Raw genomic sequence first — 55,750 nt, 5'->3', positions numbered from 1 at the left:
CGGGTCGTGGAGGCCGACGGGCGCTGGGTCATGGTGCTGCCCGATCCGGCCGAGGCGGTCACCCACCTGTGGGCCGAGGGCCCCGACGACGCCTCCGCGCAGGCGCTGCTCGACGAGTGGTCGGCGGTCGTGGACAGCGCGGGCCGGTAAAACACGCGGTACGCGTGCGTGCCGGACAAGTGCCTCCAAGGGGGCCTGTCCGGCACGCCGGTGGGGCCGTTCGGAGGTAGGGGCGGCGGCGTGCGACGATGTGCGGCATGCCGCAGCAACCCCCCGTTCGGAGCACAGCTACGCGGCCCCCGCGCCCGGACGCGTCCATGTCGTTGCTCACCAACGTCATGGACCACAGCCTCGACGACGGTTACGCCGAGGCCGCGGCGCGCAAGCGGGCCGCGGGCACCGGCGGGCTGCCCAGAACCCTCAGGGCCAAGCTGGGCCTGGCCGCAGGGCTGGTGCTCGCCGCCCTGGTGGTGACCGTCGGCGCCGCCCAGGCCCGGGTCACCGCCCCGGCCGCCGCCAAGGAGCGCGAGGAACTGATCGACCGCATCGACCAGGAGACCTCCGCGGCGGACGACCTGGAGGACGACGTGGACGCGCTGCGCGAGGACGTGAGCGCGCGCCAGCGTGAGGCGCTCCAGCACACCGGGGACGGCGACCGGGGAACACTGGTGGGGATCCTGTCCGGGGCCGTCGCCGTGCGCGGGCCGGGGGTGAGGCTCGTGGTGGACGACGCCGAGGACGCCGCCACGGGCGGGGACGGCGAGCCGCGCGGGACCTCCGGGTTCTCCGACACCGGCCGGGTCCGCGACCGGGACATGCAACGGGTCGTCAACGGACTGTGGGCCTCGGGCGCCGAGGCGATCTCCATCAACGGGCAACGGCTGACCGCGCTCTCCGCGATCAGGGCCGCCGGTGACGCGATACTGGTCGACAACAGGCCGCTGGTGCCTCCCTACACGGTGCTCGCCGTGGGTGACGGACAACGGCTCGGTACCCGGTTCGGGAACAGCGCCGACGGGCTGTACCTGGACGCGCTGAAGGAGAACTACGGCATCCGGACCGGCATCTCCACGGAGGACGACCTCCGGCTGCCGGCCGCGCCGAGTGTGATCATACGTACCGCACAACCGAAAACCGAGAAGGGCACATCGTGATCGCCGTACTGGGCCTCGTCGTGGGAGTCGTGGCCGGCCTGCTGGTCCGGCCGGAGGTGCCGGCCGCCGTCGAGCCTTATCTGCCGATCGCCGTGGTCGCGGCGCTGGACGCCGTCTTCGGTGGTCTGCGGGCGATGCTCGACGGCATTTTCGACGACAAGGTCTTCGTGGTGTCGTTCCTGTCGAACGTGGTGGTGGCCGCGCTGATCGTCTTCCTGGGCGACAAGTTGGGCGTCGGTGCCCAGCTCTCCACCGGTGTGGTGGTCGTCCTCGGCATCCGGATCTTCTCCAACGCCGCGGCGATCCGCCGGCACGTGTTCCGGGCGTGAGGCCGATGACCGAACACAACGAGCGGCCCGAGAAGGCCGGGAGCCGGTTGCGTGCCGAGTTGCCGCAGGAGGTGGCACCGGTCCCTCCCCCGAGCGCGGAGCACGGCCCGGCGGCACGGCGGGAATCCGGGCTGACCGGACGGCAGCGGCTGGCGCAGGGGCTGTGGCCGCCACGGGTGACCCGGGCCCAACTGATCGTCGCCCTGCTGCTGTTCGGCCTCGGCTTCGGCCTGGCCGTGCAGGTGGCGTCCAACAGCGACGGGGACAGCGCGCTGCGCGGCGCCCGGCAGGAAGATCTCGTCCGTATCCTCGACGAACTCGATGACCGTACGCAACGTCTTGAGGACGAGAAACAGGGTCTCGAGAAGCAGCGGGACGAGCTGGAGAACAGCTCCGACCAGGCCGAGGAGGCCCGTAAGCAGACGCTCGAGAAGGAGCGGCAACTCGGCGTCCTGGCGGGCACGGTGGCCGCGCAGGGGCCGGGCATCACGATGACGATCGCGGACACGAAGGGGACGGTCGAGGCGGACATGCTGCTGGACGCGATCCAGGAACTGCGCGCCGCCGGCGCGGAGGCGATCCAGGTCAACGGGGTACGGGTCGTCGCCAGCACCTATCTGACGGATTCCGGTGGCGGTGTGAGCGTCGACGGGAACAAGATCGACGCACCCTATCGTTTCAAGGTCATCGGCAAGCCGCAGGACCTCGAACCCGCGCTCAACATCCCTGGGGGAGTGGTGCAGACTCTGGAGAAGGAACAGGCCACCGCTACTGTTGAGCGGTCGAGCGACATCGTCGTGGACGCCTTGCGAGCGGCGAAGCGGCCTGACTACGCTCGGTCGTCCTCCGAGTGAACCGAGGTCGCATGGGCGCTGTCCGGCGGGGGCATGAGGTTGCGGGGGGTCGGCGCACCGAATGGGTGGTGCGTGGTGGAAACTGTTTGGTGGAGACGGACGTTGTCAGGATGTCCGGGTCGGCCAGTACGTTCAGTCAGGGTTCGTCCTGCCCCACGGGCGGGTCTGTTTCGGTCAAGGGGAATCGCCCGTGAAGTTGTTTGCGAAGTTGTTCGGCAAGAGCGCGCGAGAGAGCGGCGAGAACGCCACCGCTCGCCATCGCGCGCAGCCCGACGCGGAGGGCCAGCGTCCGCTGTTCCGCGACCAGGTGGGTGGTCAGGGCGCGCCGTCTGTTGACCCTGCGCGGTCCAGCGGCATAGGTTTCGGACAACCGTCGACCTCGAGTACGGGTTCAGGGTTCGGCACCGGTCCGTACGCGTCCAGCACCCCGGCGGGGCAGCCGCCGCAGGAGGATCCGTCCATGTCGGCCCTGGTGTGTACGAGGTGCGGTAACCGCAACGCGGAGAACAGCCGCTTCTGCTCCAACTGCGGCGCGCCGCTGCGGGCCGGGGCGCACCCGGAGCGTCCCTCGGAGACCACGTCCACGATCTCGATCTCGGGCCTGGAGGCCTACGACGCCGAGGTCACCGGGCAGACCCAGATGCCGACGCTCTCCCCGGAGGCGCAGGCCGCCGTGGAGGCGCTGCCGCTGGGCTCGGCGCTGCTGGTCGTGCGCCGGGGTCCGAACTCGGGCAGCAGGTTCCTGCTGGACGGTGAGCTGACCACGGCAGGGCGGCATCCGCAGAGCGACATCTTCCTGGACGACGTGACCGTCTCCCGCCGGCACGTGGAGTTCCGCCGGCAGCCGGACGGGTCGTTCACGGTCGCCGACGTGGGCAGCCTGAACGGCACGTACGTCAACCGGGAGCGGATCGACGAGGTCGCCCTGTCCAACGGTGACGAGGTGCAGATCGGAAAGTACCGGCTGGTCTTCTACGCGAGCCAGCGGGGCTACTGAGCCGCCCCGGGCTCCGTCCGGGGAGATTCCCAGGGAAGGGCCATGCTGCGAACACCGAGCGGTGGTGCCGGCCACGGCACCGCCGCCACGGACGGACTGATGAGCATCGGCGCGGTGCTGAACGTGCTGCGCGACGAGTTCCCCGACATCACCATCTCGAAGATCCGTTTCCTGGAGTCGGAAGGGCTCGTGGAGCCGCGGCGGACGCCCGCCGGGTACCGCAAGTTCAGCGCCCGTGATGTCGAGCGCCTCGGGCACGTCCTGCGGATGCAGCGGGACCACTACCTGCCGCTCAAGGTGATCCGCGAGCACCTGGACGCCATGGAGCGCGGGGAGGCGGTGCCGCTGCCCGCGCTGGGGCGGCAGCGGGACGGGGAGGCGGCGCCGGAGAGCCCCGCCGGGGCCGGGCCGGCCCGGATCGGGCGGGAGGAACTGCTCGCCGCCGCCGGGATAGAGGGACGGCAGCTCGACGAGTGGGAGTCGTACGGGCTGATCGCGCCGCTGCCCGACGGGGCCTACGACGCGGAGACGGTGACCGTGGCCACTCTCGTGGTGGAGCTGGGGCGGTCCGGGATCGAACCGCGGCATCTGAGGGTGATGAAGGCCGCCGCCGACCGGGAGGCCGGGCTGGTGGACCAGGTGGTGGCCCCGCTCAAGCGCCACCGGAACCCGCAGACCAGGGCGCACGCGGAGGCCCGCACCAAGGAGCTGGCGGGGCTCGCGGTGAAGCTGCACGCGGCGCTGGTGCAGACGGCTCTCGGGGTGCGGCTGCCCTGAGGGGGAGGCCCGGGCCGGCCCTGAGGAGGCGGCCGGACCGCGCCGGGAGGGACTCGGATCGGTCACCCGTTCCCGGCCCGACTACCCAAACGTCCCGGGCACGGCCTAGGGTTGCTGTGTGAACGAGCTCGATGTCGTAGGTGTCCGGGTCGAGATGCCCTCCAACCAACCGATCGTGCTGCTGCGTGAAGTGGGAGGAGACCGTTACCTCCCCATCTGGATCGGTCCCGGAGAGGCGACGGCGATCGCCTTCGCCCAGCAGGGCATGGCTCCCGCACGGCCACTGACCCACGACCTGTTCAAGGACGTGCTGGAGGCCGTCGGCCAGGAGCTCAGCGAGGTGCGCATCACCGACCTGCGGGAAGGCGTCTTCTACGCCGAGCTGGTCTTCGCCAGTGGCGTGGAGGTGAGCGCCCGGCCGTCCGACGCCATAGCGCTGGCGCTGCGCACCGGGACGCCGATCTTCGGCAGTGACACGGTCCTGGACGACGCCGGTATCGCGATCCCGGACGAGCAGGAGGACGAGGTGGAGAAGTTCCGCGAGTTCCTCGACCAGATCTCGCCGGAGGACTTCGGCAGCAGTAATCAGTGACAGCCGTCCGAAAAGGACATTCGGCTAGCCTTTCCCCGCGAGGGGCACGGCAAACCACTCTTAGGGTGATTATCACTCGGCGTGCCGAGTGTGGCGATCGTTGACGCACCCTTGGTGACTGCCTACCTTCGAGGAGGCAGGTCAAGGACGGAGGTCGGCGTGAGAAGCAGCGGCGACGGTACGGTGGGGCGTGCTCCGGCACGCGGTCTCGGGGCGAGCGCTCCGTACCCTCCCGAGGGTTCTCGGATTCGTCCGGGTGCAGGACGCCCGCAGCCCGGAGGTACGGCCGACCACGCCCCGCGGCGGCCCGCCGTGGTGCCGAGCGGCGAGGGGGCGGCGTCCGTGGCGTCCGAGCAGATCGGCTACCGGGGGCCCACGGCCTGCGCGGCCGCCGGCATCACCTACCGGCAGCTCGACTACTGGGCCCGTACCGGACTCGTCGAACCGAGCGTGCGGCCGGCCCACGGGTCCGGGACACAGCGTCTGTACAGCTTCCGCGACGTGGTCGTCCTGAAGATCGTCAAGCGGTTCCTCGACACCGGCGTGTCCCTGCAGAACATCCGGACCACCGTCCAGCACCTCAGGGAGAGCGGTTTTCGCGACCTGGAGCGGCTGACGCTGATGAGCGACGGTGCCACGGTCTACGAGTGCACCTCGCCCGACGAGGTGCACACCCTGCTCCAGGGCGGCCAGGGGATCTTCGGGATCGCCGTCGGCGTGGTGTGGCGGGACGTCGAGGCAGCCCTGTCGCAACTGCACGGGGAGCGGGTCGACACGGGTGAGACCCTGGTCGGGCACAATCCGGCGGACGAGCTGGCCCGGCGGCGCCACCGGGCGGTCTGAGCGCGCCGCGGGCGGGGCCGTTGTCAGTGGCGTAGGGCAGCATCGGAGACGTGAGAGCCGCGCCCACGATCCTTCATCTCGACATGGACGCCTTCTACGCCTCGGTGGAGCAGGCGTCGAAACCGAGCCTGCGCGGGAAAGCCGTCGTGGTGGGCGGGCTGGGCCCGCGCGGCGTGGTGGCCACGGCCTCCTACGAGGCCCGGGTGCACGGCGTCCACTCGGCGATGCCCATGGCCCAGGCCCGGCGGCTGGCGCCCAACGCCGCCTATCTCGTGCCGCGCTTCCACCTGTACCGGGCGGTCAGCGAGCAGGTGATGGGGCTGCTGCGGGCGCTGTCGCCGCTGGTGGAGCCGCTGAGCCTGGACGAGGCGTTCGTGGACCTGGAGGCCGGCGGGGCGGCCTGGGACGCGGAGTCGGCGCGGCTGGCCGGCGCGAAGCTGCGGGCGGACATCAGGGCCGTCACCGGGCTCACGGGTTCGGTGGGGCTCGCCGCGTCCAAAATGCTCGCCAAGATAGCCTCCGAGGACGCCAAGCCCGACGGACTGGTGCTGATCGAGCCCGGCACCGAGCGGGACCTGATCGCGCCGAAGTCCGTGCGGATCCTGCCCGGCGTGGGCCCGGCCACCGGCGACCACCTGCGGCGGGCCGGCATGACCTCGGTCGGTGAGCTCGCCGAGGCGGGCGAGGACGAACTGGTCCGGCTGCTGGGCAAGGCGCACGGACAGGCGCTGTACGCGATGGCGCTGGCGCGCGACGAGCGGCCCGTGGTGGCCGAGCGGGAGACCAAGTCGGTGTCGGTAGAGGACACCTACGACGTGGACATCCACGACCGTACCCGGGTCGGTCTGGAGGTGCGGCGGCTGGCCGGCCGGTGTGTGCGGCGGCTGCGTGCCGCGGGGCTGTCCGGACGCACCATCGTGCTGAAGGTGCGGCGCTACGACTTCTCCACCCTGACCCGGTCCGAGACGCTGCGTGGGCCCACGGACGACCCGGCGGTGATCGCGGAGGCGGCGGCGCGGCTGCTGGACTCCGTGGACACCACCGGTGGGGTGCGGCTGCTCGGCGTGGGGGTCACCGGGCTGGCCGACTACACGCAGGAGGACCTGTTCGCGCAGGCGGCCGGGGAGCGGGCGGGGGCGGACGAGCCTCCTCAGCCGTCGGCGCCGGCCGAGGAGACCGACCGGCGCGGGGCCGACGAGCCGGAGATCCCGCCCGCCGAGCGCCGCTGGCCGTCGGGGCACGACGTACGGCACGCCGTGTACGGGCACGGGTGGGTGCAGGGCAGCGGACTGGGCCGGGTCACGGTGCGGTTCGAGACGCCGCTGTCGGCCCGGCCGGGGCGGGTGCGGACCTTCCGGACCGACGACCCGGAGCTGGAGCCGGCGGATCCACTGCCGCTGGTGGGGCGAAGACCCGGTGACACCGCCGGGACGGTGCGGCCCGCGGGCGGCAGGGCGGGGTGAGCGTCGGTACGGAGGTGCGACGGGGTGACGCGGCGGGGGACGGGTCGCACGTGGCGCGGGGGACGGCACGTGGCGGGAGCGGGCCGCGCGGCGGGTATCTGGGGCGGCCTGGCGGGTGTCCGGGGCGGCGGCCTGCCGGCCGCTGGGGTGTTCCGGGGTGACCTGTCCGGCCGGGCGGTGCCGGGGGCAGCTGTCCGGCCGGGGCGGTGCCGGGGGCGGCGGGAGGGGCGTCGTGGTTGTCGCGCGTGCGTGGTTCCGGTGCGGTGGTGACTGGGGGCCCGGGACACGGTGCCGGTGCCGGGCCGGGTCCGGTGGGTGTCCGCGGCGGCCGTCGGCCGGGGAGGTGTCCGGGGGCGGCGGGGTGGCCGTCGGGTGCCGTCGGTGCTCGTGGGCGTGGGACGGGACGCCCCCGGCCGGCGCGGCACCCACGCGTACGCCTCAGGTCATCTCCTCCTGGCCCGCCAGCTCGCCGAAGTCGTGGCCGGGCGACGGGGGCGGGGCGGTGATGTCGAGGCCGTAGTGGTGGTAGAGCTGCAGTTCCTGTTCCGGGGAGAGGTGGCGGCCGACGCCGAAGTCGGGGGCCTCCTTGATCAGCGCGCGGTCGAAGGGCACCCGGAGGGTGCCGTCGACCAGTTCGCTGGGTTCCAGGGGGACGAAGGCGTCCCGGCCGAACAGGCCGGTGCGGACGGCCGCCCATTCGGGTACGCCGGTGGCGTCATCGAGGTAGACCTCGTCGACGGTGCCGATCCTCGTGCCGTTGCGGTCGAACGCCTTGCGGCCGATCAGGTCACGCGGGTCGATGTCGGTGCGCACGGGCCCTCCAGGTGGTCGCCAACCATCCGGTACATCATCCGTAAGCACTACAAAAGAGCACATTCGCACGGGCGGCCACTCGAAAGACCGTGCGTGGGCCTCGCTGGTAGGCTGGCGAACGGCTGCTGACCCCGTGCGGGAGAGTCCTCCGGTTGCGCCGGGGGCGCCGAAGGAGCAAACCCTCCCCGGAATCTCTCAGGCCCACGTACCGCACGGACGAGGTCACTCTGGAAAGCAGGGCGGGTGTCGACGGCTTCCGCTCTCACCGACGGTGAAAGCCGGGACGGCCCGACAGGATCCCGGTGAAGCTCTCAGGTCGAGATGACAGAGGGGGAGGCCGTCGGGGCACCCGCGCCGTGGTGTCCCTCGCAGGTCGCGTCAGACCAGGAGGCCTCCACACGATGACAGCCCACCGTACTCCGCTCTTTGAGCTCGAACAGGGAACGCCGTTCGAGCGGCGTCACATCGGCCCCGACCACGAGGCCCGGGCCAAGATGCTCGCCCAGGTCGGGTACGGCTCGCTCGACGAGCTGACGGCCGCCGCCGTGCCGGACGTGATCAAGAGCACCGGAGCGCTGGACCTGCCCCGGGCGCGCACCGAGGCCGAGGTGCTCGCCGAACTGCGCTCGCTGGCCGACCGCAACCAGGTCCTCGACTCGATGATCGGGCTCGGGTACCACGGCACGTTCACGCCGCCCGTGATCCTGCGCAACGTCATGGAGAATCCGGCCTGGTACACCGCGTACACGCCGTACCAGCCGGAGATCTCGCAGGGGCGCCTGGAGGCGCTGCTCAACTTCCAGACGATGGTGGCCGAGCTGACCGGGCTGCCGACCTCCGGGGCCTCGCTGCTCGACGAGGGCACGGCCGCCGCCGAGGCGATGGCGCTGTCGCGGCGGATGGGGAAGAACAAGAAGGGGCTGTTCCTGGTCGACGCGGACGCGCTGCCGCAGACCGTCGCCGTGATCCGGACGCGGGCCGAACCGACCGGTGTCGAGGTCGTCGTCGCCGACCTCACCGACGGCATCCCGGCCGAGGTCGCGGAGCGGGAGATCAACGGCGTACTGATCCAGTACCCGGGCGCCTCCGGGGCCGTACGCGACATCAAGCCGGTGATCGACCGGGCGCACGAACTGGGCGCGCTGGTCACCGTCGCCGCCGACCTGCTCGCGCTGACGCTGCTGAAGTCGCCCGGTGAGCTGGGCGCCGACATCGCGGTGGGCATGACGCAGCGGTTCGGGGTGCCGATGGGCTTCGGCGGGCCGCACGCCGGCTACATGGCCGTACGGGAGAAGATGGCCCGCAGCCTGCCCGGACGACTGGTGGGCGTCTCCGTGGACGCCGACGGGAACCGGGCCTACCGGCTGGCCCTGCAGACCCGCGAGCAGCACATCCGCCGGGAGAAGGCCACCAGCAACATCTGCACTGCGCAGGTGCTGCTCGCCGTGATGGCCGGGATGTACGCCGTGTACCACGGTCCCGAGGGGCTGCGGGCCATCGCCCGGCGCACCCACCGCTACGCCGCCGTCCTCGCCGCGGGGCTCGCGGCGAGCGGTGTCGAGATCGTCCACGGCGACTACTTCGACACGGTCACGGCGCGGGTGCCCGGCCGGGCCGCCGAGATCGTCGCGGCGGCCCGGCGGAACGGCGTCAACCTGCGGCTCGTCGACGCCGACCACGTCTCGATGGCCTGCGACGAGACGACCACGCGGGCGCGGATCGGCGGGGTGTGGAACGCGTTCGGGGCCGAGGGGGACATCGAGGCGCTGGACGCGGCGACCGGGGACGCGCTGCCCGAGGGGCTGCTGCGCACCGACGAGTTCCTGGCCCACCCCGTCTTCCACCAGTACCGGTCCGAGACCGCGATGCTGCGCTACCTGCGCCGGCTGGCCGACCGGGACTACGCGCTGGACCGCGGCATGATCCCGCTGGGTTCCTGCACCATGAAGCTCAACGCGACCACCGAGATGGAGCCGGTGACCTGGCCCGAGTTCGGACAGCTGCACCCCTTCGCCCCCGCCGAGCAGGCGCAGGGCTACCTCACGCTCATCCGCGAGCTGGAGGAGCGGCTGGCCGAGGTCACCGGGTACGACAGGGTCTCGCTCCAGCCCAACGCCGGGTCGCAGGGCGAGCTGGCCGGCCTGCTCGCCGTACGCGGTTACCACCGGGCCAACGGCGACGAGCAGCGCACCGTCTGCCTGATCCCCTCCTCCGCGCACGGCACCAACGCCGCCAGCGCCGTCATGGCCGGGATGAGGGTCGTCGTCGTCAGGACCGCCGAGGACGGCGAGATCGACGTCGAGGACCTGCGGGCCAGGATCGAGCAGCACCGCGACGAGCTGGCGGTGCTGATGATCACCTACCCGTCCACGCACGGCGTCTTCGAGGCGCACGTCGCCGACATCTGCGCGGCCGTGCACGACGCGGGCGGCCAGGTGTACGTCGACGGCGCCAACCTCAACGCCCTGGTCGGCCTCGCCCGGCCGGGCCGCTTCGGCGGTGACGTCTCCCACCTCAACCTGCACAAGACCTTCTGCGTCCCGCACGGCGGCGGCGGCCCCGGCGTCGGCCCGGTGGGCGTGCGCGAGCACCTGGCGCCGTACCTGCCCAACCACCCGCTCCAGCCCGCGGCGGGCCCGCGGACGGGCGTGGGGCCCGTCTCGGCGGCTCCCTGGGGTTCGGCGGGCATCCTGCCCATCTCCTGGGCGTACGTCCGGCTGATGGGCGGCGAGGGGCTCAAGCGGGCCACACAGGTGGCGGTGCTGTCCGCCAACTACGTCGCCAAGCGCCTGGAGCCGCACTACCCCGTGCTGTACACGGGGCCGGGCGGACTGGTCGCGCACGAGTGCGTCATCGACCTGCGCCCGCTGACCAAGGCGACCGGCGTGAGCGTCGACGACGTCGCCAAGCGGCTGATCGACTACGGCTTCCACGCGCCGACGATGTCGTTCCCGGTGGCCGGGACGCTGATGATCGAGCCGACCGAGTCCGAGGACCTGGCCGAGCTGGACCGTTTCTGCGACGCGATGATCGCCATCCGCGCGGAGATCGAGAAGGTCGGCTCGGGCCAGTGGCCCGCGGACGACAACCCGCTGCGGAACGCCCCGCACACCGCCGCCGCGCTCACGGGGGAGTGGGGGCACGCGTACGCCCGCGAGGAGGCCGTCTTCCCGGCCGGGGTGCCGGCCGCCGACAAGTACTGGCCGCCGGTGCGCCGTATCGACCAGGCCTTCGGTGACCGGAACCTGGTCTGCTCCTGCCCGCCGCTGGAGGCGTACGAGGACTGAGCAGGAGGTGCGCGAGGGCCCCGCGGACCCTTGGGTCCAAGGGGCCCTCGCTGTTTCCGTCACGCCGTCGCGAGCGACACCCCGGCGGACATGACCAGCGCGACGGCGGCCGAGCGGGGGAGAGGGCGAGGCCGTCGGCGGCGTGCCGGGTGAGGGCGGCGGTCGGTTCGGCGCCCTCGACGGCGCCCTGGACCGGGACCATCGCGTCGTAGGCGGTGGGCGCGGTGACCGTACCGGGCGGCCGGCCGCGGACGGACAGGGCCCGACGGGGGCGGTGGCCGGGGACCTCCGCCGGCTTCACCAGGGCCGGGACGGCCGGCCCGGGGCGAGGGCGCGGTCGTCGGCGGCCTCGCGGGTGACCGCCGCGGCGGGGTCCCGGCCGCCGGCCAGGCGGATCCCGGCCGTCGCCGTCGCCCCGCGGGTGGTGACGGTGGTGACGGCGCCGGGGAGCTGGTCGCGGATGCCCGGGCTCATGGTGCCTCGCCGGGCCGGCCGGGCGGGGCGGCGGGTCCGCGCCGGTCCGGTCCGGCACCACTTGTTCCGTCGTGCCTGTGGTGTGTTCCGCGGCGCGTACGGCCGGGTGGGAGCGGAAAAAGTTCGCGGTGCGAGTCGAATGTTTCGGCGCCCCGGGGTGGTCGGGGTTCGGTGAGGACGGATTCGTCGCGTACGAGGGGTTGCCACTGATTACACGGGGTCTCTAGGGTGCGGCAGCAGCGCAGCTTTCTGGATTTTATCCGAAACTTTCGCACCCAAGGAGCGCATCATGGGCGACCCGGCACTGTCCCGCCGCGGCTTCCTGGCGGCCTCGGCCGCGGCCGGTCTGGGCATGACGGCACTGAGCGGCTGCGGCGGTGACTCGGACGAAGGGGCGTCCGGGACCACCATCGAGTGGTGGAACATCTCCACGACCCAGCCGACGAAGGACGTCTGGGCCGCCCTCGCCAAGAGGTTCGAGGCGCGGAACCCCGGCGTCAGGATAAGGACCGTCCAGTTGGAGAACGACGCCTACAAGGCGAAGATGACGGCGCTGACCGCCTCCGGGAAGCTCCCGGACATCTTCCACACCTGGGGCGGCGGAGTCCTCGAGCAGCAGGTCGACGCGGGGCTCGTCGAGGACCTCACGGACCGCACCGGGGAGTGGTCCGACGGCGTGCTCCCGGTGGCGAAGGAGCCGTACCTGATCGACGACAGGCTCTACGGCATCCCGTTCGACAGCGGCATGGTCGGCTTCTGGTACAACAAGGCGCTCTTCGAGAAGGCCGGCGTCAGCGCCCCGCCCACCACCTGGAGCGGCTTCCTGGACGCCGTACGCGCGCTGAAGTCGGAGAACATCACGCCCCTGGCCCTGGCCGGCAAGGAGAAGTGGCCCGGCATGTACTACTGGGCCTACCTCGCGATGCGGGTCGGCGGTGCCGCGGCCGTACGGAAGGCCGCCGACGACAAGGACTTCACCGGGGCCGCGTTCGTCCGGGCCGGGCAGCACCTGGAGGAACTGGCCGGGCTCCGGCCGTTCCAGAAGGGTTTCCTCGGCGCCGCCTACTCCGCTCCGGGCGGCCAGGCCGCCGCCGTCGGCAACGGCAGGGCGGCGATGGAGCTGATGGGCCAGTGGGCCCCGGTGGTGCAGGCCGACTCGGGCAAGGGGCTCGGGGACGACCTCGGCTTCTTCCCGTTCCCGGAGGTCGAGGGCGGCGAGGGCGCCCTCACCGAGGTGTTCGGCGGGGCCAACGGGCACGCCCTGCGCAGGGACGCCCCGCAGGCGGCCGTCGACTTCCTGGAGTTCTTCGCCTCCGAGGCCACCGACCGGGAACTGGTCACCAGGACCGGTGTGCTGCCCGTGGTCCCGGCCGCCGAGAGCGCGCTGACCGACGCCAACCTGAAGGCCGTACAACGGCAGTTGAAGGGGGCCACCGGCTTCCAGCTCTACCTCGACCAGGCCTACGCGCCCGCCGTCGGCCAGGAGGTCAACGACAGCGTCGCCGCGCTCATCGCCGGCTCCAAGTCCCCCGAGCAGGTCGCCGAGTCGATCACCAAGGCCGCGAAGGAAGCGCAGTAACCGCCGATGACCTCCACGTTCCTGCCGGACGAGCGGACCGGCCCCGGTACCGGCCCGCCGCTCCCGCCGGCCGCCGAGGCCCGGCAGCGGACCCGGCGCCGTATCGTCCACTGGCTCACCGCGGTCGGCTTCCAAGTGCCCGCCCTGGTGCTGTTCCTCGTCCTCGTCGTGCTGCCGATCCTGTTCGCGCTGTACGCCGCCTTCTTCCGGTGGGGCGGCTTCGGCATGCCCTCGGACTACATCGGCGCCGACAACTTCACCCGCCTCCTCGACGACCCGGTCTTCCTCGGCGACCTGTGGCGCTGCCTGGTCCTGGTGGTCCTCTCCCTGGCGCTGCAACTGCCCTTCGCACTGGCCATGGCGGTCCTGCTGAACCAGCGGACGCGCGGCCGGGCGGTGTACCGGATGCTGTTCTTCGCGCCGTACGTGCTGTCCGAGGCCATCACGGGCGTGCTGTTCGGCATGATCTTCGCGCCGGACGACGGGCTCGCCGACCGGGTGCTGGGCGGGATCGGCCTGGACGGGCTCGGCGGGGAGTGGTTCGCCGACCCGTCGACGGTGATGGCGACCCTCTTCCTCGTCATGACGTGGAAGTACTTCGGCTTCCACATGATGCTCTACCTGGCCGGACTCCAGTCCGTCCCGAAGGAGCTGACGGAGGCCGCGCTCATCGACGGGGCGGACGCCTGGCAGCGCTTTCGGGGCGTCACCCTGCCGCTGCTGGCGCCCACCCTGCGCATCAGCGTGTTCCTGTCCGTCATCGGCGCCATCCAGCTGTTCGACCTGGTGTGGGTGGTCACCCAGGGCGGACCCGACCACCACTCCGAGACCATGGCCGTCACCCTGTTCCAGTTCGGGTTCAAGCGCTACCAGGTCGGCTACGCCAGCGCGATCAGCGTGGTCATGTTCGGCATCAGCCTCGTCTTCGCCCTCGCCTACCAGCGGTTCGTGCTCCGGCGCGACCTCCAGGGGGCCACCACGACCATGAGGGGAGACGGCGAGTGAGCACCGAGTCCCGGGGGCGGGCGCTGCCCACGCACCTCGTCCTGATCCTCGTCGGCGCCGTCATGGCCGTACCGCTGCTGTACGCCGTGCTGTCCGGGTTCAAGTCCTCGGACCAGCTCTCCGCCAACCCGGTGGGGCTGCCGAGCCCGTGGGAGGTCTCCCACTACACGGACATCCTCGGCTCGGGCTCCTTCTGGCGGCTGGTCGGTAACAGCGCGCTGGTCGCGGTGGCCAGCACCGTCATCGTGGTCGCGGTCTCCGCGCTCGCCGCCTTCTCCTTCGCCCGGTTCGCCTTCCGCGGCCGGGAGGCGCTGTTCACCCTGTTCACGATGGGGCTGATGTTCCCCTTCGCGGTGGCGGCGCTGCCGCTGTTCCTGCTGCTGCGCTCGATGGGCCTGCTGGACAACCCGCTCGGCGTCATCCTGCCGCAGGCCGCCTTCGGGCTGCCGATGACCATCGTCATCCTGCGCGGCTTCTTCCGGGAGATCCCCGGTGAGCTGGAGGAGGCGGCCACCCTGGACGGCTGCGGTCCGTTCGGTTTCTTCTGGCGGGTGCTGCTGCCGATGGCCCGGCCGGCGCTGGGGACGGTGTCCGTACTGGCCGTGGTCACCAGCTGGAACAACTTCTTCCTGCCGCTGCTGGTCCTCACCGACTCCACCTGGTGGACCGTCCCGGTCGGTGTCCAGCAGTTCCAGGGCCAGTACTCCGCGGACACCGCCCGGGTCTTCGCCTACCTGGTGCTGGCGATGGTGCCGGCCCTCGCCTTCTACTCGGTGGCCGAGCGGCAGCTGGTCGGCGGACTCGCGGCCGGGGCCACGAAGGGGTGAGGGCGGGGAGGTGTTCAGGCGGCCGTCATCACCTGGCCGGTACCGAGCGGGCGGTGCGGGGCGATGATCCGGCCGTCCGGCAGGAGCTCGCCGGTGTCCTCGAAGAGGAGGACACCGTTGCACAACAGGCTCCAGCCCTGCTCCGGGTGGTGTGCCACGAGCCGGGCGGATTCCCGGTCGGCGGAGTCGGCTGACGGACACGGTGGCTGGTGCTGGCACATGGCGGGGTTCTTCCGTTCCGGAGTGATGTGTGGGTGTGCTGTCGTCTCTGTCCCGCGGTGTGAGACGTGGTTCATGGCCGCCCCCCGTCGTACAAGTCGGTCCGGACCCAGTGTTGTCCCATGGGCGTCGATCCGCAGGTGTTTCGCGGCACCGCCTCCCACAGGTTCAGGACGCGTCACCCGCTCGGGCGGTTCAGCCCGACTCCGCTGTTTTCCCCAGGGGTTCGCGGGTGCCGAAGGGGCCGGTCCGGGCGGGCGCGGCTGTCGCACCGTACGGGTCCGAGGCGGACCGGGCCTTTCGCGGCGGTGCGGGCGGACGGGCGCTCCCACGAGCGCGGGTGCCCCCGCCGCCCTGTGCCCGGGCGACGGGGGCACGTGGGGTTCCGGCCGCCGCGGGGATCAGGCGGGGGAGCGGAGCAGGGGCGTCGGCGTGGCCCGGTGGGTCAGGACCGGGAGCAGGTCCGCGACCCGGTGCGGCCGGTGCGCCGCGATGCCGGGCGGGGCCGGTGCCAGCGGCACCAGCAGGTCGGCACCGTCCGGGTGGCCGGCGGCGGCGTCGGCCGCGTGGTCGCCGTGCAGCCACAGGGTGAGCATGTACAGGCCGGGAACCGACAGCAGCCGCGGCTGGAACGGCTGGACCACCGTCTCGGCCTGGCGCAGCGCGCGTTCGGTCGCGGTGACGTAGGGACCCTCGAAGAAGTGCGAGAAGGCCCAGCCGTCCGGAGTCAGCGTGGTGTCCGCCGCGGCCACCACGCCCTCCCCGCTGCGGATGAGGAAGCGCCACCCGGCGAGCCGGACGGCCGGCACGCCCTCGGCGGTGACGTGGTCCAGGACGTGCACGGGCAGCGGCAGCTCGGGGGCGACCGGGCCGCGGGCGCCGAGCAGGGACGGGGTGCGGGCCTCGCGGACCGCGGTGGGCGAGGAGAGCGCGGTGAGGACGGTACGCAGGGCGGGCGCGGGAGCCGGGGGGACATGCAGCGGCATGGTGGGTCGCCTCTCAATCGAAGGCACGGTGGCGTGAGGGCGGGGCAGGGCGGCGTGGGGGCCGGGCGGACGACGCTGTCAGCTCGCGGGGGCAGAGAGGCGAGGCCGGGGCCGAACGCCGGGAAGCGGGGGTGAGGGCTGCTGTACGTCGCCTCGGCGATCTCGACCGTAGGCGCCAGCTCTCTGCCGTGTCCGCCGAGTTTATACGACGGGTGTTCGGGGTGTGTTTCGGCTAGCGCTTTCCGGCAAGACGGACAAGAGTGCATCCGGTCGGCGATATGTGGAGGATACCCTGATTTACAACGGGCCGAACACCCATGACCTCGGAGAATATCCGGGAACTGGTCGGCCCATTTCCATCGGGATTTTCCACGAGTTCCCGGCGCCTGAAACCATGTGCGCGCCATGCCCGGCGAATGTGCCCCCGGTCACATCGCGCCAGCGTAGCGGCTCGCGGGTACCCGCGGGGACGTTATCGATCGCTTCGGCTGGGCATCATCCAATCTGACCGGCACCCACCGGCGGCCGACCCCGGCCGCTGATCCGAGGAGGACGCTTCCATGGGGGAGAAGGTCGAGGCAGGCCAGGTGGACCTGTCCGATCGCCAGCACTACCGCGACAAGCTCCGTCGCTGTCTGACGGGCTTGGAGCGACTCCTGGCGGAGAAGCGGTTCGACCGTCCGAAGAACCTGATGGGGCTGGAGATCGAACTGAATCTCGTCGGTGCCGACGGGATGCCCAAAATGCTGAACGGGCAGGTCCTGGAACGCATCGCGAGCCGTGACTTCCAGACAGAACTGGCCATGTTCAACCTGGAAGTCAACATAGCTCCCCACCGGTTGGAGGGGCGGGTATTCGACCGGCTCACCGAGGAAATCAGCACCTCCTTGGCATATGCCGACCGAAAGGCCGGAGAGCTGGACGCGGGAATCGCGATGATCGGCATTCTGCCGACCTTGGACCGTGACGACCTGGTCTCCTCGAACCTGTCCGACGTGGACCGCTACGCCCTGCTCAACGAGCAGATCGTGGCCGCCCGCGGCGAGGACTTCCACCTGGAGATCGACGGTGTCGAACGCCTCAGCTGCACCTCGAAGTCCATCGCCCCCGAGGCCGCCTGCACCTCGGTGCAGCTGCACCTCCAGGTGACACCGGAGCGTTTCGCCGGGGTGTGGAACGCCGCGCAGGCCGTCACCGCCGCGCAGATCGCCGTCGGGGCCAACGCGCCCTTCCTGTTCGGCCGCGAGCTGTGGCGGGAGTCCCGCCCGCCGCTGTTCCAGCAGTCCACCGACACCCGCCCGCCCGAGCTCCAGGCGCAGGGCGTGCGTCCGCGCACCTGGTTCGGGGAGCGCTGGGTGACCTCGGCCTACGACCTGTTCGAGGAGAACCTGCGCTACTACCCGGCGCTGCTGCCGATCTGCGACGACGAGGACCCCCTCGACGTCCTGGACGCGGGCGGCGTGCCGTCCCTCGCCGAGCTGGTGCTGCACAACGGCACCGTCTACCGCTGGAACCGCCCCGTCTACGGCGTCGCCGACGGCCTCCCGCACCTGAGGGTGGAGAACCGCGTCCTCCCGGCCGGCCCCACCGTCACCGACGTCATCGCCAACGCGGCGTTCTACTACGGTGTCGTCCGGGCCCTCGCCGACGAGCCGCGGCCGGTGTGGACGCGGCTGCCGTTCGAGACCGCCGCCGCCAACTTCGACGCCGCCTGCCGGTACGGCATCGACGCGCGCTTCGAGTGGCCCCGGCGCGGTCGGCTCGGCGGCACGGGGGAGGTCGACGCGGCGGCCCTGGTCCTGGACGAGCTGCTGCCGCTGGCCGAGGCCGGACTGGACGCGTGGGGTGTCGAGCCCGCCGACCGCGACTTCTACCTGGGCGTGATCGACGAGCGGTGCCGGCGCCGGGTCAACGGCGCCAGTTGGCAGGCGGCCACGTTCCACCGGGCGCTGGAGGCGGGGATGTCCCGCGAGGCCGCGCTGGCCGCGACGACGCGGCGCTACGTCGAGCTGATGCACAAGGGGGATCCGGTCCACCTGTGGCCGATCGGCCGGCCGTAGCGGCTGCGGCTGCGGTAGCCGTCTGCGATCGGTGGTCGGCAGTCGGCAGCCGGCAGCCGGCGGTCAGTGGTCAGCAGCCGGCGGTCAGCAGGGGCCGCCGGCTGTGGGTGTCGTCCTGGCCCGTGCCCGCCCCCGCCGGCGTCCGCCTCATACTGATCGGGCAAGCTTGACGGTCCCGGTGGAGGCAGGTGCGCATGGCGGAGACGGGCCAGGTGGTCGATCCCCTTCCCGAGGAGCGGCTCTCGCGACGGAGCCTGCGGGACGAGACGCTGCTCGTCCTGGCCCTCTCGCTGGGCGCGAGCGGGGTCTCCGCCCTGATCAGCTTCATCGGTTCGGTCACCCGGCCGGGCGGCCTGAAGGACCAGGCGGCCACCCTCAACGCCTCCGCCGCGCCCGGCCGCCCCTGGCTGGACCTGGCCTGGCAGCTGTTCGGCATCGCCACCGCGCTGGTGCCGGTCGCCCTCGTCGCCCACCTGCTGCTGCGGGAGGGGCGGAGTCTGCGCGTCCTGGGCTTCGACCGCACCCGGCCGGGCCCCGACCTGCTGCGCGGTGCCGTGATCGCGGCCGTCATCGGCAGCAGCGGCATCGCCTTCTACCTGGCCGCCCGGGGCATCGGCGTCAACCTCACCGTGGTGCCCGAGGCGCTGCCCGAGGTGTGGTGGAAGTACCCGGTGCTGATCCTCTCCGCGCTCCAGAACTCGATCCTGGAAGAGGTCGTCGTCGTCGGCTACCTGCTGCGCAGGCTCGGCCAACTGGGCTGGACACCCCGGGCGTCGCTGGTGGGCAGTTCGGTGCTGCGCGGCTCGTACCACCTGTACCAGGGCGTCGGCGGCTTCATCGGCAACATGGTGATGGGCGTGGTGTTCGTGTACCTCTACCGGCGCTGGGGCCGGGTGGGCCCCCTGGTGGTGGCCCACTCGCTGCTCGACATCGGGGCCTTCGTGGGCTACGCGCTGCTGGCCGGGAAGGTGAGCTGGCTGCCGACGGCGTGACGGCCGGGCAGCCCGCCCCGCTCCGGTGTCACCGGGTGAGCAGGTCCCCCTCGATCACCGTCACCGCGCGCCCGCTCAGCAGGGTGCGGTCGCCGCGCGGTTCGACGCGGACCAGGCCGGAGCGCGGTGACGCCTGCAGCCCGGTGAGGGCGGGGCGGCCCAGGCGTTCGCACCAGTAGGGGGCCAGCGCGGTGTGCGCGCTGCCGGTGACCGGGTCCTCGTCGATGCCCACGTTGGGGAAGAAGCAGCGGGAGACGAAGTCGTAGCCGCGCGCGGGGTCCTCGGCGCGGGCGGTGGCGATGACGCCGCGCGCGGAGTGGGCCGCCAGTGCCCTGTGGTCCGGTGCCAGCTCGCGGACGGTCTTCTCGTCGGCGAGCTCGACCAGCAGGTCACCGACGTCCGGGCCGGTGTCGAGGACCGCGCGGGGCTCGGCGCCGAGGGCCTCGGCCAGGCCCGCCGGAGCCTCGGCCGGGGTCAGTGGCGCGGTCGGGAAGTCCAGGGCGACCGAGCCGTCCGCGCCGGGCGTGGCGACGAGGACGCCGCCGCGGGTGGCGAACCGGACGGGTCCTCGATGGGCGCCGGTGGTGTGCAGGACGTGGGCGGTGGCGAGCGTGGCGTGGCCGCACAGGGCGACCTCGGTGGCCGGCGTGAACCAGCGCAGCGCCCAGTCGGCCTCGCCGCCCCGGGGCAGACGGTGGGCGAAGGCCGTCTCGGCGTGGTTGACCTCCAGGGCGACCTTCTGGAGCAGGTCGTCGTCCGGGAAGGCGTCGAGGAGCAGGACCCCGGCGGGGTTGCCCGTGAAGGGCCGGTCGGTGAAGGCGTCGACGATTCGGATGCGCATGCCCCGACGCTACGGGGGCGGGAGAAGCGCGGGCCAAGGCCAATGTGTGGTCACTGGACCGGGGCCCGGGTTCCGGGTTCCGGCCGGCCGGGTGGGTCGCCGGCGCGGGGGTGCCGCACGGGAATGTCGGACGGGATGCCGGACGGGGTTGTCGTATCCGGTTCGACGATATATCGTTGAGGCATCGCGACAGATCAACGATGGAATGGAGTGGTGGCGATGCGTACCCACGGATACGAGCGTGGACACGGTGGACGGGGCGAAGGCGGCCCCTTCGGACGCGGTGGCTCCGACGGGCGCCGCGCGGCCTTCGGTCCCTTCGGGCCGGGCGGGCACGGTGGTCCCGGACCCTTCGGGCCGGGCTTCGGCCCCGGGCCCTGGGGCGGCCGGGGGCGGGGCGGTCCGCGCGGCAGGGCGCGGCGCGGCGACGTGCGCGCGTCGATCCTGGCCCTGCTCAAGGACCGGCCGATGCACGGCTACGAGATGATCCAGGAGATCGCCGAGCGCAGCGGCGGGGCGTGGAAGCCCAGCCCCGGTTCGGTGTACCCCACCCTCCAGCTGCTGGAGGACGAGGGGCTGATCGCCAGCGAGAGCGAGGGCGGCAAGAAGCTGTTCGCCCTCACGGAGGCCGGCCGCGCCGCCGCCGGGGAAGGACCCGAGGCCCCCTGGGAAGAGGCGTCGCGCGGGGTCGACTGGGAGGCGCTGAACGACATCCGGCAGGCCGGGTTCGGCCTCATGGAGGCGTTCGGGCAGGTCTGGAAGACCGGCAGCAAGGAGCAGCGGGAGAAGGCGCTCGGCGTCATCGACGAGTCCCGCAAGAAGCTGTACCGGATCCTCGCCGACGAGGACTGACCGCGGCCGGGGCCCGCTCCGGCGGCGTGTGCCGGCGCCCCGCGGACGACTCCGCGGGGCGCTTCCGTGCGGGCAAGAGGACGCGCCGGTGAGAGGAGCGGACGCCGTGATCTCCTCCGTGAGGAGGAGATCACGGCCGTCGCTGTCCGCTTCGCGTGGGACGTCGACATGCTCCCCGCCGGGGATGACCCGGTGCTGTGGGGACTGATGGAGTGGAGTGGTGCAGCCCCCCATCCTCCAGCGGCCGGCCGGCGAGCGAGACGTCCGGCGGCCGGACCGCGCCGACCGCGATGACCGGCTCAGCCCCGGACTGGCGGCGGTGGTCTCCGGCGCGCGCCGCAGGGCGGTACGGGACGGGGACCGGCAGACCGACACGGCCCGTCTGCTCCACTCGCTCCTGGTGCACGACTCCGAGGTGTGCGCCGTGCTGGGCGACGGGCCGTCGATGGCCCGGCTGCTCGGCTACCTGGCGCAGCGCAGCATCGGCTACGGCCTGCGCTGGCAGGGCACCGTCGAGGACTCCGGTGCGGTACCCGCGGTCAAGGGGGCCACGGGGCTGTCGCCCTCGGCCGCCACCGCCGTCGACCGGGCCTGCGAGCGCGCGGCACGGCGCGGCGCCGTCCGGGCCGAGGGGGTCGACCTGCTCGCCGCCCTCGTGGCGGACCCGGGCGCGCGGGCCGTCGAGGTGCTCGTCCGGGCCGGCGTCGACCCAAACGCCCTGCTCGCCCGCGCCGAAGGTCACGCGGAGCCGAGCCCTTGGGCCGGTGCCGAGCCGGTTTCGGCCCCGTCCTCCGGCGCGGCCGGTGTCCGCTCGGCGAGACAGGTGTCAACGGAGGTGACGGTCCTGTCCTGCCCTGTCATCATGTGCCGGTGCGTACGACTGACAGCGGCCGGAGCGGCAAGGGTGTCGGGCTCGGGGTCGCGCTCGTCTCGGCCCTCGCCTTCGGCGGATCCGGCGTCGCGGCCAAGCCGCTGATCGAGGCGGGTCTCGACCCGCTCCACGTGGTGTGGCTGCGGGTGACCGGCGCGGCCCTGGTGATGCTGCCGCTCGCCGTCCGCCACCGCGCGCTGGTGCGCCGCCGCCCCGGCCTGCTCGCGGGCTTCGGGCTGCTCGCCGTGGCCGGTGTCCAGGCCTGCTACTTCGCCGCGCTCTCCCGCATCCCCGTCGGCGTGGCCCTGCTGGTCGAGTACCTGGCGCCCGCCCTGGTGCTCGGCTGGGTGCGGTTCGTGCAGCGGCGGCCGGTGACCCGGGCCGCCGCGCTCGGCGTGGTCCTCGCCGTCGGCGGCCTCGCCTGCGTCGTGGAGGTCTGGGCGGGGCTGGGGTTCGACGCCCTCGGCCTGCTGCTCGCGCTGGGTGCCGCCTGCTGCCAGGTCGGCTACTTCGTCCTGTCCGACCAGGGCAGTGACGCGGGCGACGACACACCCGACCCGCTCGGCGTGATCGCCTACGGCCTGCTCGTCGGCGCGGCCGTGCTCACCGTCGTGGCCCGGCCCTGGGGGATGGACTGGCCGGTGCTCACGCGCACCGTGCCGGTCGACGGCACACCGGTCGCCGCCGCGCTGCTGCTGGCCTGGATCGTGCTGGTCGCCACGGTGCTCGCCTACGTCACCGGCATCGTCGCCGTACGCCGGCTGTCGCCGCAGGTCGCGGGGGTCGTGGCCTGCCTGGAGGCGGTCATCGCGACCGTCCTGGCGTGGGTGCTGCTCGGCGAGCACCTCTCCGCCCCGCAGATCGCCGGCGGTGTGGTGGTCCTGGTGGGCGCCTTCATCGCCCAGGCGTCGACACCCGCCACGGGACCGGCGGAGCCGGTGGCGGCGGGCGGCCCGGGAAGGGAGTTGTCCCGCCGGGGACCGGCCGCCTGATCCGCCGGTCACGCGTTCGGACGTCCTCGTTCTCCCGCCCCCGGCCGCCCGAGGCGGGCGCACCGGCGGGCGGCCCCGCGCGTTGTCGCCGGACGGGGCGGTGTCGCCCGCGGACGGGGCCCGTGGGGCCCCGACGGTTCGTTCCCGTCGTTCCAGGGACCCTTGCCGGACTTCCGCGCCCGTCGCGCGCCTGCGGAGTGAATCACCGTGCCGGACGCGGTGTTCGGCCTGCCCGTCGGGCGTGGCCTCCTCGTCCTGATCGTGGCCGGCGTCGCCCGGGGCACCGCGGGCGCCATCGCCTGCCCGGTCCGCCGGACCGGCGGCCCGGGTCCCGCCGCCCTGTCCTTGCGGCACCGCGCGGCCGGCCTCGCGGCCGCGGAGGCGCGGGGGCGGCAGGCGTTCGTGTGACCGGTGCTCGTGCGACCGGGGCGGGGCCCCTCCCCGGGAAAGGTCCGGGGAGGGCTCCCGCGGCCGGTCTCACGGCGTGGGGAGGTAGTCCGGCAGCGCGGTGCCGGGGGCCAGGCCGGGGTCGGCGACCGGGGCGTCGTATCCCTTGCGCAGCGGGAGGAGTCCGGCCCAGTGGGGGAGGGTGAGGTCCTCGGGCTCGTCGTTCACACCGCCGGAGCGGGTCTTGGCGGAGACCTCGCGCAGGTCGAGGCGGAGGACGGCGGTGGCCGCCAGCTCCTTCCTGTCGGCGGGCCGGCAGTCGCGGGAGCGGCCCGCCACGACGTGGTCGACCAGGGCGTCGAGGGCGGTGCGCTTCTCCTCGGGGTCCGTGACGTCGTACGCGGTGCCGTGCACCACCACCGACCGGTAGTTGACGGAGTGGTGGAAGGCGGAGCGGGCCAGCACCAGCGCGTCCACGTGCGTGACCGTCAGGCACACCGGCAGCCCCGGGGTCGCCCGGCCCGCCATGCGCAGCGGGCGCGAGCCCGTCGAGCCGTGCACGTAGAGCCGCTCGCCGACCCGGCCGTACAGCGTCGGCAGCACCACCGGGGCGCCGTCCCGGACGAAGCCGAGGTGGCAGACGTACCCCTCGTCGAGTATCGCGTGCACCACGTCCCGGTCGTACGAGGCGCGGCCCGGGGCGCGGGTGGGGACGGTGCGGTCGGTCGGGAGGTAGGCGGTGGCGGGCCGCGGTGTCGTACCCGTGTTTCCCGCGTTCTCCGGGGTCCCCTGCATGGCGCTCCTCATTGCACTAGTGCATAATTGGCTTTGTGCTAGAAGATTATCCGATCAGTGGGCGACGCGCAGCCGACATTTCCGCGAGCGTCGAGCGCGCGGTGGGCGCGGGAGAACTGAGGCCGGGACAACCGCTGCCCCCCATGCGGGAGTTGGCCGAGCGGCTCGGAGTGAACCCGAACACCGTGGCCGCCGCGTACCGCACCCTGCGCGAACGCGGGGTCATCGAGACGGCCGGGCGCCGCGGCAGCCGGGTACGGGCGAAACCGGCCACCACGGGGCGCGAGTTCATCCGGGTGGAGGTGCCCGAGGGCGTCCGTGACGTGTCCGACGGCAACCCGGACCCGGCGCTGCTGCCCGCCCTCGCCCCGGTGTTCGCCGCCGCGGCCGAGCGCAACGACCGGGAGCCGGTGCTGTACGGGCACGCGCCGGCCGAACCGGACCTCGTCCGCCTGGCGCGGACCGAACTGGACGCCGACGGGGTCCCGGACGGCCCGGTGGCCGTCACGTCCGGCTCACTGGACGCCATGGAACGCGTGCTGGCCGCGCACCTGAAACCCGGTGACGCCGTCGCCGTCGAGGACCCGGGCTGGGGCGGTCTCCTCGACCTCGTCCCGGCGCTCGGGCTGCGCACGGTGCCGGTCGGCGTCGACGACGAGGGCCCGCTTTCCGACGACGTGCGCCGCGCGCTGGCCTCCGGCGCCCGCGCCCTCGTCGTCACGGACCGGGCGCAGAACCCGACCGGCGCCGCGCTGAGCGCTCCACGCGCGCGTGCCCTGCGCTCCGTGCTCCGCGACCACCCGCAGACGCTGCTGATCGAGGACGACCACGGCCACCGGATCGTCGACCTGCCCCTGTGCCCGCTCGCCGGTACGACGCACCGCTGGGCCTTCGTCCGCTCGGCCGCCAAGGCGTACGGGCCCGACCTCAGGCTCGCCGTCCTCACCGGCGACGCGGTCACCCTCGACCGGGTGCGCGGGCGCCAGGGACTCGGCCCCGGCTGGGTCAGCCGGATCACCCAGCGGGCCGTGGCCCGGCTGTGGTCCGACGGCGCGGTGGACCCGGCGGCGGTGGCCGCGGCCTACGGGCGGCGGCGGGAGGCGCTGCTCGGCGCCCTGGCCCGGCGGGGCGTCGCGGCGCACGGCCGCAGCGGCATGAACGTGTGGATCCCGGTGCCGGACGAGACCGGCGCCGTAGCCCGGCTGCTGGGCGCCGGGTGGGCGGTCGCGCCGGGGGCCCGGTTCCGGCTGAGCGCGCCGCCGGGGATACGGGTCACCGTCTCCACCCTGGAGGAGGGGGAGGCGCAGGCGCTGGCCGACGCGGTGGCGGAAGCGCTCGGACCGGGGCCGGCGCGCAGCTGTGTCTAGAGCCTGTCTTCGGTCTCCCGTCCGCCCCGCGTCGCCACGCACGCCCTCTCGCCGCACCGGCCGCGTCCCCGAGTACACCCAAGTACGCGGGGGCACGCCCGGTGCGGCGAGAGGACGCACCTGACGCCGCAGGGCCGCCCTACGGGTGACGACGGGAGGCTGAAGACAGGCCCTGGCGCGGGCGCGTCGTGGCCGGTCCCGCGGTTCCCGCGCCGTCGGGGGGCGCGGGCCGCGGCGGTGCCAGTTCGCGGAAGTCCCAGGAGACCGTCTTCTGCGGGGCGAGGCGGAGCCAGGCGTGGCGGACGTCGTGGGGCAGCTCGTCCAGGCCGAAGTACTTGCGGGCGAACAGTGTCCCCGGCAGGTCGAGTTCGGCGCACAGCTCGCCCGTGCGGGGCACCTCGCCCACGAACCCGGCGCTGCCCGACAACTCCACGCCGCGCAGCTCGTCGTACTCCTGCCCGGTGTCGACCACGACCGCCACCCGCGGGTCGCGGCGCAGATCGGCCCAGCGCCTGCTGCGCACCACCGAGTACAGCCACAGGGAGCCGCCGTCCCAGACGAACCACAGCGTGCTCACGTGCGGGGCGCCGTCGGCCGAGACCGTGGCGACCCGGCAGGTGCGCTGGGTGGTCAGGAACGCGTCCAGCTCACCGGGCGTCATCATGATCCGGCGGCCCCGGCGCTGTGTCACGGTCATGCGGCTCCCTCTCGTCCTGGGCGGTCCTGCTCCGGCGGTCACGCGAGCGAGATCGAGTCCCCGTCGACGGCGATCTCCACGGCGGGCAGCGGCTCGCGCGCGGGGCCGCTTCGCACGCTGCCGTCCGTGATGGAGAAGTCGCTGTTGTGGCAGGGGCAGTTGATGACGCCGTCGGAGACGCTCCTCACGGCGCATCCCTGGTGCGTACAGACGGCCGAGAACGCCTTGAACTCACCGGCCGTGGGCTGCGTCACGACCACCTCCTGATCGGCGAAGACCACACCGCCGCCCTCGGGGATGTCGGTGACCGCGGCGAGGGTCCGCGCGGTCGCGCCCCCGGCGGGGGAGGACGCCGGGCCGGTCGCGTCCGGTGCGCCGGCGGAACCCGAGCCGGAGCCGGTGCCGGAGCCGGTGCCGGAGGCCGTGTCCGAGTCGGAGCAGGCGGACAGCGCGGCGGCGAGCCCGGCCGCCCCGGCCGCCGCCACGACGCTGCGCCGGGCCGGTCCTGCCGAGGGGTGAAGCGGTGCGCGGGTCATACTGGCGTTCCCTTCCGGAGGGCGACGATGCGTGGTCTGCCGTGGGGTACGGCCGCCGGACGCGTGCTGTTCAGACCGTTCCGGGAGGCCGGCGCCGTGCGGCGGGGCGAGCGGGGGCCACAGCCCTCGTCGAGCCGCCGGACGGCCCCGGCGGCCGGCCGTGCCGCCGGTAACCTGGGGCGATGCTCAAGGAAGTCATCGCGACCCGCTACATCACGCCGCTGCGTGAGGGCGGTTCGCTGCCGGGACTCGTCGAGGCCGACGACCTCGGGACGTACGTCATGAAGTTCCGCGCGGCGGGCCAGGGCCGCAAGACGCTCGTCGCCGAGGTGGTCTGCGGGGAACTGGCCCGCCGGCTGGGCCTGCGGGTGCCCCGCCTGGTGACCGTCGGCCTCGACCCGGTGCTGGGGCTCGGCGAACCCGAACCCCAGGTCCAGGAGCTGCTCAGGGCCAGCGGCGGCACCAACCTCGGCATGGAGTTCCTCTCCGGCGCCCTCGGCTTCGACCCGCTCGCCTTCGCGGTGAGCCCCGAGGAGGCCGGGCGGATCGTCTGGTTCGACGCGCTGGTCAACAACGTCGACCGCTCCTGGCGCAACCCCAATCTGCTGCGCCACCGGGGCGGCCTCTGGCTCATCGACCACGGCGCCACGATGATCTGGCACCACAACTGGCCCGGCGCCGAGGCCTCCGCCGCCCGCCCCTACGACGCCGCCGACCACGCGCTGGCCTCCTTCGCCCCGGACGTCCGCGCCGCCGCCGCGGAACTGGCGCCCCGCGTCACCGAGGAACTCCTCGCCGAGGTCACCGCCGAGATCCCCGACGCCTGGCTGGAGGACGAGCCCGGCTTCGGCACGCCGGACCAGTTGCGGCGGGCCTACGCGCGGCCCCTGCGGGCACGGGCCGCCACCGTCCACGAGCGGATCACCGGAATCGAGGGGGACAAGTGAGCGAGCGCCACATCCACATGGCCGGCAGCGTCGTCGAACGGCACATCATCCGGGGCGGCGAGACCGGCGGCCGGGACGTCTACGAGTACGTCCTCCTGCGCGTCGTCCCCCGCGTGGAACGCGGCGAACGCATCAACGCCGGGGTGCTCCTGTACTGCCGCGCCAAGGCGTTCGTCGCCGCGCGCACCCACCTGGACGAGGCCCGGCTGCTCGCCCTCGACCCGCACGCGGACGTCGCCGGCGTACGCGCCGCCCTGGGCGCCGTGGAGGCCGTGTGCGCCGGCGGCACCCCGGCCGGACAGGCCGCCGGGGACGACCCCGGCCGCCGCTTCCGCTGGCTGATCGCCCCCCGCTCCACGGTCGTGCGGCCCGGTCCGGTCCACACGGGACTGACGACGGACCCGGCGGCGGAGATCGAACGGCTGCTTGAGCTGCTGGTGCGCTGAGCGGGGCCGGCGGGCCGGGGCGCACCCGGGTGATGGACCACACCGGCACGGTGTCCCGTTGACACCGCGTGCCAGGGCTTCTAGCGTCACGTCTGCCGAAGGTACTAAGCGGTCGCTCACCCGCACGGGGCGCGGCCGTCGCAGCCGCATCCCCAGGACGAGGAGAAGCAGCATGTCCACCACTGAGCAGCGGGTCGCCGTAGTCACCGGCGCCGCGCGCGGCATCGGTGCCGCCACCGCCGTACGACTGGCCGCCGAGGGCCGTGCCGTCGCCGTGATCGACCTCGACGAGGCCGCCTGCGGGGACACCGTGGAGAAGATCACCGCGGCCGGCGGCAAGGCCCTCGCGGTCGGCTGCGACGTCTCCGACGAGGCCCAGGTGGAGGCGGCCGTCACCCGGATCGCCGAGGAGCTGGGCGCGCCGGTGATCCTCGTCAACAACGCGGGCGTGCTCCGCGACAACCTGCTGTTCAAGATGAGCGTCTCGGACTGGGACACCGTCATGAACGTGCATCTGCGCGGCGCCTTCCTGATGTCCCGCGCCTGCCAGAAGTACATGGTGGACGCCGGGTTCGGCCGGATCGTCAACCTGTCCTCCTCCTCCGCCCTCGGCAACCGCGGCCAGGTCAACTACTCCGCCGCCAAGGCCGGCATGCAGGGCTTCACCAAGACCCTCGCCAAGGAGCTGGGCAAGTTCGGCGTCACCGCCAACGCCGTCGCCCCCGGCTTCATCGCCACCGACATGACCGCCGCGACCGCCGAACGCGTCGGCATGGGCTTCGAGGACTTCAAGGCCGCCGCCGCCGCCCAGATCCCGGTGCGGCGCGTCGGTGAGCCCGAGGACATCGCGGGCGCCGTCGCCTTCTTCACCGGCGAGGAGGCCGGCTTCGTCTCCGGCCAGGTGCTGTACGTGGCCGGCGGACCGCTCGACTAGGGAAACTGGGGACAGACGGACATGACTGAACTCTCGGGCAAGGTCGCGCTGGTCACCGGCGCCAGCCGCGGCATCGGCTACGGCATCGCCGAGGCCCTGGTCGCGCGCGGCGACCGGGTCTGCATCACCGGGCGGGGCGAGGACGCACTGAAGGAGGCCGTCGAGAAGCTCGGCGCCGACCGGGTCATCGGCGTCGCGGGCAAGGCGCACGACGAGGCCCACCAGGCCGTCGCCGTCGAGCGGGTGATGGATGCCTTCGGCCGGATCGACTACCTCGTCAACAACGCCGGGACCAACCCGGTGTTCGGACCGATCGCCGACCTCGACCTGAACGTCGCGCGCAAGGTCTACGAGACCAACGTGATCTCCGCGCTCGGCTTCGCCCAGAAGACCTGGCACGCCTGGCAGAAGGAGCACGGCGGTGCGATCGTCAACATCGCCTCCGTGGCCGGCGTCGCGCCCTCGCCCTTCATCGCCGCGTACGGGGTCAGCAAGGCCGCGCTGATCAACCTGACCGGTCAGCTCGCGCACGAGTTCGCGCCCAAGGTGCGGGTCAACGCGATCGCCCCGGCCGTGGTGAAGACCAGGTTCGCCGCCGCCCTGTACGAGGGCCGCGAGGAGGAGGCCGCCGCGGGCTACCCGCTGGGCCGCCTCGGCGTGCCCGCCGACGTCGGCGGCGCCGCCGCGTTCCTCACCTCGGAGCAGTCCGCCTGGGTCACCGGCCAGACGCTGGTGCTCGACGGCGGAGTCTTCCTCAACGCGGGCGTGAGCTGAGGACCGGCGGGGGCGCCCTGCGGCACCGGACGGCGCCCCCGCCGCACGGAATGGTCTCCTTCGGGACATGACAGCGCAGCCGCTCGTCGGAACGATCAGAACGCCTGCTCGAAGCGGGTCCGGAGGGACGGCCGCCGCGGTACGGCCGCCCGAGCCCGGCACCGCCACGCGGGGGATCGATGAGCGTGCGCGCGTTCGGCCGGAACCGGGACCGACGCCTGCGGTGCGTGGCCGCGGGCGCGTCCCTGGCCTTGCTCACCGCGGGGTGCGGCATCCTCCCGCCCGACGGCCCGGAGTGGGAGCTGCACCGCAGGACGAGCTGGTGGCCCCGGTGCTCGCGTTCCCGGCACCGGCTGGACGCAACAGCCGGAAGACGATCCGGCGGGGCCTCGGCCGGTGGTGGAGCCACGCCCACCGGAATCCGCGCGCCGCCGTCGGTGTCAGTGGTCGCCTGTAGGTTCTAGGTGCTGGAGCGACCGCACACCGTAAGGAAATCGACGTGACCGACATCGCCATGCTGCCCGAGTCCTGGCGCGAGGTGCTCGGGGGCGAGCTGGAGCAGCCCTGGTTCAAGGAGCTGATGGAGTTCGTCGAGGAGGAGCGGGCGAAGGGCCCCGTCTACCCTCCGCGCGAGGAGGTCTTCGCCGCCCTGGAGGCCACGCCGTACGACCAGGTGAAGGTGCTGGTCCTCGGGCAGGACCCGTACCACGGCGAGGGGCAGGGGCACGGCCTGTGCTTCTCGGTCCGCCCGGGCGTGAGGATCCCGCCGTCCCTGCGGAACATCTACAAGGAACTGCACGCGGAGCTGGACGTCCCGATCCCGGACAACGGCTATCTGATGCCGTGGGCGAAGCAGGGCGTCCTGCTGCTCAACGCGGTGCTCACGGTCCGGGCGGGCGAGGCCAACTCGCACAAGGGCCGTGGCTGGGAGCTGTTCACGGACGCGGTGATCCGCGCGGTGTCCGACCGGCCCGACCCGGCCGTGTTCGTGCTGTGGGGCAACTACGCCCAGAAGAAGCTGCCGCTGATCGACGAGGAGCGGCACGTGGTGGTCAAGGGCGCGCACCCGTCCCCGCTGTCGGCGAAGAAGTTCTTCGGCTCCCGGCCGTTCACACAGATCAACGAGGCGCTCGCGGCGCAGGGCCACGAGCCGATCGACTGGACCATTCCCGACCTGGGCTGACCGGGCCGCGTCTGCGCGGTGATCGGCGGGATTGGGCCTAACGTCGTCGGCAACAGCCGGATGAGTGGCGCGGAGGACGCGGTGGCCCAGGGACAGGAGCGGACGGCACCGGACACCGTGCCGACCCGGATCGCGCAGGTCGTCATGTTGCATCACGCGGGCGACCGCGAGGAGGCCCGGCACCGGTACCTCGGCCTGTGGGCGGAGATCGGCGAACACGGTGATCCGCTGTACCGGTGCACCCTCGCCCACTACCTCGCCGACACCCAGGACGACCCGGTGGACGAACTGGCCTGGGACCTGCGGGCCCTGTCCGCCGCGGAGGAACTCACCGCCGGGTACCCGGCGGACCACGAGGGCGTGCTCGCCGCACGCTCCCTCTACCCCTCCCTGCACCTGAACCTGGCGGCCGACTACGACCGGCTCGGCCGCCTTGAGGCCGCCCGGCGGCACCTGTGGCGGGCCCGCCACGCGGCCGAGTCGCTGGGGGAGGACCGTTACGCCGCGGGCGTCCGCGCGGCGATCGGCCGACTGGAACGCAGCCTGGGGGAGGGCGGTCCCTCCCCGGACGGCCCCTGGGGGCCGCCGCGGCAGCGGCCCTGAGGCGAGGAGGCGGGCGCGGGGCCGGGACCGGGGCCGGGACCGGTGGTGTCAGCGGCCGTACGTCTGGCGGCAGATGACCGCCTCGGGGCTGTCCGGACGCCAGCGGCCGTACGTCCGGCCGAGGGCGCACACGTCCGTGCCGTCGCCGCGTCGCGCGGACGTGGCTGAGGGCGCCGGGGCGGACCGAGGGGACCGGGCCGGGCGCGACCGGGCGCTGGGCGGGGCGGCCGACGGGTGCCGTCGCGGCGGGGCGGCCGACGGGGCGGGTCCGCGTGCCGTGTCCTTCGGGGGACGCGGTGCGTCCGGCCCGTTCAGCTCGTTCGGTCTGTCCGGCCTGTCTGCTCCGCTCGGTCTGTCCGGTCTGTCGTGTTCCGCCGGCCCGGCGGTCTCCTCCCGCTCGTCCGACTCGCCCGTCTCACCGCTCCCGTCCGCCTCCTTCGGCTTGGCGGAGGGGCCGGTCAGCTCCAGGGACTCACGGGCCGGGGCCTCGACGGGCGGGGGCCGCCAGGGGCCGTCCGGCCGCGGGGCGGAGGGCCGGGCCTCGGCCGCCGCCGGGCCGGGGACGGGCGGACGCTGGACCGTCACGCAGCCGGTCACGGCCGTGACGGCGGCGGTCATGGTCACGGTCACCAGGAGCGTCGCGGTGGTCGTCGTTCTCTGCACCCGCGCCACTCTGCTGCCCGGCCGCTCCCCGCGGCACCCGACCGCCCCAGGATGCCCCGCACGGGTGATTCCCGGCCCCGCACGAGGCCCCCGGCCCCGCAGCGGCTGACGCGGCGGTGCGCCCCGGCTCCCGTCCCGTGACGTCGGTCCCCGTCCGCGATGCCTGCGCCTGCCCGCGATGCCTGTATCTGCCTGGGCCTCGGCTCCCGCCCGGCAAGGTCGGCTTCCGCCCCGTGACGTCGGTCCCCGTCCGCGACGTCTGCATCTGCCCGCGTCTCGGCTCCCGCCCGGCAAGGTCGGCTCCCGTCCCGTGACGTCGGTCCCCGTCCGCGATGCCTGCGCCTGCCCGCGTCTCGGCCCTCACCCCGCGCCCCTGGCCCCGCCGCCCCCGTATGCTGCCGAGCGCGCCCGGGTCGGCCACCAGGGGGCGACCACGAGAAGAACACCGTGAGGAGAACGCCCGTGAAGGTCGGCTGCATCGGACTCGGCGACATCGCGCGCAAGGCGTACCTCCCCGTGCTCGCCTTCCAGCCCGGCGTCGAACTGCACCTGCACACCCGGACCCCCGCGACCCTCACCCGCGTCGCCGACGGACTGCGCATCCCCCCGGAGCGGCGCCACACCGGCCTCGACGCGCTGCTCGCCCAGGACCTCGACGCCGCCTTCGTGCATGCCCCGACCGACGTCCACCCCGAGATCGTGACCCGGCTCCTCCAGGCCGGCGTCCCGACCTACGTCGACAAGCCCCTCGCCTACGAACTGGCCGACTCCGAACGGCTGGTGGCCCTCGCCGAGGAACGGAACACCGGCCTCGCCGTCGGCTTCAACCGGCGCCACGCCCCCGGCTACACCCAGTGCGCCGAGCATCCCCGCGAACTGATCCTCCTGCAGAAGAACCGCATAGGGCTGCCGGAGGAGCCCCGCACGATGATCCTCGACGACTTCATCCACGTCGTGGACACCCTGCGCTTCCTGGTGCCCGGCCCCGTCGACGACATCACCGTGCGCGCCCGCGTCCGGGACGGCCTGCTCCACCACGTCGTGCTCCAGCTCGGCGGCGACGGCTTCACCGCGCTCGGCGTCATGAACCGGCTCAGCGGCTCCGCCGAGGAGATCCTCGAAGTCTCCGGGCAGGACACCAAACGCCAGGTGGTCAACCTCGCCGAGGTGATCGATCACAAGGGCCAGCCGACGGTGCGCCGGCGCGGCGACTGGGTGCCGGTCGCCCGGCAGCGCGGCATCGAGCAGGCGGCGCTCGCCTTCCTCGACGCCGTCCGCGCGGGCAAGGTGCTCAGCGCCCGGGACGCGCTGCTGACCCATGAGCTGTGCGAGCGGGTGGTACGCGAGATCCAGGAACGTTCCGCCTGAACCGCGCCGCCCGTACGCCCTCGGCTCCACCCCAGACGACGAGGACGGCGAGCGCGGCGTACGGCGGCCAGTCGCCGAAGCGGACGTAGGGCGTGGTGCCGTGCGCGAGCGGGACGTCGTACACCTGGGCACCGCTCGTGCCGGTGCCGAGCCGGGGCCCGATCCGCGCACCGCTCGCGTCGTACGCGGCGGAGACCCCGGTGAGGGTGGCGTGCACCATCGGGCGCCCGGTCTCGGCGGCGCGCAGCGCGGCCAGCGACGCGTGCTGCGCGGGTGCCCAGCTCTCCTGGAACGTCGACGTGGAGGACTGGGCGAGCAGCACCCGGGCACCATCCTCGGCGAGATGGCGGCTCATGTCGGGGAACGCGCTCTCGAAGCACACCATCGGACCGACCCGCAGGCCGTCCCCGGCCTCCATCACGACCTGCGCCGTGCCCCGTCTGCGGTCCTCGCCCGCCGCCTCGCCGACGGAGGTGGCCCAGCCGAGCAGCGAGCGGGCCGGGACGTACTCGCCGAACGGGACGAGCCGCATCTTGTCGTAGCGCGCGCCGGTCGGTCCGTTTGGGCCGACCAGGACCGAACTCTTGAAGATGCCGGGCCGGTCCGAGCGCCGCGCGTCCACGTTGACCAGCACGTCGGCACCGGTTCGCCGGGAGAGCGCGGCGAGCCGCCGGGCCAGGTCCGGCCGCTCGCCCAGATCGAAGCCGACGCTGCTCTCGCCCCACACCACCAGGTCGACGTCCTGCCCGGCCAGGCGGCGGGTCAGCTCCTCCTCGCGGTCGAAGCGGCGGGCGGGGCTGCCGGCGCCGGCCACCACACCGGCCTGCACGACGCCGATCCGCACCCGGCCGTCGGCGCCGCCCTCCCCGGCGGACGAGGCGGGCGGCGGCGACCACACCCAGACCGCGGAGCCGGCGGCGGCCGTGGCCAGGAGCCCGGCCACGGCCGCCACCCGGGCCCGCCGCACGGCGGCCAGCGCGACGACGGCGCAGTTGACCGCCACGATCAGGAAGCTGACCAGCCACACCCCGCCGACCGAGGCCAGCCGCAGCGCCGGCGCGACCTGCCACTGGCTCGCGCCGAGCACGCCCCAGGGGCCGCCCAGGCCCTGCCAGGAACGGACCAGTTCGATCGCCAGCCACCCGGACGGCACCACCACGAGCGCCGCCGCCGTCCGGCCCGGCCCGGGCGCCCCGCCCAGCAGCCGCCGCACGAGCCGTCCCCACGGTGCCCACAGCGCGCCGAGCAGCGCCGCGATGACGAACGTGAACACGTGCAGGTTCGGCAGCAGCCAGTGGTGCATCGCCAGCATGAACCCGAACCCGCCGCACCAGCCGTCGTACGCCGCCCGCCGCCCGGTCGGTGCCGCGCGCACCAGCAGCAGCCAGGGGACCAGGGCGAGCCAGGCCCACCACCACAGGGACGGGGCGGGGAAGGCGAGTACCGGCAGGGCGCCCGCGAGCACCGCGACGAGGGAGCGGCGCCAGGGAGCGGTGAGCCAGTGGCCGAGGGTCTTCATGGGCGCCTCCCTACCCCGCGGTGCCTCCAGTGTGCGCCGGCGCGGTGGTCCGGTCGGCGGAAGGCCCGTTCAGTTGATCACACCGGGGCGGTGGGCGCCGTTCGTCACTAGGATGATCGATGATCGATCGAATCTCTCGGCGGGAGGTACTCGTGGCGCGTCCCATCACGGTGGTCACCGGCGGCAGCCGGGGCATCGGCGCGGCGACCTGTCTGCGGCTGGCGGCGGACGGGCACGACGTGGCCGTGGGCTACGTCCGGGACCTGTCCGCCGCCCAGGCGGTGGCGGACGGGGTGCGGGTGGCCGGCGGGCGGGCCGTCACCGTGCGGGCGGACACCTCGGAGGAGGCGGACGTCGAACGGCTCTTCGACGAGGCCGAGTCGCGGCTCGGGCCGGTGACGGGCCTGGTGAACAACGCGGCGGTGACCGGGCCCCTGGGCCGGCTCGCCGACAGCGACACCGCCGACCTGCGCCGGGTCCTCGACGTCAACCTGCTGGGCACCCTGTTGTGCGCGCGGCGCGCGGCGCAGCTGATGTCCGCCCGGGGCGGCGGCGCGATCGTGAACGTCTCCTCGGGCGCCGCGACCCTCGGCAGCCCCGGCGAGTACGTGCACTACGCGGCGAGCAAGGCGGGCGTGGACGCCCTGACGGTGGGCCTGTCCAAGGAGCTGGGCCCGGAGGGCATCCGCGTCAACGCGGTCGCGCCCGGCCTCGTCGACACCGACATGCACGCCGCGATGGGCGCCCCGGACCGGGTCCGGCGGATGGCCCCGGGCATCCCGCTGCGCCGGGCCGGGCGGGCGGACGAGATCGCCGCGGCCATCGCCTGGCTGCTGTCACCGGACGCCTCGTACACGACGGGCGCGGTGCTGCGGGTGGCGGGCGGGCGCTGAGACGCTCCCGCCGCGGGACCGGCCGTACGGCGCCCAGCGGTCCGAACACCGTCGAGGCGGCCGGGCCGCTCCGGCAGGCCCCGACCTGCGGGCGGGACGGCACCGCCGTCGCCCACGGCGGGGCCGCACCGCGGGGAGGGAACCGGCCCGCGCTCCCCGCCCTCACGCCGCCGCGATCACCTCGCCGCGCGTCGCCGCCGCCCACTCCACCACCAGCAGCTCGTACTCCTCGCGCTCCTGGGCCGACAGCGACCCGCCCGCGCGCTGCCACAGGGCGCGGATCCGCTCGTTCAACTCGGCGGCGCAGCGCGCGGAACCACGGGTCGGGGCATCGGGGGACATGCCGACAAGCCTAGGGGCAAGCACTGACAGTCCGCTACCGGGCGGCTACGGAGACCGGAGGCGGCCGATGGCGGCCGGCGGTGGTCCTAGTGGGCCGGCTCGCCCGCGTCCGGGCTCAGTACGCCCATGCTGACCAGCACGATGAGCACGATGCCGAGGACCACGCGGTAGTAGACGAACGGCATGAAGCTCTTGGTGGAGATGAACTTCATGAACCACGCGATCACGGCGTATCCGACACCGAACGCGATGACCGTCGCGAAGATCGTCGGGCCCCAGGAGATGTGATCGCTCTCCAGGGCGTCCTTCAGCTCGAACAGGCCCGAGGCGAGCACGGCGGGGACGGCGAGCAGGAAGGAGTAGCGGGCCGCGGCCTCGCGCCGGTAGCCCATGAACAGGCCGCCGCTGATGGTCGCGCCGGAGCGGGAGACGCCCGGGATGAGCGCCGCCGCCTGGCACAGACCGTAGATGAGGCCGTCCCTGACGCCGAGGTCCGTCAGCTCCTTGCGCTGCTTGGCCACCCGGTGCCGGCCGCCGCTCTCGTCGCGCGCCGCCAGCCGGTCCGCGACGCCGATCACGATGCCGACGACCACCAGCATGGTGGCGGTGATCCGCAGGTCGCGGAAGGGGCCCTCGATCTGGTCCTTCAGGGTCACTCCGAGCACACCGATCGGGATGGAGCCGATGATCACGAGCCAGCCCATGCGCGCGTTGGGGTCCTTGCGCATCTCGCGATCGGCCAGCGACCGGCTCCACGCCCCGAGGATCGACGTGATGTCCTTGCGGAAGTAGATCAGCACGGCGGCCTCCGTGCCGATCTGCGTGATCGCCGTGAAGGCCGCTCCCGGGTCGTGCCAGCCGGAGAACGCCGCGGTCAGTCGCAGGTGCGCGCTGGAGGACACGGGGAGGAACTCGGTCAGCCCCTGGACGAGTCCGAGGATGAGGGATTCAAACCAAGACATGAGGTACGGAGTCCAAGTGCCGATCGTGGACGGGCGACGACGGACACACCCGACCGACGCCTGTGATGATCAGGATCGCGGGGTGTCGAGGGCAGCGTAGCGTCCCCGGATGACAGCCCGGGCACAGGGCCCGGTCAGTTCCCGGCCGGCTCCCGGTCGGCTCCGGGTCAGCGGGCGCGCAGCCGGTTCCGCTTGCGCCAGGCCACCACGGCGCCGGCGAGGCCGGGCAGCGCGATGCAGGCCAGGGCGATCAGGAAGGCGGGCGAGGTGGGCGTGGAGGCCCGGGAGCCGGCGACGACGTACGCGGCGGTGTTCGGTACCGAGCCGAGCGCCGTCGCCAGCAGGAACGCGGGAAGGCTCATCCGGGAGACCGCGGCGCAGTAGTTCGCCGCCGCGAACGGCACGCCGGGGAACAGCCGCGCCGCCAGCATCGACCGGAAGCCGTGCCGGCTGAGCTGACCGTCCGCGGCCTTCAGCCACTTGCCGCGCAGCAGCGGGCGCAGCGCCTCCTGGCCGAGGACGCGGCCCAGACAGAAGGCGATCCCGGCCCCGAGCACCGTGCCCGCCAGCGCCGAGCCGAGGCCCAGCGAGGAGCCCAGCAGCGCCCCGGCCGCCAGGTTGAGCAGCGGACGGGGCACGAAGGCGACGGTGCACAGCCCGTACGCGACCGCGTACGCCAGCGCCGCCGCGGCACCGCCCAGGTGCGGTGGCCAGCCGTGCACCAGCAGTTTCTGCGGCTGGAACAGCAGTACCGCCGAGCCGGCCGAGGCCAGGAGCAGGACGAGCAGCGAGAGCCGGGACCAGGGCGACAGCAGGATTCTGGTCGCGCGGGCGGGGAGCCCGGTCCGGGTGGCCGGGACCGGTGTGACGGTGGTGGCCCGGGGAGAGGCCGTGGCGGTGCCCCCAGAGCGGGTGGTGGCATCGAGCATCCGGCGACACTAACCGACGAATCCGTGTGATCGCCGTATGGTGCGTCTCATGACGGTCACGGACGGGTGGGGTCCGGCCGTGCCGAGCACTCCGCTCGCCGACCGCGTCCGGGAGCGGCTCACCACCGCGCACCCGGCCGGCGCCGGCCCGGAGCGGGCCGCGCCGCCGCGCGCGGACATGACGGACGTGACCCCCTCTTCCTGGGCCTGACCAGCCCTGTCCGGCGCGCGCCGTCCCGTGCCGTGCCGCAGGACGTGCCGCACCCCGGCGAGGCGGACCGCGCCGCGATCGCGCTGCGCCGCCGGCGGCTGCCGGAGCGGGAGCACCACTGTTTCGCCGTGGATCTGCTCCGCCGTCATGTGTCCGTACTCACCTCCCGGTTCCTGCCGGTGGTCCGGCGACCGGTCACCACCGTCCCCCCGGTGGGACACCGCGGACCCGCTCGCCGCGCACGTCGTCGGCGGCCCAGTGGCGGCCGGTCCGCGCCTCGGGACGGGGAGGGACGGCCGGATCGAGGACGACGACCGGTGGCCGGTCCGTGCCGCCCTGCCGCACCAGCCGCGGTACGGGCAACGCACCGGCACCGCCCGGACACGTACGTGCCCCCGCCGGAGCGGTGTCTCGACGCGCTCTTTCCGCTGCCGGTGGAGAACGCGCTCACCGGACGGGCGTTCAGCGCAGGCGGGTGGGCCGTCGGGCGGTCGTGGCAGGGGCCGCCGGTACCGCCCCGCGGCCCCGCGGGGGGGCCGCCCGCGGGCACAATGAACGGGTGAACGAAGCCCTGCCCGTCTCCCGCGTCACCGGCCAAGGCACCGTCAAGCTCATGCCGGACGTCGACCGGGAGCGGGCGTGGCTGCTGACGGTCGACGGGGCGCCGCAGTCGTACGTCGACCTCGACGAGCCGGAGCATCTGGAGTTCGAGTACGCGCGGCGGCTCGGGCACGTGCTGGACACCGTGGCCGAGCCGGGCCGGCCGCTGGACGTGCTGCACCTCGGCGGGGGCGCGTTCACCCTGCCGCGGTACGTGGCGGCGACCCGGCCCGGCTCCCGGCAGGACGTGGTGGAGTCCGACCGCGGTCTGCTGGAACTGGTCGCCGAGTGGCTGCCGCTCCCGGACGGCGCCCGGATCGCGCCGCACGCGGCCGACGCCCGGCAGTGGCTGTCGGCCGCCCCGGCGGACTCGGCGGACGTGCTGGTCGCCGACGTCTTCGGCGGTTCCCGGGTGCCCGCGCACCTGACCTCCCTCGGGTACGCGCGGGAGGCCGCGCGGGTGCTGCGGGCCGACGGCGTCTACCTGGCCAACCTCGCCGACGCCGCGCCGTTCGGCTTCCTCCGCTCCCAGCTGGCCACCTTCGGCGCCCTGTTCGCGGAGCTGGTGCTGATCGCCGAGCCGGGCGTGCTGCGCGGGCGCCGCTTCGGCAACGCGGTGCTGGCCGCCGCCCACCGGCCGCTGGACGTGGCCGCGCTGTCCCGGCGCACCGCGGCCGACGCCTTCCCGGCGCGGGTGGAACACGGGCCGGCGCTGCGGAGGTTCACCGGCGACGCGCGTCCGGTGCGGGACGCGGACGCGGTGGCGTCACCCGAGCCCCCCGACGGGGCGTTCGGCATCGGCTGATCCGGCGCCGGCTGATCCGGCGCCGGCGTCCGGCACGCCCAGGGCGGCCGGCTCCGTGCGGCGGCGCAGATCGCGTACCTCCGGGACGGACAGGACGGCGGAGGTGACCACCACGATCAGCGCCGCGCAGCCCCACAGGGACTCGGTCCGCCCGAACACCGCCTCCGCGGGACCCGCCAGGGCGGTCGCCGCAGGCACCAGCGCGACGGAGCCGAACCAGTCGTACGCCGAGATCCGCGACAGCTTCTCCTCGGGCACCTCCTGGTGCAGCGCGGTCATCCAGCTCACGCCGAACACCTCGACGGACAGGCCGGTGACGAACATCACCGCGCACAGCACGCCAGCCGGCACCGGCACGGCCAGCGCGGCGGCGGGCAGGGACAGCGGGAAGACGCACAGGGTGCCGGCGAGCAGCAGGCGGCGCGGTTTCCAGCGGGTCATCAGCAGCGCGCCGCCGACCGTACCGGCGCCGAAGCAGGCCAGCGCCAGGCCCCACGGCCCGGCCCCGCCCAGGTGATCGCGGGCGACCAGCGGGCCGTAGACCGCCTCGGCGGCGCCGACCACCGCGTTGGCGATCGAGAACTGCACCACGATGCCCCACAGCCACGGCCGTCCGCTGAACTCCCGCCAGCCCTCCCGCAGATCGGCGAGGAGGCCGTCGCCCGGGGTGCGCGGCGGGATGTGGGACACGTCGAGCAGACCGCGCAGCGCGGCCGCGCAGGCGAACGCCGCCGCGTCCGCCGCCAGCACCCAGCCCGGCCCGATCGCGGCGACCATCGCCCCGCCCAGCGCGGCGCCGCCCAGGCCCGCGCCGTGCATCGCCATCCGGAACACCGCGAAGGCCCGGCCGGCGTGCTCACCCTCGACGGAGGACATCAGCATGCCCTCCGCCGCCGGGGCGAAGAACGCCTGGCCGGTACCGCCGAGCCCGGCCAGCAGCATCATCTGCCACAGCCGCGGCTCCCCGGCCAGGACGAGCGCCGCGAACGCCGCCTGCGACAGGCAGCTGAGCGTGTTGGCGGCGACCATCACCCGGTGCCGCGGCAGCCGGTCCGCGAGTGCGCCGCCGATCAGCAGGAAGAGCACCAGCGGCAGCGTGCGGGCGGCGGCGACCAGGCCCACGTCGCCGCCGTCGCCGCCCGCCTCCAGTACGGCGAAGGCGGCGGCGATCAGCGCGCCGTTGCCGCCGAGGCCGGTCACCACCGTGGCGACGGTCAGCAGGGTGTAGTTGCGGCTCGCCCAGGCGGGGGGCCGGGCGGCGCGGCGGCGGGGGAGCGATACGTACGGCACCCGGTGACTATCGCCGGGACGGGGCCCGCGTGCCAATGCCCCCTGCCGACGCCCCGCGCCGGCGCCCCGCCGCGCCCGCCCTTCCCGGGCCCGCTCGGCGGGGTCCGGCCCCTCCTGCTGGGATCCGCGCCGCCACGACCGGGTGCCCGGCACCGGCCGGCGCGCGGTGTGGACCGGGGCGTCCTCGGCAAACCCGCGGCTGCGCACCGGCACGGACGCGGGCGCCCGCGCGTGACCCAGTAGGCTTCCCGGGACAGCAGGAGCGAAACCGCGAGGAGCCCGCAGTGCACGTCCAGGAATGGCTCGACACCGTGCCCGCGGCGGCCGTCTACGCCGTGGTGGGACTGGTCATCGGTCTGGAGAGCCTGGGCATCCCGTTGCCCGGCGAGATCATCCTGGTGTCGGCGGCCCTGCTGTCGTCCCAGCACGGCGGCATCGACCCGGTGATCCTCGGCGCCTGCGCCGTCGCCGGAGCGGTGATCGGCGACTCCATCGGCTACGCCATCGGCCGCAGGGGCGGGCGGCCGCTGCTGGCCTGGCTGGGCCGCAGGTTCCCCCGGCACTTCGGCGAGGGCCACGTCGCCACCGCCGAACGGTCCTTCACCAAGTGGGGCATGTGGGCCGTCTTCTTCGGCCGCTTCATCGCCCTGCTGCGCATCTTCGCCGGGCCGCTGGCCGGAGTGCTGCACATGCCCTACTGGAAGTTCCTGGTCGCCAACGTCCTCGGCGGCATCGTCTGGGCCGGCGGCACCACCGCCGTCATCTACTACGTCGGTGTCGTCGCCGAGTCCTGGCTCAAGCGCTTCTCCTGGCTGGGCCTGGCGGCGGCGGTGCTCATCGGCGCGATCTCCATGCTGGTGCTGAAGCGGAAGGCGAAGAAGGCGCAGGTCGCGGAAGGGGCCGAGCCCGTCCCCGCCGCCGACTGATCCTCACAGCGCCCGGTGCGCCTCGGCCAGCTCCGCGTACCCGGCGGCGTTCCGGGCGAGCCCCTGCCGCTCCTCCCGCGTCAGCTCCCGCCGCACCTTCGCCGGCACCCCCGCGACCAGCGACCCGGGCGGCACCACCGTCCCCTGCGGGACCAGCGCCTGGGCCGCGACCAGCGAGCCCGCGCCGATCACCGCCCCGTTGAGCACGGTCGCCCCCATCCCGACCAGGCAGTCGTCCTCGACGGTCGCCCCGTGCACCACCGCGTTGTGCCCGATGGACACCCGCTGACCGACCGTGACCGGGAAACCGGGGTCGGCGTGGAGGGTGCAGTTGTCCTGGACGTTGCTGCCCGCCCCGACCGTGATCCGCTCCACGTCGCCGCGCAGCACCGCCCCGTACCAGACGCTCGCCCCCGCGCGCAGCGTCACGTCCCCGATCACCGAGGCCGTCGGCGCCACGAACGCCTCCGCGTCCACCTCGGGTTCCCTGCCGCCGATGCCCGTGATCAGCGCCCTGTGCGTCATCGTCGCCTCCTGGCCGGTGGTGTCAGCGGCACGGTAGCCCACCCGGTGGGGCGAAGATCACAGCTCTCTCCGGTCAAGGCCGCGCGGCGCGCTGAGTACCGTGAGCGGGTGCCGAAGCGCGAGAACACCCATCCGTCCCGGCGGCGCCGCCTGGCGCAGCGGGCCGTCCACGCCGCCTGGGCCTGGGCGCAGCGCACCGGTTCGGTCACCGCCGAGCACCCCGGACGGTTCCGCTTCGGCGCCCTGGGCCACGGCACCCGGCTCGCCTTCCCGCTCGGCACGGTCTTCGGCGAACCCTGGATCCACCTCGGCGCCCACTGCGTCATCGGCGAGCAGGTCACGCTGACGGCCGGTCTGATGCCCGGCCTGGACCTGGGCCCGGAGCCGATCCTGCGCGTCGGCGACGGCGTCGTCCTCGGCCGGGGCAGCCACCTGGTCGCCGACACCACCGTCACCGTCGGCAGCGACTGCTACTTCGGCCCGTACGTCTACGTCACCTCCACCAACCACTCCTACGACGATCCCCACCAGCCCATCGGCAAGCAGTGGCCCCGGATGGAACCGGTCGAGATCGGCCCCGGCTGCTGGATCGGCACCGGCGCGGTGGTCCTGCCGGGCGCGCGGATCGGCCGGAACGCGGTGGTGGCCGCCGGCGCGGTGGTCCGCGGCACGGTGCCCGACCACGCCGTGGTGGCGGGCGCCCCCGCCCGCGTCGTACGGCGCTGGACGCCCGACGGTGGCTGGCAGCCGCCGCTGCGCACGCCGGCCCCGGTGCCGATACCGGAGGGGGTCACGCCGGAGCAACTGCGGGCGCTGTCCCACCTGGACGAGGAGACGGCCGCGCACCTCGCGCGACCGGCCACGGAGTCCTGAGCGCACCCGCGCAGTACAGTTTCAGTCCGAACCCTCGCCCGCACCGGTACAGCCACGCACCACCCTGGACGGAACGTGTCGGACCTCGACCTGCTGACCCAGTCCCTCGCGCGCAACGTCAGGCGCTGGCGCACCGAGCGCGGCTTCACCCTGGAGGCCCTCGCCGGACGGGCCGGGGTCAGCCGCGGCATGCTCATCCAGATCGAACAGGCCCGCACCAACCCGAGCCTCGGCACCGTCGTCAAGATCGGCGACGCGCTCGGCGTCAGCATCACCACGCTGCTGGACCACGGACAGGGCGCCCCCCGGGTCAGGGTCGTCCCCGCCGAGCAGGCGGTGAGGCTCTGGCACACCGAGGACGGCAGCTACAGCCGCCTCCTGGCGGGGACCGAGGCGCCGGGACCGCTGGAGATGTGGGACTGGCGGCTGATGCCGGGCGAGCGCAGCCCCTCCGACCCGCACCCGGCGGGCACGGTCGAGCTGGTGCACGTCACCGCCGGGGAACTGACGATCACCGTGGACGGGGCGGACCACCGGGTGCCGGCCGGGGCGAGCGCCTCCTTCGCGGCGGACGCCCCGCACGCCTACGCCAACGACGGCGGCGTACCGATGGAGATGATCCTGGCCGTCTCGGTGCCGCCGCCCCGCTGAGGCCTTGTTACCGTGCGGGCATGCAGCCACCCATCGGGCACTTCGACCGTGCCACCCCCGCGCCCGACTGCCTCGACGAGCTGACCCGCCCGGTCGCCGACGCGGTACGCCACTGGCACGGCGCCGTCCCCGCCGGACAGATCCTCTACGTCGACACCGATCCGGAGTGGGCCGACACCGCCACCTTCGTCGAGCACTACGGCCGCGAGCTGCTGGAGCAGTCCGCCAACTGCGTCGTCGTCAGCGGCAAGCGGGGCGGCGGGACCACCCTCGCCGCCTGTCTGGTCCTGTCCACCACCCGGGTCGACGTCAACGGCGTGGTCCGCCGCCACCTCGGCGCCCGCAAGGCGTCCTTCGCCCCGATGGACACCGCGACCGGCGAGACCGGCATGGAGTACGGCGGCATCACGCCGGTCGGCCTGCCCGGTGACTGGCCGCTCCTGGTGGACTCCGCCGTCGTCGACCTGCCGTACGTCCTGGTGGGCAGCGGACGGCGGCGCGGGAAGCTGCTGGTGCCGGGCAAGGCGCTGGCGGAGCTGCCGGGCGCGGTCGTGCTGGAGGGGCTCGGAGTCGCCTGACGGCCCTCAGCCGGCGGTCCGCGTCCCCAGGTACCGCTCGGCGAACGCCGCCGCGGCGACGGGGGAGTCGAACAGGCGGCGCAGCCGGACGAGCGCGGTGGCCGCCCGGTACGGGTCGCCCGACGCCGTGCCGTGGTACACCTCCGACAGCCACTGCGAGAACTCCTGGTAGTCCCAGACCAGTCGCAGGCAGGTGTCGGAGTAGCGGGCCAGGACGCCGTCGTCCCCCCGCGTCAGCCGCGCGACCAGCCCGTCGGCCAGCAGGAAGGCGTCGTGCAGGGCGAGGTTCAGGCCCTTCGCGGCGATCGGCGCGGTGAGGTGGGCGGCGTCCCCGGCCAGGAACAGCCGCCCGGCCGCCATCGGCTCGACCACGTAGCTGTGCATGTCGAGCACGCGTTTCTCGATCAGCCGCCCCTCGTTCAGCGGCGCCGCGCCCCTCGCGCGCAGCCGCTGCCGCAGCTCGCCCCAGACCCGTTCGTGCGACCAGTTCCGGGCATCGTCGCCCGGCGGGCACTGGAGGTAGTAGCGGGTCACCTCCGGGCTGCGCTGCATGTGCCCGGCGAAGCCGCGCGGATGCATGCCGAACACCACGCACTCCGCGGACGGCGGGGCCTCGGCGAGCAGCGCCAGCCAGCCGATGCCGTAGTCGAACCGCGAGATCCGCGTCCGCCCGGCCGGCACCGCGTCCCGCGTCACCCCCCGCGCCCCGTCGCACCCGGCGACGAACGCGCACTCCACCACCCGGCGTTCACCCGTGTCGGGGCAGACGTACGACACCGAGGGCCGCTCCGTGTCCAGACCGTGCAGCCGCACGTCCCGCACCCCGAACCGCGCCGCGCCGCCCCGCACGTCCACGTACTCCCGCACCAGGTCGGTGACGAGGAAGTGCTGCGGATACACCCAGTGGTGGCGGTCGGTCAGCTCCCCGTACCGGAACAGGTACCGCTCCCCGCCGAACCGGAACTCGCACGCGCTGTGCCGCTGCGCCCGCGCCGTCAGCCCCCGCGCCAGCCCCCGCCGCTCCAGCCCGCGCACCGCCCATTCCTCGATCACCCCGGCCCGGGGCCGCCGCTCGACGAACCGGCGGCTGCCGGCCTCCAGCACGAGGCACTCCACCCCGGCGGCCCGCAGCACACCGCCCACGGTGAGCCCGGCGGGACCGGCACCGACGATGACGACCGGGAACCGCTCGGCGGCGGGGGGAGGGGTGGCCACCCGGGCATTATGACGGCGCCGGGCCGCCCGCTCCATCCCCCCGTCGGACCTTCTCTAGCCCCGCCGCGCCAGCCGGGGGATCTCGATCGCCGGACACCGGTCCATCACCATGTCCAGCCCCGCGGCACGCGTCCGCCCGTACGCCGCCTCGTCGACGACCCCGAGCTGGAACCAGACCGCCCGCGCCCCCTTGGCGACGGCCTCGTCGGCGACCGCCCCGGCCAGCCCGCTGTTGACGAAGACGTCGACGACGTCCACGTCGAAGGGGATGTCCGCGAGCGAGGCGTACCCCCGCTCGCCGTGCACTGTCTCGGCCTTGGGGTGGACGGGAACGATCCGCTTGCCGAACCGCTGCAGCACGGCCGCGACCCCGTAGGCGGCACGCCGCTGGTTGGCGGAGAGACCGACCACCGCCCAGGTGTCGCCCCGCTCGGTGAGGATCCTGCGGACGGTTTCCTCGTCACCGTACATACTGCGCCTCCGTGGGTTCGGCCGCTTCCGCCGGGAAGAACGCCGGGGGCCGGGACAGGATTCCCGGGCGACGGGGCCCGCAGGCGTGCGGACGGTGAGCGCATAGGCTGGCCGGATGCCGGACGAGTACCGCACCGTAGCCCGCGCGGGCGTGCACGAGACCGAGATCAACCGCTCGCGCTTCCGGTGCGCCCTCGCCCCGGTCGCCACCGAGCGGGAGGCCCAGGACTTCGTCGCGGCCGTGCGCAGGGAGCACGCGGACGCCACCCACAACTGCTGGGCCTACGTCGTCGGCGCCGACGCCTCCGTGCAGCGGGCCAGCGACGACGGTGAGCCCGGCGGCACCGCCGGGCTGCCCATGCTGCAGATGCTGCTGCGGCGCGACATGCGGTACGTGGCCGCCGTCGTCACCCGGTACTACGGCGGGGTCAAGCTCGGCGCCGGGGGACTGATCCGGGCGTACGGCGGAGTGGTCGGCGAGGCGCTGGACGCCGTGGGGGCGGTCACCCGGCGGCGGTTCCGGCTGGCCGTCGTCACCGTGGACCACCAGCGGGCCGGCAAGCTCCAGAACGAACTGCGCGCCACCGGGCGCGAGGTGCGTGACGTGCGCTACGGCGAGGCCGTCACGATCGAGATCGGACTGCCCGACGCCGACGTGCCCACCTTCCGCGGCTGGCTGGCGGACGCGACCGCCGGGACGGCCGGGTTCGAGCTCGGCGGCGAGGCGTACGGGGACGGGTGACCGGCCGGGCGGGATGTCCGGCCGGGCGGGATGCCCGGTGCTCCGGCGGTGGGGACCGGTCAGCGACCGGTGCGGAACGACGCGGAACGACGCGGAACGACGCGGAACGACGCCGTGGGTTCGCACGGCCGTGACGCCGTGGACCGCCCGGCCGTCGCGGGAGTGCCCACCGCGCCGGCCGCCCGCGCGGGGCGACCGGCGCGGTGGCACCGGCGGCGCCTGCCGCCCGGCACCGCTCAGCGGGTGCTCCACTTCTGGTTGTCCTGGCCGTTGCAGTCCCAGAGCTGCAACGGGGTGCCGGCGGCGGTCCTGGCGTCCTGGACGTCGACGCACTTGCCGGACTGCGGGTTGACCAGGTCGTTGCTGCCGTTCAGCACGAACTGCTGGGCCGGGTTGCCGCTGCACCAGGCGATCTGGATGACCGCGCCGTTGTCGTGGGAGCCCCAGGCCACGTCCATGCACAGGCCCATCGAGCGGATCGTCCCGTCGGAGCGGAAGTCCCACTTCTGGTAGTCCTTGCCGTTGCAGTCGGCGATCTGGAGGGGAGAGCCGTCCGAGCCCTTGTGGGAAGCCATCTCGATGCAGCGGTTCGAGGCGTGGCTGTAGAGCGTGGTGCCGGGGGCCGTCGTCACCGTGGCCGTCACCGTCGGCTTGGCGGGGGTCTTCTTCGACGCCGACGATTTCTTCTTCGTGGCCCCCTTCGTCGCCTTCTTCGTGGCCGCCTTCGTGGTCTCCGGGGCCTTCTCGGTGCTCTCGGCCACCGCTCCCGCGCCCGCCGCCCCCGCCGCGCCCTTGCCGTCGTCCCCTCCGCCCTCGCTGCCGCTCGGGGAGGGGGAGGCCGAGGACGGGGCCGGGGCCGGGGCCGCCGAATCGTAGGCGTCCGCGGCGGGGCCCTTCGCGCCGTCGTCCAGTACCGTGCCCGCGTTGGCCACCTCCTGCGACGAGCCGCCGTCGTCCGAGCCCGATCTGTCCAGCACACCCGCCACCAGGAACGGCACTCCGATCAGCAGCGCCCCCGCCACCGCCGCGCCCGCCAGCAGGCCCCGGGAGGGGCGGCCGAAGGGGCGCGGGGCCGTGGCCTTCTCCTCGGTCGTGACGGCGGCGGTGGTGTCCCGCGGTTCGGCCGCCGCCTCCGCTTCCGCCGCGGCCGCCGCTTCGGGTTCCCCCGGTTCGGCGGCGGCCGGGGACGCGGCCTCGGAGGGAGCCTGCCCTTCGGCTCCGGTCCCGGCTCCGGCTTCGGCTTCGGCTTCGGCTCCGGCTCCGGATCCGGTTCGGGCTCCGGCTCCGGTTCCGGCCGGGGTGGGCGGCACCGCCTCCTTCTCCTTCTTCGTCTCCGGCGTCGCCGGCAGCGTCTCCTCCGACGCGGCCTGGCTCGCCGGAAGCGCCGCCTCGGCGGCGGTCTCGTGCTGCGGGTCGTTCTTGCCGGACATGGTGTTCCTTCCCGGAAGGGGTCAGTCGTCGTCCGCGGCGGGCGGGACGGACGAGAAGCGGTCGCCGTCGAAGTACAGGGTCAGCGCGGTGCCGTCCTGCGGCCCGAAGGCGCGGGCCGTCCCGCCGGGGCCCAGCACCCGCACCGGCCGTCCGGTCCGCCGGGCCACCAGCGCGGCCAAGGCGGCGACGTAGTCGGGGGTGTCCGGGGCGGCCAGGAGCAGTTCGAGGCGCGCGGAGTCGGTCAGTCCGGCGTCCGCGACGGTCACCTGGCCGTTCTGGAGGATCGACTGCGCGCGCAGCGACTCGGTGAGGGCACCGATACGGGCCAGTTCGTCGATGCTCACCGGCGCGTCGCCGTCCGGGAGCGGCGCGTCGTTCGGCGCCCCGTGGGAGGCGACGTCCTGCCGCGCCCACGCGAGGAGCGCGCCGTGCGGATCGCGGGACCGGGTCCAGTCCGGGGCGGCACCGGAGCCGGTGAGCAGCCGGGAGAGCGAGCGGACGAACGAGTCGGGGCGCTCGCCCCGGGAGATCGGCGGCGGGGCGTCGTCGATGCCTTCATCGTCGATGCCTTCATCTTCGTCGTCACGGCCGTCGTCGTCGCTGTCTCCGTCACGGCCGTCGTCGCCGCCGTCGTCGGCCTCACCGGTCTCGGCGCCGGTCCCGTGCGCGGTGTCGGTCCCGTTCCCGCTCTCCGGCTCCTCCTGCGAGTCCGAGGGCTCCGGCTCCTCCTGCGACGTCTCCGCCGGCTCCACGTCCGCCGCCCGCACCGGCGCCGGTCGCGTGCCCCGGCGCGGCCAGCCGGCGGGGGTCCGGGCGAACGAGCCCGTCGGCAGCGCCACCGTTCCGTCGCCCGCCGCCGTCCGTGCCGCCTCCAGCAGGGTCACGACGTCCGTCAGGCCGTTCTGGGCGTCGCGCTGGCGGGCCGCCTGCCGGGTCTGTTCGGCGAGGGCCGCGGCGACCTCGCGTTCGAGGGCGGTCAGCGCCCGCCGGGCCGCGTCGCGGGCGGCGACCGCCGCGTCGTGCTGTGCCGCCGCCCCGGTCAGGGCGTCCCGTGCCGTCTCCTCGGCCCGCCTCGCCGTCCCGGCCGCCTCCCGCGCGGCCTCCAGGGCCCGGGCCGCGGCGTCCGCCGCGTCGCGGGCCATGCCGAGCCGGCGCTCGGCGTCCTCGGCGGCGTGCCGGGCGGCGTCGGCGGCGCGGCCGGCCGCCTCCGCCGCCGTCCGGGCTCCGGTCAGCGCGGCACGGGCCTGGTCCCGCCGGGCCGTGCGCCGGGAGAGGGAACCGCTCGACGACGTACTCGACGATGTGCTGGGCGACGTACTGGTCGTGCCGCGTCGGGAGCCGTCGCGCCGGGACTCCGCGTCCCGTACCGCCGCCTCCGCCGTCCGCAGCGCCTCCTCCGCCTCCCGGACCGCCCGCCGTGCCGCCGCCGCGTCCGCGTCCGCCTCGGTCGCGCGCCGCGCGCGCTCGCGGGCGTCGGCCGTCAGCTCCGTGACGCGGGTGCGCCGGTCGCGCTCCGTGCGCTCGGCCGCGGTGAGCGTCCGCTCCGCCGCCGTGCGGGCGCCCTGGGCGGCGCCGGCGGCGGCGCGGGCGTCGGCCAGCTCCCGCTCGGCCGCCGTCACCGGGGCACGGGTCCCGTCCACGGTGCGGCGCGCGTCCGGCAGCCGGGTCAGCAGCTCCGCCTCCTCGGCCCGTGCGGCCTCCTCCGCCCGTGCGGCCTCCTCCAGCGCGGTCACCCGGGCCCGTACGGCCTCCCAGCCGGCCTCGTGCTCCTGGTCCCCGGCGCGCTCCGGCTCCCCGTGCGCGTCGAAGCGGCGGAACCGCACTCCCGCGTCGTCGCGGAGCGCCAGCTCGACCGGCCGCCCCAGCAGCGCCGCCGCGGCCGAGGCCGCGTACACCGCGCGTGCCGTCCGCTCGGGGCCGCCGTCCACCGCGAACCACAGCTGCGGGGTGCCGTCGTCCCCGCCCGCCCGGACCCCGTCCGCCAGCAGCCCCGGCAGGTCCCGCAGCGGCATCCGCCGCCAGTCCCGCAGTACATCGTCCGCCACCGCGTCCGCCGGGCCGCCCGCCGCGCGGACCCGGGCGTCGGCGGCCTCGCGGGCCAGCGCCGCACCGTCGAACACCCCGGCGTCCGTGCGGGCGCCGGTGACGCCGAGGCCCAGCACGTCGCGCTCCAGCGGACGCATCCGCACCGTGCCGGTCACGTACCGGACACCGCCCGGGCCGTGCACGGTGATCAGCGCGTCGGCGAGGATCTCGTGGCTGCGGGTGCCGCGCGCGCCCTCGGGGGCGCTGGTGTTGCCGTGCTTGAGCCAGTCCCGGCGGGTACCGCTGACGCCCGCGCCCGGGCCGGGGGCCTGCGGCTGGCGGGCCAGCACCGGCACGGTGAAGTTGACGACCTGCCGGTTGTCGTCGTCGGCGCCGAGCCCGCCCTGCGCCGCGAGCCCGGCCGTGACGCCCGCCTGCGAGGAGGAACCCGCGCTGAACGTGCTCAGCCGCAGCCGGTCCACCGTCACGTCGCCGGTGTCGGTGACCGGGCGCGGCCGGTACAGCTCCACCGACAGGCGGGGCGGGGCGCCCGGCGCGCCCTGGAAGGGGTAGGCGCCCGGCATCGTGGTGGTCAGGCCGGCCGGGCCCCGGGGGTGGTCGAGCGAGAGGGCGCCGGACTGGATCAGCTCGCCGACCCGCACCGCCGTGGCGTCCGCCGAGCCGGAGACGGTGAGCGAGCGCCAGGAGCGGGTCAGCGCCGGGGCCACCTCGCCGAGCGCCGCGGCCAGTTCGGCGCCGCCGTCGAAGGCGAACACCGGGGCGGGGCCGTGCGGCACGAAGCGGTCCCCGGCGACCGTGGGACGCGTGGTGTGCCGTGCCACCGGCACCGGCGGTTGCTCGGGCGCCGGGTCGGCCGTCTCGCTGCCGGTGAACCGCAGCGCGGCGGCGGTGTGCACGGTGACCGACCGGGCCGGACGGCCGCTGAACAGGTGCGTGACGCGGTCGGCGAGGGTGGCGTCCGCGTCGGTCAGGCTCAGCACGCCGTGCTGGAACAGGCTGCCGGGGAGGTCCAGCAGCCACTGCGCCGTCGGAGTGGAGCGCACCTCGGCCACCACCCGGTACGGCACGCCCTCGAAGTCCGCCGCGTTGTCGGTGCGCAGCCAGAAACGGTCCTCGGCGGCGCGGGTGGCGCGCGCGGCGTTGCCGCGGGTCGTGTCGGCGCTGAGCAGCGCGCCCGCCCGGTCGGTGCGCGGGCCGCCGGTGGGCCGCGGGAACCGCGACTGGAGCTGGACGAAGCCGCCGTGCCGGACGCCGCGCGCGGTCCGGTCGGTCACCGAGGACGGGACGTGGGCCAGGAACTGCTCGATGCCCGCGCCCGACGCCACCGGGTGGCCGCGCAGGCGGCGCAGCGCGTGGTCGTCGGCGTCCGGTGCGGTGCGCAGGGTCACCTCCACCAGTTGCGCGCCGCCGTAGCCGAGGTAGCGGAAGCGGAAGCGCTGCACGTGTCCCGGGCCGCGGCCCGCCAGGGTGCGCAGCCCCGCCGTCGAGGACAGGTCGGCGACGCGGGTCGCCACGCCCGGCAGGTAGGCGGAGTGGCCGGGCCGGGTCACTCCGGGCGCCTCCGCCTCGACCAGGGCCAGCAGCCGCTGCCGCAGCAGGTCGGTGCGCCGCACCGTCCGCGTCGCGTCGGTGAACTCGTCCACCGCCAGGACGCTGCCGAAGCCGACCTCACGGGAGGCCGTGAACCGGCGCGGCAGCGGCACCGAGCCCGCCACCGGGTCCGGCACCGCGAGCCCGGCCACCCGCGCGAAGAACGCGGCGTGCCGCCGGATCTGCGCCGGCGTGGTCAGGAACCGCACGGCGTCCGGCAGGTCCACGGCCACCGTCACGGCCCGGCTCTCGCCCTGCCCGAACGCGTTGCCCACGATGTTGCGCCGGCCCCGCCGGAACGTCACCAGCAGCGTCGCGTCGGCCGTGACCCGGTGCTGGGTGCCGCTCTCGGTGGCGGTGCGGTAGGCGGCCGTCGTGGAGCCCAGCGCGCGGGACAGCTCGCTGCGGGACGTGCGGGAGTAACGCGCCGACGGGTTCAGGGTGCTGGGCCGGGACGCCGGCTGTCCGCCCCCCTCTCCCGTCCCCTCCCGCGGTTCGGCGCGGGTGACCAGTACGTCGTCGACGTCGTTGCCCGCCGCCTGGTCGGCGGCCGGGGTCCCCGCCGACGAGGTGTTGCGGACCGCGCGGAAGCCGCCCGCCCACTGCGCGGTGCGCGCCGCGCCCCGCTGCTGCGCCGCGCCGTCGGTGGCGCTCAGGCCGGTCTCGAAGTACTGCGCGAACCCCTCCGACGCCCGCGGCCGGCGCAGCGCGCCGCGGATCTCCACGGACAGCACCTCGTCCGCGGCGAGCCCCGGCAGGGTCAGGCCCTCCACCACGTAGGCGCCCTTGAACACCTGGTGGCCGCGGGCCAGCAGGGCGGCGGGACTGCGGGCGGCGGACAGCATCTCCGCCGCCACCGTGGTCGGATCGGTCGCCGCCGCGCCGGCCAGCGACTCGCCCAGCGCCCGCCCGGCCCGCGCCACCGGAGCCGGGGTCCGCCCGGCCACCGCGTCCCGGACGTCGTCCAGCAGTCCGCGCGCCGGATGGCCCGGGTAGGTGTTGCCCAGGACGGCCCGGAAGGCCCGTTCCAGCGCGGCCGACGCCTGGAACACCTCCATGACCGCGTCGTCCGGCAGCAGCACGGTGTCCGGCAGCGGCGCACCGTGGCCGTCGGTCAGCGCCGGCAGGTCCCGGTCGGCCGGCGTGGCCGCGCGCAGCACGGGCGCCGCGGGCGCCGCCGGCACGGGCGCGTCGGCGGGCAGCGTCCGGTGCGTCGGCACCGCGAGGCGCAGGGTGCCCGGCACCCGGTCCGGCGGCGGGCCCGGCGGCGCGGCCGGCGGGGCGCCGGGCGGGACGTACGGACGCTCCACCGTGTCGTGCGCGAACCGCACCGAGGGCTGCTCGCCCGGCCCCTCGTACAGGTCCAGCGCCAGCTCGGCCGGCACCTCGAAGACCTCGCTGCGCTGCCCGGCGCCGCTGCCGATGAACAACTGGTCGTGGCCGACCGCCGACTGCGCGCTGTTGTCGTGCCGCACCTGGTGGCCGCGGACGTGGTCCCCGGTGCCGCCCAGCGTCCACGAGCCCCGCGGCAGCCCGAACGACCCGCCCCCGCCGTACGACACCCCGTACGACGAACCGCGGTGGTCGGTGCCCGCCGCCGACAGCGACGCCACGCCCATGCCCTGCACGTCCGGCAGCACCCGGGTGTGCGTGCTCGCGCCCGCGCCCCGCACCGCGCTCAGCACCAGCCGTACCCGGCGCGACCCGGTCGCCGTCGGGATCTCCAGGAACAGCGAGTGGCCGCCGTCCACCATGGCGTCCGTGGCGGCCCGCTGCCCCACCTCCGAGCGGGCCTGCTCGAACCGGCGCAGATTGTTCAACTGCGCCTGCACCAGCGCCTCGTCGGGCAGCACCCGGGTGCGTTCCTGGGTGTCGCCGGGCAGGAAGCCCTCGCGCCGCAGCCAGTTCTCGGCGTGCGTGAACAGCGGCTGGGCGCCCTCCACACCCAGCGGCGTCGCCGTGGTGCCCACCGACCGCAGGTGCTCCAGCTCGGCCGGCAGCCGCCGCAGCTCCTCGGGCGACGGCGCGTGGCCCCGGGCGTCCTCGGCGGTCAGCAGCCGCAGGTGCATGCCGCGCGGCCAGGCGTCCGCCGGCGCGAACTCCCGCCGCCCGCCGCCCGGCAGGTGCAGCACCAGCGTGTGCCGCACCGCCGCCGGCGCCAGCAGGTGGCTGCGGTTGCTGCGCACCGCGTGCATCAGCGCCGTACTGCCGCTCTGCACCAGGTCCTCGTGCGTCCCCGCCTGCGCGGACAGCCGGCCCAGCACACCGCCGCCGGGCCGGCGCGACGCGTCCGGGTGGCCCCGCTCGCGATCCGCGGTGAGCGCCGGACCGGCGCTGCCGGACAGGGACAGCCCGCTGCTGAACCGCGACTGGGAGTCCAGCTTGACCACCTGGGTCAGATGGCTCTCCAGGTTGATCTTCCCGGCCACGCTCCGCCGCAGCGGCCGGCCCACCTCCACCTCGGTACGGAGCTGGAACATGCCGACCGCCCGCCCCGACGTGTCCAGCAGCACCGGCGAGAACACGCCCCGGTCCCGCTGCATCGGCAGCGTCCCCCGCAGCAGCGGCTCCGACAGGAACGTCTCCAGCTCCGCCGCCGAGTCCTCGTCCAGCGCGTTCAGTTCCGTACCGAAGAAGGCCAGCGCCTCCGCGAGCAGCCGCTGCGGTTCCGCCACCGTGTCCACGCCCCACACCGGCAGGTCGTCCAGGTCGGCCGCCTGGGGCAGTTCACCCTCCTCGTCCCGCGCCAGGTGCTGCGGGAACCAGAACGTCACCGGCCCGTGCGTCCGCGCCGGGCCCCAGGTGACCGGCGGCGCCAGCCGCGGGGCGTCCACCCGCACCTCCCACGCCGCCTGGAAGTCGTACGGCTCGGAGGGCTCGTTGCTGCGCTGCGCCGACGTCGTCTGCACCACCGTCGTCACCGACGACGTCGACGAGAGCTGGTTCAGCGTCATCGCCAGCGTCAGCGCCACGTCGACCCCGCGCACCGGGATCGCCCGCGCCACCGGGAACAGCCCGGTCCAGGGCAGCAGCAGGGTACGGACCGTGCCCGACGCCTCCGCCGACACCGACTCCTGCGTACCGATGCCGCGCCGCTCCACCCGCACGTCCCGCTCGGCGCCCTCCGCCCGCCCGTAACGGGCCGCCGCCACCGGGTTCGCCAGCCGCATCCGCAGGTCGACCGTCCGGTCCCGGCCGTCCACCCGCAGGGTGATCCGGAAACCCAGGCTCCCGCGCAGGTACGGCAGGTTGAGCACGAGCTGCTCGCCGCTCGCCACGGTCCGCAACTGCTCCCGCACCGGGTGCGTGCCGGACGCGTGCGCCAGCCCCAGCGCCGCCATCACCTGCTCGTGCAGCCCGTCGACCACCGCCGGCGGCAACGGCTCCAGGTACACCAGGCCGACGTTGCCGTCGAGGTGGGCGCCGTAGGCGAGGACGTAGGTGGAGGAGGGGGCGGGGACGGGTGCTTGTGAGGTGGGCCAGGTGGGTGGGTGGGTGGCGGGGAGGGGGGTGGTGTCGGGGTTGGTGGTGGGGGTGGGGTTGGTGGGGGTGTTGTGTGTGTGGTGGTGGTCGTGGAGTCGGGTGTGGGTGTCGGTGGTGTTTTCGATGGTGGTGAGGTAGCGGAGGGGGATGGGTGTGGTGGG

51 protein-coding genes, 3 pseudogenes and 1 riboswitch (1 of these 55 cut by a window edge) are annotated in these 55,750 nt (G+C 74.3%); of the genes and pseudogenes, 35 read left to right on the top strand and 19 right to left on the bottom strand.

Going from position 1 to position 55,750, the window contains the following annotated elements; translation table 11 throughout:
• The 9 genes from ACY1JF_RS29650 to ACY1JF_RS29610 form a co-directional block, all read left to right on the top strand.
• Positions 1-150, top strand: the final stretch of a protein-coding gene (locus ACY1JF_RS29650; RefSeq protein ID WP_462708350.1) for a sugar phosphate nucleotidyltransferase. 2,346 nt of this gene lie to the left of the window's left edge; 150 of the gene's 2,496 nt are visible here — the last part of the coding sequence; its start codon lies beyond the left edge, outside the window; its stop codon occupies positions 148-150.
• A 98-nt stretch (positions 151-248) separates the two neighbouring features.
• Entirely contained in the window at positions 249-1,154 is a 906-nt protein-coding gene (locus ACY1JF_RS29645) for a DUF881 domain-containing protein (RefSeq protein WP_462708349.1), read from the top strand.
• Entirely contained in the window at positions 1,151-1,483 is a 333-nt protein-coding gene (locus ACY1JF_RS29640) for a small basic family protein (RefSeq protein ID WP_003977440.1), read from the top strand. The genes ACY1JF_RS29645 and ACY1JF_RS29640 overlap by 4 nt, the downstream gene beginning before the upstream one ends.
• 5 nt (positions 1,484-1,488) lie before the next feature.
• Positions 1,489-2,337, top strand: coding sequence for a DUF881 domain-containing protein (locus ACY1JF_RS29635; protein WP_462708348.1), 849 nt, complete (start codon positions 1,489-1,491; stop codon positions 2,335-2,337).
• Positions 2,338-2,398: 61 nt separating this feature from the next.
• Positions 2,399-3,334: an FHA domain-containing protein gene (locus ACY1JF_RS29630; protein WP_462708347.1), complete on the top strand. Its 936-nt coding sequence runs from the start codon at positions 2,399-2,401 to the stop codon at positions 3,332-3,334.
• Positions 3,335-3,376: 42 nt separating this feature from the next.
• Positions 3,377-4,111: a transcriptional regulator FtsR gene (ftsR, locus tag ACY1JF_RS29625; protein WP_462708346.1), complete on the top strand. Its 735-nt coding sequence runs from the start codon at positions 3,377-3,379 to the stop codon at positions 4,109-4,111.
• Between the two features lie 118 nt (positions 4,112-4,229).
• The gene (locus ACY1JF_RS29620; RefSeq protein WP_462708345.1) at positions 4,230-4,703 is read left to right on the top strand and encodes a bifunctional nuclease family protein; all 474 of its coding nucleotides are present in this window, start codon (positions 4,230-4,232) and stop codon (positions 4,701-4,703) included.
• Between the two features lie 159 nt (positions 4,704-4,862).
• Positions 4,863-5,546: a MerR family transcriptional regulator gene (locus ACY1JF_RS29615; RefSeq protein WP_462708344.1), complete on the top strand. Its 684-nt coding sequence runs from the start codon at positions 4,863-4,865 to the stop codon at positions 5,544-5,546.
• 50 nt (positions 5,547-5,596) lie between these two features.
• Positions 5,597-7,009, top strand: a complete 1,413-nt coding sequence (locus ACY1JF_RS29610) for a DNA polymerase IV (protein WP_462708342.1) — start codon at positions 5,597-5,599, stop codon at positions 7,007-7,009.
• Between the two features lie 438 nt (positions 7,010-7,447).
• On the opposite strand, the gene ACY1JF_RS29605 is transcribed toward ACY1JF_RS29610, so the two are convergent.
• Positions 7,448-7,822 (bottom strand): PRC-barrel domain-containing protein, encoded by a 375-nt coding sequence (locus ACY1JF_RS29605; RefSeq protein WP_462708341.1) that lies wholly within the window; start codon positions 7,820-7,822, stop codon positions 7,448-7,450.
• Positions 7,823-7,948: 126 nt separating this feature from the next.
• Positions 7,949-8,043: riboswitch (glycine riboswitch) on the top strand.
• Between the two features lie 180 nt (positions 8,044-8,223).
• Here ACY1JF_RS29605 and gcvP point away from each other — a divergent pair.
• Entirely contained in the window at positions 8,224-11,109 is a 2,886-nt protein-coding gene (gene gcvP, locus ACY1JF_RS29600; protein ID WP_462708339.1) for an aminomethyl-transferring glycine dehydrogenase, read from the top strand.
• A gap of 297 nt (positions 11,110-11,406) precedes the next feature.
• On the opposite strand, the gene ACY1JF_RS29595 is transcribed toward gcvP, so the two are convergent.
• Positions 11,407-11,583 carry a TOBE domain-containing protein gene (locus tag ACY1JF_RS29595; protein WP_462708338.1) on the bottom strand — a complete coding sequence of 59 codons (177 nt, stop codon included), beginning with the start codon at positions 11,581-11,583 and terminating at the stop codon, positions 11,407-11,409.
• A gap of 289 nt (positions 11,584-11,872) precedes the next feature.
• Between ACY1JF_RS29595 and ACY1JF_RS29590 the strand changes: the two genes are divergently transcribed.
• The 3 genes from ACY1JF_RS29590 to ACY1JF_RS29580 all read left to right on the top strand — a co-directional run bounded on the left by ACY1JF_RS29590 (position 11,873) and on the right by ACY1JF_RS29580 (position 14,994).
• Positions 11,873-13,162, top strand: coding sequence for an extracellular solute-binding protein (locus ACY1JF_RS29590; protein WP_462708337.1), 1,290 nt, complete (start codon positions 11,873-11,875; stop codon positions 13,160-13,162).
• Between the two features lie 6 nt (positions 13,163-13,168).
• Entirely contained in the window at positions 13,169-14,167 is a 999-nt protein-coding gene (locus ACY1JF_RS29585; protein ID WP_462708336.1) for a carbohydrate ABC transporter permease, read from the top strand.
• A 62-nt stretch (positions 14,168-14,229) separates the two neighbouring features.
• On the top strand, positions 14,230-14,994 hold the full coding sequence (locus ACY1JF_RS29580) for a carbohydrate ABC transporter permease (protein ID WP_462708352.1): 765 nt from the start codon (positions 14,230-14,232) through the stop codon (positions 14,992-14,994).
• A 14-nt stretch (positions 14,995-15,008) separates the two neighbouring features.
• Here the strand turns inward: ACY1JF_RS29580 and ACY1JF_RS29575 are convergent, their stop codons facing one another.
• On the bottom strand, positions 15,009-15,215 hold the full coding sequence (locus ACY1JF_RS29575) for a DUF5999 family protein (RefSeq protein ID WP_462708335.1): 207 nt from the start codon (positions 15,213-15,215) through the stop codon (positions 15,009-15,011).
• A 399-nt stretch (positions 15,216-15,614) separates the two neighbouring features.
• Complete coding sequence (locus tag ACY1JF_RS29570; protein ID WP_462708334.1) at positions 15,615-16,199, bottom strand: hypothetical protein; 585 nt, start codon at positions 16,197-16,199, stop codon at positions 15,615-15,617.
• A 560-nt stretch (positions 16,200-16,759) separates the two neighbouring features.
• On the opposite strand from ACY1JF_RS29570, the gene ACY1JF_RS29565 reads away from it, so the two are divergent.
• Both ACY1JF_RS29565 and ACY1JF_RS29560 read left to right on the top strand, forming a co-directional pair.
• Positions 16,760-18,259 (top strand): glutamate--cysteine ligase, encoded by a 1,500-nt coding sequence (locus ACY1JF_RS29565; protein ID WP_462708333.1) that lies wholly within the window; start codon positions 16,760-16,762, stop codon positions 18,257-18,259.
• A gap of 194 nt (positions 18,260-18,453) precedes the next feature.
• The gene (locus tag ACY1JF_RS29560; RefSeq protein WP_462708332.1) at positions 18,454-19,251 is read left to right on the top strand and encodes a CPBP family intramembrane glutamic endopeptidase; all 798 of its coding nucleotides are present in this window, start codon (positions 18,454-18,456) and stop codon (positions 19,249-19,251) included.
• A 28-nt stretch (positions 19,252-19,279) separates the two neighbouring features.
• Here the strand turns inward: ACY1JF_RS29560 and ACY1JF_RS29555 are convergent, their stop codons facing one another.
• Positions 19,280-20,092 (bottom strand): PhzF family phenazine biosynthesis protein, encoded by an 813-nt coding sequence (locus tag ACY1JF_RS29555; protein ID WP_462708331.1) that lies wholly within the window; start codon positions 20,090-20,092, stop codon positions 19,280-19,282.
• 219 nt (positions 20,093-20,311) lie between these two features.
• Here ACY1JF_RS29555 and ACY1JF_RS29550 point away from each other — a divergent pair, with 219 nt between their 5' ends.
• From ACY1JF_RS29550 to ACY1JF_RS29535, 4 genes and pseudogenes are all read left to right on the top strand, one after another.
• Positions 20,312-20,944, top strand: a complete 633-nt coding sequence (locus ACY1JF_RS29550) for a PadR family transcriptional regulator (protein ID WP_462708330.1) — start codon at positions 20,312-20,314, stop codon at positions 20,942-20,944.
• Positions 20,945-21,164: 220 nt separating this feature from the next.
• A pseudogene (locus ACY1JF_RS29545) lies at positions 21,165-21,701 on the top strand (Clp protease N-terminal domain-containing protein); the annotation flags it as partial.
• Positions 21,702-21,808: 107 nt separating this feature from the next.
• Complete coding sequence (locus ACY1JF_RS29540) at positions 21,809-22,807, top strand: EamA family transporter (RefSeq protein WP_462708329.1); 999 nt, start codon at positions 21,809-21,811, stop codon at positions 22,805-22,807.
• Between the two features lie 207 nt (positions 22,808-23,014).
• Positions 23,015-23,215, top strand: coding sequence for a hypothetical protein (locus ACY1JF_RS29535; RefSeq protein ID WP_462708328.1), 201 nt, complete (start codon positions 23,015-23,017; stop codon positions 23,213-23,215).
• Positions 23,216-23,284: 69 nt separating this feature from the next.
• On the opposite strand, the gene ACY1JF_RS29530 is transcribed toward ACY1JF_RS29535, so the two are convergent.
• On the bottom strand, positions 23,285-23,989 hold the full coding sequence (locus ACY1JF_RS29530; RefSeq protein WP_462708327.1) for a pyridoxamine 5'-phosphate oxidase family protein: 705 nt from the start codon (positions 23,987-23,989) through the stop codon (positions 23,285-23,287).
• Between the two features lie 35 nt (positions 23,990-24,024).
• On the opposite strand from ACY1JF_RS29530, the gene ACY1JF_RS29525 reads away from it, so the two are divergent.
• Positions 24,025-25,356, top strand: a complete 1,332-nt coding sequence (locus ACY1JF_RS29525) for an aminotransferase class I/II-fold pyridoxal phosphate-dependent enzyme (RefSeq protein ID WP_462708326.1) — start codon at positions 24,025-24,027, stop codon at positions 25,354-25,356.
• A gap of 241 nt (positions 25,357-25,597) precedes the next feature.
• On the opposite strand, the pseudogene ACY1JF_RS29520 reads toward ACY1JF_RS29525, so the two are convergent.
• Together ACY1JF_RS29520 and ACY1JF_RS29515 are read right to left on the bottom strand one after the other, a co-directional pair.
• Positions 25,598-26,053 (bottom strand): annotated as a pseudogene (locus tag ACY1JF_RS29520) (pyridoxamine 5'-phosphate oxidase family protein); the annotation flags it as partial.
• A gap of 38 nt (positions 26,054-26,091) precedes the next feature.
• Positions 26,092-26,589, bottom strand: a complete 498-nt coding sequence (locus ACY1JF_RS29515; protein ID WP_462708325.1) for a Rieske (2Fe-2S) protein — start codon at positions 26,587-26,589, stop codon at positions 26,092-26,094.
• A 182-nt stretch (positions 26,590-26,771) separates the two neighbouring features.
• On the opposite strand from ACY1JF_RS29515, the gene ACY1JF_RS29510 reads away from it, so the two are divergent.
• The 6 genes from ACY1JF_RS29510 (at position 26,772) to ACY1JF_RS29485 (ending at position 31,476) form a co-directional block, all read left to right on the top strand.
• The gene (locus tag ACY1JF_RS29510; RefSeq protein ID WP_462708324.1) at positions 26,772-27,536 is read left to right on the top strand and encodes a HipA family kinase; all 765 of its coding nucleotides are present in this window, start codon (positions 26,772-26,774) and stop codon (positions 27,534-27,536) included.
• Positions 27,533-27,982 (top strand): DUF3037 domain-containing protein, encoded by a 450-nt coding sequence (locus ACY1JF_RS29505; RefSeq protein WP_462708323.1) that lies wholly within the window; start codon positions 27,533-27,535, stop codon positions 27,980-27,982. Before ACY1JF_RS29510 ends, ACY1JF_RS29505 begins: the two co-directional genes overlap by 4 nt.
• Before the next feature lie 172 nt (positions 27,983-28,154).
• Positions 28,155-28,916, top strand: coding sequence for a 3-oxoacyl-ACP reductase FabG (gene fabG / locus ACY1JF_RS29500; RefSeq protein ID WP_462708322.1), 762 nt, complete (start codon positions 28,155-28,157; stop codon positions 28,914-28,916).
• 21 nt (positions 28,917-28,937) lie between these two features.
• Positions 28,938-29,690, top strand: coding sequence for an SDR family oxidoreductase (locus ACY1JF_RS29495; protein ID WP_462708321.1), 753 nt, complete (start codon positions 28,938-28,940; stop codon positions 29,688-29,690).
• 499 nt (positions 29,691-30,189) lie between these two features.
• Complete coding sequence (gene ung / locus ACY1JF_RS29490) at positions 30,190-30,873, top strand: uracil-DNA glycosylase (RefSeq protein ID WP_462708320.1); 684 nt, start codon at positions 30,190-30,192, stop codon at positions 30,871-30,873.
• Positions 30,874-30,954: 81 nt separating this feature from the next.
• The gene (locus tag ACY1JF_RS29485) at positions 30,955-31,476 is read left to right on the top strand and encodes a hypothetical protein (RefSeq protein WP_462708319.1); all 522 of its coding nucleotides are present in this window, start codon (positions 30,955-30,957) and stop codon (positions 31,474-31,476) included.
• Between the two features lie 48 nt (positions 31,477-31,524).
• Here ACY1JF_RS29485 and ACY1JF_RS29480 read toward each other — a convergent pair whose 3' ends face one another.
• A complete protein-coding gene (locus ACY1JF_RS29480) occupies positions 31,525-32,139 on the bottom strand; it encodes a hypothetical protein (protein ID WP_462708318.1) in 615 nt (204 codons plus the stop codon).
• A gap of 462 nt (positions 32,140-32,601) precedes the next feature.
• On the opposite strand from ACY1JF_RS29480, the gene ACY1JF_RS29475 reads away from it, so the two are divergent.
• Positions 32,602-33,507 (top strand): Gfo/Idh/MocA family protein, encoded by a 906-nt coding sequence (locus tag ACY1JF_RS29475; protein ID WP_462708317.1) that lies wholly within the window; start codon positions 32,602-32,604, stop codon positions 33,505-33,507.
• Here the strand turns inward: ACY1JF_RS29475 and lnt are convergent.
• A complete protein-coding gene (lnt, locus tag ACY1JF_RS29470; protein ID WP_462708316.1) occupies positions 33,431-35,026 on the bottom strand; it encodes an apolipoprotein N-acyltransferase in 1,596 nt (531 codons plus the stop codon). The two genes, ACY1JF_RS29475 and lnt, sit on opposite strands and share 77 nt — an antisense overlap.
• A 152-nt stretch (positions 35,027-35,178) precedes the next feature.
• Between lnt and ACY1JF_RS29465 the strand changes: the two genes are divergently transcribed.
• Complete coding sequence (locus tag ACY1JF_RS29465) at positions 35,179-35,919, top strand: SDR family NAD(P)-dependent oxidoreductase (RefSeq protein ID WP_462708315.1); 741 nt, start codon at positions 35,179-35,181, stop codon at positions 35,917-35,919.
• Positions 35,920-36,081: 162 nt separating this feature from the next.
• Here the strand turns inward: ACY1JF_RS29465 and ACY1JF_RS29460 are convergent, their stop codons facing one another.
• The 3 genes from ACY1JF_RS29460 to ACY1JF_RS29450 form a co-directional block, all read right to left on the bottom strand.
• The gene (locus ACY1JF_RS29460; protein ID WP_462708314.1) at positions 36,082-36,261 is read right to left on the bottom strand and encodes a hypothetical protein; all 180 of its coding nucleotides are present in this window, start codon (positions 36,259-36,261) and stop codon (positions 36,082-36,084) included.
• Positions 36,262-36,347: 86 nt separating this feature from the next.
• Entirely contained in the window at positions 36,348-37,223 is an 876-nt protein-coding gene (locus ACY1JF_RS29455; RefSeq protein WP_462708313.1) for an undecaprenyl-diphosphate phosphatase, read from the bottom strand.
• A gap of 167 nt (positions 37,224-37,390) precedes the next feature.
• On the bottom strand, positions 37,391-38,152 hold the full coding sequence (locus tag ACY1JF_RS29450) for a TVP38/TMEM64 family protein (RefSeq protein WP_462708312.1): 762 nt from the start codon (positions 38,150-38,152) through the stop codon (positions 37,391-37,393).
• A 49-nt stretch (positions 38,153-38,201) separates the two neighbouring features.
• On the opposite strand from ACY1JF_RS29450, the gene ACY1JF_RS29445 reads away from it, so the two are divergent.
• Both ACY1JF_RS29445 and ACY1JF_RS29440 read left to right on the top strand, forming a co-directional pair.
• A complete protein-coding gene (locus ACY1JF_RS29445) occupies positions 38,202-38,363 on the top strand; it encodes a hypothetical protein (RefSeq protein ID WP_462708311.1) in 162 nt (53 codons plus the stop codon).
• Positions 38,364-38,922: 559 nt separating this feature from the next.
• Positions 38,923-39,768, top strand: a complete 846-nt coding sequence (locus ACY1JF_RS29440) for a spermidine synthase (protein ID WP_462708310.1) — start codon at positions 38,923-38,925, stop codon at positions 39,766-39,768.
• On the opposite strand, the gene ACY1JF_RS29435 is transcribed toward ACY1JF_RS29440, so the two are convergent.
• Complete coding sequence (locus ACY1JF_RS29435) at positions 39,730-41,058, bottom strand: MFS transporter (protein ID WP_462708309.1); 1,329 nt, start codon at positions 41,056-41,058, stop codon at positions 39,730-39,732. The two genes, ACY1JF_RS29440 and ACY1JF_RS29435, sit on opposite strands and share 39 nt — an antisense overlap.
• A gap of 284 nt (positions 41,059-41,342) precedes the next feature.
• Here ACY1JF_RS29435 and ACY1JF_RS29430 point away from each other — a divergent pair, with 284 nt between their 5' ends.
• Positions 41,343-41,984 (top strand): DedA family protein, encoded by a 642-nt coding sequence (locus ACY1JF_RS29430; protein ID WP_462708308.1) that lies wholly within the window; start codon positions 41,343-41,345, stop codon positions 41,982-41,984.
• A 3-nt stretch (positions 41,985-41,987) separates the two neighbouring features.
• On the opposite strand, the gene ACY1JF_RS29425 is transcribed toward ACY1JF_RS29430, so the two are convergent.
• On the bottom strand, positions 41,988-42,509 hold the full coding sequence (locus ACY1JF_RS29425; protein WP_462708307.1) for a gamma carbonic anhydrase family protein: 522 nt from the start codon (positions 42,507-42,509) through the stop codon (positions 41,988-41,990).
• 108 nt (positions 42,510-42,617) lie between these two features.
• Here ACY1JF_RS29425 and ACY1JF_RS29420 point away from each other — a divergent pair, with 108 nt between their 5' ends.
• The 3 genes from ACY1JF_RS29420 (at position 42,618) to ACY1JF_RS29410 (ending at position 44,611) form a co-directional block, all read left to right on the top strand.
• Complete coding sequence (locus tag ACY1JF_RS29420) at positions 42,618-43,382, top strand: acyltransferase (RefSeq protein WP_462708306.1); 765 nt, start codon at positions 42,618-42,620, stop codon at positions 43,380-43,382.
• 75 nt (positions 43,383-43,457) lie between these two features.
• Positions 43,458-44,033 (top strand): helix-turn-helix domain-containing protein, encoded by a 576-nt coding sequence (locus ACY1JF_RS29415; protein ID WP_462708305.1) that lies wholly within the window; start codon positions 43,458-43,460, stop codon positions 44,031-44,033.
• 20 nt (positions 44,034-44,053) lie between these two features.
• Positions 44,054-44,611, top strand: coding sequence for a YbaK/EbsC family protein (locus tag ACY1JF_RS29410; protein ID WP_462708304.1), 558 nt, complete (start codon positions 44,054-44,056; stop codon positions 44,609-44,611).
• Between the two features lie 6 nt (positions 44,612-44,617).
• Here the strand turns inward: ACY1JF_RS29410 and ACY1JF_RS29405 are convergent, their stop codons facing one another.
• Together ACY1JF_RS29405 and ACY1JF_RS29400 are read right to left on the bottom strand one after the other, a co-directional pair.
• Entirely contained in the window at positions 44,618-45,826 is a 1,209-nt protein-coding gene (locus tag ACY1JF_RS29405; protein ID WP_462708303.1) for a 4-hydroxybenzoate 3-monooxygenase, read from the bottom strand.
• 54 nt (positions 45,827-45,880) lie between these two features.
• Positions 45,881-46,297, bottom strand: coding sequence for a CoA-binding protein (locus ACY1JF_RS29400; RefSeq protein WP_462708302.1), 417 nt, complete (start codon positions 46,295-46,297; stop codon positions 45,881-45,883).
• A gap of 115 nt (positions 46,298-46,412) precedes the next feature.
• Here ACY1JF_RS29400 and ACY1JF_RS29395 point away from each other — a divergent pair, with 115 nt between their 5' ends.
• The gene (locus tag ACY1JF_RS29395) at positions 46,413-47,039 is read left to right on the top strand and encodes a YigZ family protein (RefSeq protein WP_462708301.1); all 627 of its coding nucleotides are present in this window, start codon (positions 46,413-46,415) and stop codon (positions 47,037-47,039) included.
• A gap of 236 nt (positions 47,040-47,275) precedes the next feature.
• Here ACY1JF_RS29395 and ACY1JF_RS29390 read toward each other — a convergent pair whose 3' ends face one another.
• Positions 47,276-48,469, bottom strand: a complete 1,194-nt coding sequence (locus ACY1JF_RS29390; protein WP_462708300.1) for a ricin-type beta-trefoil lectin domain protein — start codon at positions 48,467-48,469, stop codon at positions 47,276-47,278.
• A gap of 21 nt (positions 48,470-48,490) precedes the next feature.
• A pseudogene (locus tag ACY1JF_RS29385) lies at positions 48,491-55,750 on the bottom strand (hypothetical protein); the annotation flags it as partial.

The sequence above is a fragment of the Streptomyces sp. SYSU D01066-1 genome, assembly GCF_054956795.1.
The sequence above is the reverse complement of the archived record's forward strand: the minus strand, read 5'-3'. Positions and strand labels throughout refer to the sequence as shown.

What these genes read in the sequence shown, in the direction of transcription:
- ACY1JF_RS29555 (WP_462708331.1), bottom strand. Translation starts at nt 20,092, where the DNA reads ATGCGCATCCGAATCGTCGACGCCTTCACCGACCGGCCCTTCACGGGC.
- ACY1JF_RS29510 (WP_462708324.1), top strand. Translation starts at nt 26,772, where the DNA reads ATGCTCAAGGAAGTCATCGCGACCCGCTACATCACGCCGCTGCGTGAG.
- ACY1JF_RS29595 (WP_462708338.1), bottom strand. Translation starts at nt 11,583, where the DNA reads ATGAGCCCGGGCATCCGCGACCAGCTCCCCGGCGCCGTCACCACCGTC.
- ACY1JF_RS29590 (WP_462708337.1), top strand. Translation starts at nt 11,873, where the DNA reads ATGGGCGACCCGGCACTGTCCCGCCGCGGCTTCCTGGCGGCCTCGGCC.
- ACY1JF_RS29635 (WP_462708348.1), top strand. Translation starts at nt 1,489, where the DNA reads ATGACCGAACACAACGAGCGGCCCGAGAAGGCCGGGAGCCGGTTGCGT.
- ACY1JF_RS29425 (WP_462708307.1), bottom strand. Translation starts at nt 42,509, where the DNA reads ATGACGCACAGGGCGCTGATCACGGGCATCGGCGGCAGGGAACCCGAG.
- ACY1JF_RS29460 (WP_462708314.1), bottom strand. Translation starts at nt 36,261, where the DNA reads ATGTCCCCCGATGCCCCGACCCGTGGTTCCGCGCGCTGCGCCGCCGAG.
- ACY1JF_RS29550 (WP_462708330.1), top strand. Translation starts at nt 20,312, where the DNA reads ATGCGTACCCACGGATACGAGCGTGGACACGGTGGACGGGGCGAAGGC.
- ACY1JF_RS29390 (WP_462708300.1), bottom strand. Translation starts at nt 48,469, where the DNA reads ATGTCCGGCAAGAACGACCCGCAGCACGAGACCGCCGCCGAGGCGGCG.
- ACY1JF_RS29580 (WP_462708352.1), top strand. Translation starts at nt 14,230, where the DNA reads ATGGCCGTACCGCTGCTGTACGCCGTGCTGTCCGGGTTCAAGTCCTCG.
- ACY1JF_RS29395 (WP_462708301.1), top strand. Translation starts at nt 46,413, where the DNA reads ATGCCGGACGAGTACCGCACCGTAGCCCGCGCGGGCGTGCACGAGACC.
- fabG (WP_462708322.1), top strand. Translation starts at nt 28,155, where the DNA reads ATGTCCACCACTGAGCAGCGGGTCGCCGTAGTCACCGGCGCCGCGCGC.
- gcvP (WP_462708339.1), top strand. Translation starts at nt 8,224, where the DNA reads ATGACAGCCCACCGTACTCCGCTCTTTGAGCTCGAACAGGGAACGCCG.
- ACY1JF_RS29455 (WP_462708313.1), bottom strand. Translation starts at nt 37,223, where the DNA reads ATGTCTTGGTTTGAATCCCTCATCCTCGGACTCGTCCAGGGGCTGACC.
- ACY1JF_RS29410 (WP_462708304.1), top strand. Translation starts at nt 44,054, where the DNA reads ATGCAGCCACCCATCGGGCACTTCGACCGTGCCACCCCCGCGCCCGAC.
- lnt (WP_462708316.1), bottom strand. Translation starts at nt 35,026, where the DNA reads ATGAAGACCCTCGGCCACTGGCTCACCGCTCCCTGGCGCCGCTCCCTC.
- ACY1JF_RS29585 (WP_462708336.1), top strand. Translation starts at nt 13,169, where the DNA reads ATGACCTCCACGTTCCTGCCGGACGAGCGGACCGGCCCCGGTACCGGC.
- ACY1JF_RS29515 (WP_462708325.1), bottom strand. Translation starts at nt 26,589, where the DNA reads ATGACCCGCGCACCGCTTCACCCCTCGGCAGGACCGGCCCGGCGCAGC.
- ACY1JF_RS29645 (WP_462708349.1), top strand. Translation starts at nt 249, where the DNA reads ATGTGCGGCATGCCGCAGCAACCCCCCGTTCGGAGCACAGCTACGCGG.
- ACY1JF_RS29630 (WP_462708347.1), top strand. Translation starts at nt 2,399, where the DNA reads ATGGGTGGTGCGTGGTGGAAACTGTTTGGTGGAGACGGACGTTGTCAG.
- ACY1JF_RS29400 (WP_462708302.1), bottom strand. Translation starts at nt 46,297, where the DNA reads ATGTACGGTGACGAGGAAACCGTCCGCAGGATCCTCACCGAGCGGGGC.
- ACY1JF_RS29565 (WP_462708333.1), top strand. Translation starts at nt 16,760, where the DNA reads ATGGGGGAGAAGGTCGAGGCAGGCCAGGTGGACCTGTCCGATCGCCAG.
- ftsR (WP_462708346.1), top strand. Translation starts at nt 3,377, where the DNA reads ATGCTGCGAACACCGAGCGGTGGTGCCGGCCACGGCACCGCCGCCACG.
- ACY1JF_RS29450 (WP_462708312.1), bottom strand. Translation starts at nt 38,152, where the DNA reads ATGCTCGATGCCACCACCCGCTCTGGGGGCACCGCCACGGCCTCTCCC.
- ACY1JF_RS29495 (WP_462708321.1), top strand. Translation starts at nt 28,938, where the DNA reads ATGACTGAACTCTCGGGCAAGGTCGCGCTGGTCACCGGCGCCAGCCGC.
- ACY1JF_RS29445 (WP_462708311.1), top strand. Translation starts at nt 38,202, where the DNA reads ATGACGGTCACGGACGGGTGGGGTCCGGCCGTGCCGAGCACTCCGCTC.
- ACY1JF_RS29530 (WP_462708327.1), bottom strand. Translation starts at nt 23,989, where the DNA reads ATGCAGGGGACCCCGGAGAACGCGGGAAACACGGGTACGACACCGCGG.
- ACY1JF_RS29575 (WP_462708335.1), bottom strand. Translation starts at nt 15,215, where the DNA reads ATGTGCCAGCACCAGCCACCGTGTCCGTCAGCCGACTCCGCCGACCGG.
- ACY1JF_RS29570 (WP_462708334.1), bottom strand. Translation starts at nt 16,199, where the DNA reads ATGCCGCTGCATGTCCCCCCGGCTCCCGCGCCCGCCCTGCGTACCGTC.
- ACY1JF_RS29560 (WP_462708332.1), top strand. Translation starts at nt 18,454, where the DNA reads ATGGCGGAGACGGGCCAGGTGGTCGATCCCCTTCCCGAGGAGCGGCTC.